Here is a 57,285-nt window from a genome sequence, read left to right as displayed (position 1 = left end):
CCGCCGACCCCTTCGGCAAAAACAAACCTCGTCGCACGGCCCGCGCAAGCTCCGAATGTAAAGGTCTGTTAACCCTAATAAGTTGTAATCAAGTAAGGGAATCGAGAAGGGGCATGCGGCTGGCATGACTGGGAATCAGGCGAAAACATCCACGAAAAAGGTGTTCGGAGAGCGCAAGGAACCGCCTGTCCTGATTATTGCGCGCGGCGAAAAGATCAGCCATTTCACGTTGCGCCCCTGGATGACAGTTCTTGGCGGCGCGGTGTTTCTCGCTCTCTCGGCAGGATATCTTGGCGCGACGGCTTACCTGGTGCTTCGCGATGATCTCATGAGCGCCGGCATCGCGCGCCATGCCCGCAACCAGCAGCTTTATGAAGACCGCATTTCAGCGCTTCGCACCGAAGTTGACCGTATCACCAGCCGACAGATGCTGGATCAGCAGGTGATGGAGAACAAGGTTGCTGAACTGATGCAGCGTCAGCAGACATTGAGCGCACGTGACGGCAAACTTGCGCCACTGCTGGAACGGGCTTCGCAATTGCAGCCAATGCCGGAAATGCCTGCGGAAACGGCGCCGGATATTGAGCAGCACAGCCAGTATATCCCCAATGAAGCCCTTGCCGGACGCGATTTCCCCGGCATCGATCCAATCATCACCGGTCCTGTGCCCGGAAAATTGCCGACTGGAGAGCCTGATCGCCGTGCGGATGCCGGTTCGGTGGGATTGCGCCTTTCTGGCGGGATTTCGGGTGAATCAACGCTTGAAACTTCCGACAAGATACTTGCCACCATCACCCATAACCTTCATCGCATCGAAAGCGAGCAGAATGGCAAGGTGCGTGTGCTGGCCGATGCCGCCTACGAAAAAGCAGACAGCATTCTCGACACTTTGAACGCCGCCGGACTGCGTATCGAAACGCCCGGCAACGCATCTGTGGCGATGGGCGGACCGCTTATCCCGGTTTCGTCGCCCGGCACAGTGGTTAATGATTTCGACATGCAGTTGCGTAATCTCGATAGCGCGCTTGACCGGCTCGATCAGGTTCGCAAGCGTGTGAGCGCCCTTCCCCTTGCCAATCCGGCTCCCGGGAATCCCCTAACCAGCCTGTTCGGCGTGCGCCGTGATCCGTTTCTCGGTACGGCTGCTTTTCATTCCGGCATCGATTTTCGCGCAGCCTACGGCCAGACCGTAAAGTCCACCGCAGCGGGCAAGGTCGTGAAGGCAGGCCGTTTCGGCGGATATGGCAATATGGTCGAGATCGATCATGGTAATGGCTTCTCGACCCGTTTTGCGCATCTAAGCCGGGTCCTTGTACGCGACGGGCAGCAGGTTGCCGCCGGAGTTGTTGTCGGCGAAGCGGGAAGCTCCGGACGTTCGACCGGGAGCCACCTGCATTATGAAGTCCGTGAAAACGGACGTGCGGTCAATCCGGTCAATTTTCTCAAGGCCGGAAAACAGATAGAGCCGTTACTCTGAGTTCTTGAAACGAAAAACCCGGCCGGAGCCGGGTTTTGTTTTCTATGCCGTGCAGATAGTGAGCAATCAATCGATATCGTCGATCAGTTCACCACCGCCCTGAATACGGTGCGCGAGTGCGGCTTCCATGAACGGCGTGACGGAACCATCCAGCACTTCCTGCGGGTTGGTGCTTTCCACACCGGTGCGCAGGTCCTTGACCAGCTGATAGGGCTGCAGGACGTAGGAGCGAATCTGGTGTCCCCAGCCGATATCAGTCTTGGTGGCATTCGCAGCATCCGTCGCCGCTTCGCGCTTTTTCAGTTCCTCTTCATAGAGGCGAGCGCGCAGCATCGACCATGCCTTTTCGCGGTTCTTGTGCTGTGAGCGTTCAGCCTGGCACTGCACCACGATCCCGGTCGCAATGTGCGTGATACGCACTGCCGAGTCGGTCGTGTTGACGTGCTGGCCGCCAGCACCCGAAGCGCGGTAGGTATCGATGCGAACATCTGCTTCCGTGACCTGCACGTCGATATTGTCATCGATGACAGGATATACCCAGATGCTGGCGAAAGACGTATGGCGACGGGCGTTGGAGTCATACGGCGAAATACGGACCAGACGATGGACGCCCGATTCGGTCTTCATCATGCCATATGAGTTGTGCCCCTTGACGAGAATGGTCGCGGACTTGATGCCCGCTTCTTCGCCTTCGTGCACTTCCATCACTTCGACCTTGCGGCCATTGCGTTCCGCCCAGCGCGTATACATGCGCAGCAGCATCGACGCCCAGTCCTGGCTTTCGGTACCACCGGCACCGGCGTGCACTTCGACATAGGTGTCGTTCGCATCGGCTTCGCCCGACAGAAGCATATCGATCTGGCGACGGTCGATCTCTTCCTTCAGTTCGCGGATGGTGTTTTCCGCATCCTGAATGATCGACTTGTCATTTTCTTCCTCGCCCATGGCGATCAGTTCGATGCTGTCGTTCAGCGTCTGGGTCAGATGATTGATGCCATTGATGCTGTCTTCCAGCTGCTGGCGCTCGCGCATCAGCTTCTGGGCCTCCTGGGCATCATTCCAGAGTGTGGGATCTTCAGCTTTCTGGTTGAGATAGCCGAGACGTTTTATCGCCTGATCCCAGTCAAAGATGCCTCCTCAGCAGGCTTATGGCCTGCTGGATTTCGTCAACCAGCGTCTCGATTTCCGCGCGCATGGGCAAATCGTTCCTTCAATATCATTCTATTTCAATTGAGAAGCTGAGCCGGTCGTTACGAGGCCCAGACTTTCGGGCATGGACAGACAGTCCAGGCGCCGCGGACCATAGTGAGCACGCGGCGCAGTGTAAAGGGTAAAGCCCCGTTTTTCCCGGTCAGTAAAGTCCGCCCGAACCTGAGTTGATAGCGCGGGTTGCCTGCGGCGACTGCGGCGCAACCGGAGAACCTTCGCGGAAGGAATCCATGCCGATGACCGAATAGCTGTCGGATGGTCCCGTACCCGGCTTGAAAGCTTCCATGATCACATTCGGATCGCCCTGATTGGCACGCATACCGGTCTTGCGGTTGATAGCGATGACCGTCATGCCCTCAGGCACGCGGAAATCCACTTTCGGCGTTCCGGCCAGAGCCTGCTCCATGAAGGACTTGAACACAGGCGCTGCGAGACCGCCGCCCGTATTGCCGCGGCCAAGCGGTGTGGGCGTATCATAACCCATGAACACGCCGACTACGAGATCGGGCGTGAAACCAACGAACCAGGCGTCCTTCTCATCGTTGGTCGTACCGGTCTTGCCAGCCATCGGGCGGTCGAGGCTCTTCAAAATCTGCGCCGTGCCGCGCTGAACGACGCCTTCCATCATCGAGGTGATCTGATAAGCGGTCATGGGATCGAGTACCTGATCCCGATTATCGATCAGCGTCGGCTCGTCCTGATTGGCCCAATCCTGTGCATTGCAGCCTTCGCACTGGCGCGCATCGTGCTTGAACACGGTCTTGCCATAACGATCCTGAATGCGGTCGATCATCGACGGCGTTATGCTCTGGCCGCCATTCGCCATGATGGAATAGGCCGTCACCATGCGCAGAACGGTCGTTTCACCGGCACCAAGCGCCATGGAGAGAACGGGCAGCATCTTGTCGTAGATGCCAAAGCGTTCCGCATATTCAGCGACGAGCTTCATGCCCATGTCCTGCGCGAGACGCACGGTCATGACGTTACGTGACTGTTCGATACCGTAGCGCAGCGTGGACGGGCCAGAGAACTTGCCCGAATAGTTCTTCGGCGCCCAGACGCCCAGCGTACCGCCCTGATTGACTTCCAGCGGGCCGTCCAGAACCACGGAAGCCGGCGTATAGCCATTATCGAGGGCCGCAGCATAGACGAACGGCTTGAACGACGAACCGGGCTGGCGATAGGCCTGCGTTGCGCGGTTGAACTCCGATTCCGCGTAGGAAAAGCCGCCGACCATGGCCAGAACACGGCCTGTGTGCGGGTCCATGGCAACAAGCGCGCCCTCGAGTTTCGGCGGCTGCTGGAGACGGAAACGAGATTCGCCGGACTTGGAGACATAGATAATGTCGCCCGCTTTCAGCACGCCTTCCGGTGATTTGGCGCTGGTGCGCTTGCCACCGATATTCACGATGCGCATCGCCCACTTCATATCATCGGCCGCGATAAATGCGCGCTTGCGCTCCTTGCTGCGCGAGCCCGATGCCTCAAGCGGCGGCTGCAGACCGATATCTGCGCCAGCGGCGGAAACATTGAGCACGATCGCAAGCTGCCACTCGGGCACATCCGCATAGGACTGCATGTCGCCGAATGCCGTACCCCAGTCGTTGCCAAGTTCGACATTCTTCATGGGGCCACGCCAGCCGCGAGCCTCGTCATAGCGCAGCAGCGCAGCCTGCAAGGACTTGCGCGCCTCGACCTGAAGGGTCGGGTTCAGCGTGGTGCGAACGGAAAGGCCACCTTCGTAAAGCGCATCGACGCCATATTTCTGGATTATCTGGCGGCGAACTTCTTCGGTGAAATATTCCGAGGCAAACACGTAATGGGCGTCCGAACGCTCCTTCACGCCCAGCGGCTGCTTCTTGGCTTCGGTCGCTTCTTCCGCGGTGATGTAGCCGTTTTCACTCATCCGGTCGATGACCCAGTTGCGGCGCTCGATGGCGCGCTCTGGCTGGCGGAACGGGTGATAATTGTTCGGGCCCTTCGGCAAGGCGGCAAGATATGCGCTTTCGGCGATGGAAAGTTCGCCGACCGATTTGTCGAAATAAGTCAGAGCCGCGCTGGCAATACCATAGGAACCAAGACCGAAGAAGATTTCGTTGAGGTAAAGCTCGAGAATACGGTCCTTGGAATAGGCCTGCTCGATGCGCATTGCAAGGATGGCTTCCTTGATCTTGCGATCATAGGTCTGTTTCGACGTCAGGAGGAAGTTCTTTGCAACCTGCTGCGTGATTGTGGACGCGCCTACCGGACGGCGACCTGACCCCATATTCTTGACGTTCGTCAACATGGCGCGGGCAAGGCCTGCGAAATCAAGACCATGATGCTCATAGAAGGTCTTGTCTTCAGCCGAAACGAAAGCGGCCTTCACGCGGTTCGGCACCGCCTGAATGGGAATATAAAGACGGCGCTCACGGGCAAACTCCGCCATGAGGCTACCATCCGAGGCATGAACGCGCGTCATTACAGGCGGCTCGTATTTTGCGAGCACCTCGTAATCTGGCAGATCCTTCGTGAGACTTCCGACGTAAAGGGCGACGCCACCTGCCACGAGGAGCATCAGCACCGTTCCGATCCCGAAGAAATATCCGATAAGCCTTACCATAAATGCGGAATCCTGCCTTCAGATTATTCACATGATAAGGGTCAAAGCACGAACAGCCAACCCTTTAACCCAATTATGCCATGAGGCAATCACTGGCTTAGTGACCAGCAAATGAGTCAAAGGCAAGATGGTTTACGTGTTTTTACCAATTTAACGCTGCTGCTTTCGCCTGCATGACGAAAATCCGTTAAACTGTTGCAAGCCTGCATCTTATAAGATGTAGCGCATTTAAGAGACATCGCCACAGTTCTCCACATTTCAGGGTCCCTACCCTTTGCTGAGGCTTGCGGGATGTTTCAGCGCTTCAAACGCCTTGATCGCAATCGCAAGCCTGTCCGCGAGCTTCTTGCGCCACTCGGGGTTGCTGATAAGCTTTTCGTCCTCGGCATTGGACAAATATCCGATTTCGATCAGCACTGATGGCACGTCCGGCGCGCGCAGTACCTGAAAACCGGCAAAGCGATGCGGATTGTTGATGAGGTTCACCTGCCCTTGCAGGGAGTGAATCACCTTTTCGGCAAAGCTCAGCGAAAATGTGTGCGTTTCACGCCTGGTCAGGTCGAGAAGAATGTCGGTAACCTCGGGCTGCTCCTCGGGCGCCGCACCGGCAAGGGTATCCGACTTGTTTTCCCGCTCAGCCATGGCGCGCGCTACAGAGTCCGATGCCTTGTCGGAAATCGTATAAACCGTCGCGCCGCGAATATCGTGCTGGGTGATCGTATCGGCATGGATGGAGATGAACAAATCCGCTTCATGCTGGCGGGCGATCCTCACCCTTTCGGAAAGCCGCAGAAAAGTGTCGTCCTCGCGCGTCATGAGAACCTTGATGTTCTTGTCCTGCGCCAGACGATCTCTGAGTTCCTGCCCGAAAGCGAGTGTCAGGTCTTTTTCCTTGATGCCGCTAAGGCTTTCCGCGCCACTGTCAATTCCACCGTGGCCGGGGTCGATCATGATCGTGAACGGGCGAGCTGTCCCATTCTGCGACGCGGCCTGGACCGGCTTTTCATCACGATCGGTGGAACTGGTTATTTCCTTGCGGCCCTGCAACTGATCCGCAAATTCCCGGTCCGAGGTCGCAACGATGTCGGCCACAAGTCGGTAGCCTGATGCGCTTTCATTTTTCAGAACGCGCAAATCCTCCACCTTGAACGGACCGCGGAGTGTCAGGATGAGGCGCGAACGCCCCTTGCCCACGAGGCCGTAGCGAACGCGAGACACGAGGCCCCGGGGCTCCATACTCTTTTCATCGAAACCGAAGCGTGTTTCAGGCAGGTCGACGACAAGCCGATGCGGATTATCGAGAAGCAGGGTCGACAGCTTGGGCTCCCTGTCGAACATGACAACGATGCGCGTCCGCAAATCGTCGCCCGCCATCCGGAAAGTCAGCGCAGCCAGCGGCGAAGTCACGCGATCGGCCGCATAGACGGAGGCGGACTGGAACGGCAGAACCGACAAAAGGACCAACAACGCCAGAAGGCATCGCAAATTCAGCAATCGTGTCATCGCGTTTTCAGCGCTTCGAAAATGCATCGGCTGCCACAATCAGGAACATCATTTGGATGACTGGTATCAATAATCGCGATACCGGCACGCTTGTCCTGCACCCTCTCGCTCGAATACCCATTGAAACACTCGTACAGAACTACAGTTAATGAAGGATTTCCAGCCGTATTTCGACCTTGAATCGGGCCTATACTCAGCTTTCGGCGAAATTGCGATGCGAAAGTCAAATGATATTCGCACTTGTCATCGTTCAAACGACGCCATAAAAGCTATGGAAGGTTTTGGGTGAACTATCAGAATCGTTTGCCGGTTCTCTAAACGAACCGCAAGGAATGGTAGCGAAAACAGCGGCATATTCATTCGTCGCCCCCAATAACCGGCACAGAATTCAGCGGAGATGTGGCTCCCCCGCCCTCCGTTTCCATCGGCCGACTGCGCATCTTTACGTGCTGTCGCCAACGCTCGAAAAGAGCAAAGAGGTCGGCCCGGCTTTCCCGGGTCATATATGAGGTCGTTTCGTTCGGAACAGCTATGGGTCAAGCAAGACTGACCATTGCGAGCCTGAAGACCGTGATCGCCACGAGGCCATCGCGCGCGGAGGCAGCAGCTTTTATTCCGACGAACCCAGAACCATCCGGCAGATGCAACGCAATGAGCACGACAGCCCGCAGGGTTTCGTCCGGCGCACGCGTTTTGCGTCTTCGCGCCGGCAGGAAAGACAATAATGTCCAACAAAATGCTTATAGATGCCTCCCACCCGGAGGAGACCCGGGTCATCGTTACTCGGGGCAACAAGATTGAAGAATTCGACTTCGAGTCGGAACATAAGAAGCAGCTGAAAGGCAATATTTATCTCGCACGCGTCACCCGCGTCGAACCTTCGCTTCAGGCTGCGTTCGTGGAATATGGCGGCAACCGTCATGGCTTCCTCGCATTTTCGGAAATTCATCCCGACTACTACCAGATCCCGGTAGCTGATCGTCTCGCGCTGCTTGAGGCCGAAGCCAAAGCCGCACGTGCGGAAGACGACGAAGACGAGCCGCGCGCCAAGAGTGAGCGGAGCGATCGGAATGATCGCAATGACAGGTCTCGCCGTAACCGGCGTCGCGGACGCCGTGACGGCCAGAACGGTGACGCGCAGGCCAGTGCGTCCGACAACGGATTGCCGGCGGCTGAGCCGGTTGGTCCGGCATTTGAAAATTACGTGCCCGGCACACCGGCCATGGCCCTCTCGCAGAAAAGCGATGTGATCTCAGAAGCCCTCGATAACGGCGACGAAGACGATATCGAACATGAAGAGGACATGGTCGAATCCGTTGGTTCGGAAGACGCGCTTGAAGAGCTTCCGACGCATGCGCGCACCAATCGCCGCCAGTACAACATTCAGGAAGTGATCAAGCGTCGCCAGATTCTTCTGGTTCAGGTCGTCAAGGAAGAGCGCGGTAACAAGGGCGCGGCTCTCACCACCTATCTCTCGCTTGCGGGACGCTATTCGGTTCTGATGCCGAACACCGCGCGCGGCGGCGGCATTTCGCGCAAGATCACCAACCCTCAGGACCGCAAGCGCCTCAAGGAGATCGTAAAGGAACTCGAAGTGCCGCAGGGCATGGGTGTGATCCTGCGCACGGCTGGCGCAAACCGGACCAAGGCCGAAGTCAAGCGCGACTACGAATATCTGATGCGTCTTTGGGAAAATGTGCGCACGCTGACGCTGCAATCGACGGCGCCTGCCCTCGTCTATGAGGAAGGCAGCCTGATCAAGCGTTCGATCCGTGACCTTTACAACAAGGACATTTCGGAAATCCTCGTTGCCGGCGAAAACGGCTATCGCGAGGCCAAAGACTTCATGCGCATGCTCATGCCGAGCCATGCCAAGGTCGTCCAGCCTTACCGTGAGCAGGTGCCAATCTTCACACGCAACGGCGTGGAAGCCCAGCTCGACCGCATGCTGCTGCCGCAGGTCACGCTCAAATCGGGCGGCTACCTGATCATCAACCAGACGGAAGCGCTGGTTGCCATCGACGTCAACTCGGGTCGCTCGACACGAGAGCATTCCATCGAGGACACGGCGCTCCAGACCAATCTGGAAGCTGCCGAAGAGGTTGCGCGCCAGTTGCGCCTGCGCGACCTTGCCGGCCTGATCGTCGTCGACTTCATCGACATGGAAGAAAAGCGCAACAATCGCGCTGTCGAAAAGAAGATGAAGGACTGCCTGAAGGATGATCGCGCCCGCATTCAGGTGGGCCGCATCTCGCATTTCGGCCTTCTGGAAATGTCGCGCCAGCGTATCCGTGCATCCGTGCTTGAAAGCACGATGCAGGTCTGCCCGCATTGCGGCGGCACCGGCCATATCCGCTCGGATTCCTCCATGGCGCTGCACATCATTCGCGGTATCGAGGATTATCTGCTGCGTCATTCCGGTTTCGACATTCACGTCCGCACACCGGCTTCGTCGGCGCTTTATGTCCTCAATCACAAGCGTCAGCTTCTGGCTGATCTGGAAGGACGCTTTGGTGTAGCGATCAGCATTGACGCCGATGAGAGCGTCGGCCACCAGCATTTCGTCATCGACAAGGGTGCGCCGTCCACACGGCCTATCACCCAGCCGCCGGTGCAGCCGATGGCCTATATCGAGGACGATATCGAAGATCCGGAAATCCCGGTCGATGAGGACGAAGCCGAAGAAGAAGCGAAGGCTGATGTTCAGGCTTCTGAAGAGCGCGGTGAAGAAGGTGACCGCAAGCGCCGTCGCCGTCGCCGTCGTCGCGGCGGTCGTGATCGCGAGGGCCAGGAGCAGTCCGCGAAGTCCGATTCCATCTCTGAAGAATCGTCTGACGAAGACGATGACGCAGATGAGTCTCAGCAGACATCTTCCAATGCTTCCTTGAGCGAGGAAGATCGTCGCAAGAAGCGCCGCCGCGGTCGCCGGGGCGGTCGCAAGAATCGTCGCGACGATGAACCGCGTGCGCGCAAGGTTCCCGATCCCGAGTTTGTCGGTTACACGCCGGTCCTGCCGGTAAAGATCGAGGAAACAGTAGTCGAAGAAATAGCAGCCGTAGCGGTCGAACCAGCCGTAGAAGCCGTGGAAACACCTGCTCCAGCGGTAGAACCGGTGGCCGAAGAGAAGCCAGCCAAGCCTGCACGCAAGCCCCGCGCCCGCAAGTCTGCCAAGACTGAAGATGCGGCTGAGGAGGTTGTTGCAGCCGAGGCAGAGGAAAAGCCTGCGAAGCCCGCCCGCAAGACCCGCGCTCGCAAGAAGGCGGTCGAAGAGGCTCCTGCCGAACCGGTAGCGGTTGAAGCCAACGACGAACCCGAAGCAGAAGCGGAAAAGCCCAAGCGGCGTACCCGCCGAGCAGCGGCAAAGCCAGCGGCCGAAGTCAACGACACGGTGGCGGTTGAAGCTGACGTGGCGACGATTGCCGAACCGGAGAAGAACGCAGAACCTGTTGTGACCTCAAGCGAAAGCGAAGAGCAGAAGCCCAAGCGCGCCGGCTGGTGGCAGAAGAAGGGCTTCTTCTGAAAACCGCTTCAGGATTGAAATGAAAAAACCGGCGGAAACGCCGGTTTTTCTTTGCTTTAGAGCGGTGCCTGCTCTGATAGCGTCGCCGGAACCACTTTAACTATTTGTTTTATCGCGTTATCCAACGCATCGAAGCGGGATAGGAAATCAGTCCAGTGAACTGATTTCCCCGCGTAGACGTTTCACACTTTTGCTGGAAATGCTCCAGAAGCTTAGTTTTCCAAGGCCCGAACCGGGATTCAGGCTCTCTGCTGTGGCAACCAGTCTTCTAACCGGCGAACAGCTTCTTCCATTTCCTCGATCTTGCCTGCATAGGAAAAGCGCATCGTCCGATGGCCGTCCAGCGGGTCGAAATCGCGTCCCGGTGTTGCTGCAATGTTGATTTCGGCGATCATCCGGCGAGCAAATTCCATACTGTCGTTGGTGAAACGCGATACATCGCAATAAGCATAAAAGGCCCCGTCCATCGGCGCAGCAAGGCTGAGGCCGATACGTGGGAGATGATCCAGCAGGATCAGCCGGTTCTGGCGATAGCGATCCTTCACCCGTTCAAGTTCCGCCGTTGCATGGAAGGCTTCGATGGCGGCGCGCTGCGAAAGCTCCGGTGCGGAGATATAAAGGCTCTGGCTCAGTCGCTCGATTGCGCGCGTATCGCTTTCGGGCAAAACCATCCAGCCGATCCGCCAGCCGGTCATGCAGTAATATTTGGAGAATGAGTTGATGACGGTCACATCGTTGGAAATCTCCAACGCGGTGACATCATCCGTCTCGTAGGAAAGCCGGTGATAGATTTCGTCCGAGATCACCCGGATGCCCAGATCGCGAGCCGTTTCAATGATCGCCGTGAGTTCCGGCTTGTCGATGACAGCGCCGGTAGGATTGGCCGGGCTTGCAAACAGAACGCCCTTCAAAGGTTTCTCGGCATGCACCGCCGCAAGCGCTTCGGCGGTCAATGACGTCGAGGTTCCATTGCCCGTCGGTATTTCCACGACCTCAAGGCCAAGCGCCGTCAATATATTGCGGTAAGCGGGATAGCCGGGGCGTGTAATGGCAACCCGGTCGCCCGGATCGAAATAGACGACAAAGGCCAGATTGAAGGCAGCGGATGAGCCAGTGGTTACGGCAATGCGTTCCGGCGAGATCGAAATCCCGTAGTGATCGGCATAATGCGCAGCAATCGCCTCCCGCAGTTCAATCAGCCCCAGAGCGTCCGTATAGCCGATGCGCCCGTCCTTCAAGGCGCGTTCGGCAGCTTGCCGGACGGCGGCAGGTGCGGGATCGGCTGGCTGGCCTACCGCCATGGAAATGATCGGATGCCCGGCTGCACGACGGCGGTTGGCCTCTGCCAGAACGTCCATGGCGTGAAAGGGCTCAACTGCGCTGCGGCTGGAAAGAGTGACCACCATTACCTCCAAAAAATTGCGAATGTCGCTTTCTGAACCCGCCGTATAATCGCCGGATTGCTAAAGCAACAGCACCTTTCGAGAAAATACGACCAAATAGATTATCCCAACCTCCGCCTATCGGTGATTGAAAGCAAAGGCTATAAGATTCGCGCCGGTTTGAAGAAGGAAGAGCAGCACGATGGGGATGATGACTTCACCTTTCCCAGCCAGAAGATTTTCTTTCCATAGGATGGTCAGACGTTCGGTCGCTGTAATGGCCGCGGCGTCCATAGCCGTCACCAGTGCCCTGCCCGCATTCGCGCAGTCGCGCGGGGGTGGTGTTCCCATCGTTCGAGACGCGGAAATCGAGGCCCTTGTTGCCGATTATGCCGCGCCGATTCTCAAGGCGGCCGGACTGGGCGGGCGCGGTGTTCGCGTCATCCTGGTCAATTCGCCGAGTTTCAATGCCTTCGTTGATGGACGCCGTATTTTCATCAACACGGGCGCAATCATGCAGGCGGAAACACCCAATGAGATCATCGGTGTGATCGCGCACGAATCGGGCCATCTCGCCGGCGGCCATCAGGAGCGCCTGCGCGAACAATTGAGCCGGGCTCGCAATATGGCGATCATCGGCATGCTGCTGGGCGTTGGCGCGGGTGTGGCCGGTGCCGCAAGCGGCAGCGGCAACGCGGCAGGTGCCGGCGCGGGCATCGCAATGGGTTCGGGCGAAATGGCCATGCGCAGTGTGCTCAACTATCAGCGCACCGAGGAAATGACCGCCGATCGCCTCGCCGTGAACTATCTCAATGCCACCGGGCAATCCACCAAGGGAATGCTCGATACTTTCGAGCGCTTTGCATCGGCCTTGTCGCTTACCGGCACACAGATCGATCAGTACCGCATCAGCCACCCATTGCCGCGTGAGCGCATTGCCAATCTGGAAGAGCTTGCGAGAAAGAGCCCCTATTTCAACAACACCGATTCACCGGCCCTGCAGTTGCGTCACGATATGGCGCGCGCGAAGATCGCCGCTTATTCGGGCAATATGGGCGCGCTTCAACGCATGTTCCGCAATAATCCCGGCGGCCTCCCTGCCCGTTATGGCAATGCCATCACGACATTCCTGAACGGCTCGGCCCGCGCCGCACTGCCCAAGTTCGACGCCTTGGTCAAGGAGCAGCCCAAGAGCCCATATTTCCAGGAGATGCGCGGTGAAGTCCTGCTGAAAGCAAACGATGCTTCGGGAGCCGCAAAGGCTTTCCAGAAGGCCGTTTCGCTCGATCCGCGTAAATCGCCGCTGTTGCGCATGAGCTATGGGCGCGCCCTTATGCTCACCGGCGCCAAGGCGAACATGCCGACGGCGATCAAGGAGATCAAGGCCGGCATCGCATCCGATCCGGAGTTTCCGGGCGGCTATGCCTATCTCGCACAGGCATACGGCCAGCAGGGCGATATGGCGCTCGCAGACCTCGCCACAGCCGACATGAACTATTATTCTGGCAAGCTTCAGCAGGCCCAGATATTTGCCATCCGCGCGCAAAAGCAGATGAAGCCCCGCTCTCCGGAGTGGCTTCGCGCGCAGGACATCATCAATGCCAAGAAAAGCAAATAAGGCGGCAATTTACGCCTGACGCCGATATTCAAGACAGATTGGAATTTGGAATGAAGAACGCAGTTTCCATAACAGTTGCCAGTGGCATTGCGGGCATTGCCGCCCTTGCATTGGGTTATTACGCGGGAACCGCCCGGCAAGCTCCGGCGCCTGCCCCGGTGGAAACTCCTGCCGCGGCGCCTGTGGCGATGAACCAGCAGGCCATCGAAAATGTCGTGCGCAATTATCTGATCCAGAATCCGGAACTGATGCTGGAAGTGCAAAGTGCTCTTGAAACCAAGCAGGCACGTGCAGCCCAGGAACAGATCAAGCAGGTATTGGCCGCCAATCGCAGCTCCCTTTACGATCCGAAGCATGATGCGGTCTTCGGCAATCCGGACGGCGACGTGACTGTCTACGAGTTCTTCGACTACAATTGCGGTTACTGCAAGCGGGCCCTGCCCGACATGGAAGCGATCCTGAAAACCGACAAGAATGTGCGGTTCGTCATGAAGGAATTCCCCATCCTCGGGCCGGATTCCGCCAAGGCGCATGTCGTGGCACAGGCGTTCAGAGCGTTGATGCCGGAAAAATACGCTGCGTTCCACGAAGTGCTGCTGGGTGCGCAAGAGCGTGCTACGGAAGAATCCGCCATCGCCGATGCCGTGAAACTGGGGGCCGATGAAACACAGCTGCGCGAAAAGATGAAGGACCCAGCCATTACCGGCGCATTCCAGCAGACCTATCAGCTGGCGCAGCAGCTGAACATCACCGGCACGCCATCCTACATCATCGGCGATGAACTGGTTCCCGGCGCGATCGGCGTGGATGGGCTGGTCGAGAGAATCGCCGCTGCGCGCGCTGGCGCGAAAAACTAGGCAGCGGGCTCGCGGCTTGACGGATCACATTTGTGAAACAGTTTAAGCTGCGGCATTCGACAGCTGTATCAGATGAAGAGAATTGCCGTGTTGCCTGCCTTATTTTGCAAAGAATAGCGGGAAAAACCGGTTCGGCAAAACATCTGCAATGATTTAGAGGGTTTCGGCTTGCGTCCAAGCCCTCTATATGGAATGCGAAGTATACCGAAATTTCGTGGTAGTGCGTTATCAGTCGCGGACGGATATGGCAAAAACGGTTTTTGTTTTGAACGGCCCCAATCTCAACCTTCTCGGCAAACGAGAACCGGGGATATACGGTATTGCAACGCTCGAGGATATCGAAGCGAGTTGCAGGCGTGAGGCTGAACAACTCGGACTTGATGTCGATTTCCGTCAGTCCAATTACGAAGGCGATCTGGTGAGCTGGATTCAGGAAGCGGGCGATAAAGACGCCTATGTCCTCATCAATCCGGCCGCCTATAGCCACACATCGGTTGCTATTCACGATGCGATCCGCTCGGCCAAGGTAAAGGCTGTGGAAGTGCATCTTTCGAACATACATGCGCGTGAGGCTTTCCGGCATCACTCCTATGTATCCGCAGTCGCCAAAGGCGTTATTTGCGGCTTTGGCGCGGAAGGATACCTGCTCGGTCTGCGCGCGCTTGCGGCAATTGCCAAAGAAGAAGAAAACAACGGGCAAAGCGTTAAAGGGGCCTGATATGTCCAGCAAAAACTCCGTCATCGACAAGGAAACGATCCGCGACCTGGCGGATATCCTCAATGAAACCGACCTGACCGACATCGAAGTCGAGCACGGTGACCTGCGTATCCGCGTTTCACGCAAGGTTACGGTCCAGGCCGCAGCGACTGTTATGCCTGCCGCAGCACCTGTTGCAGACGCTCCTGCGCCGGTTGCAGCCGCCGCCGAGCCGACAAAGGCCGATCTGTCGAAGAACGCCGTTCCGTCACCGATGGTTGGCACCGCCTATCTCGCTCCGGCTCCGGGCGCCCGCAACTTCATCGAGGTTGGCGCGCAGGTGAAGGAAGGCCAGACCCTCCTCATCATCGAAGCCATGAAGACGATGAACCAGATTCCGGCCCCGCGCGCCGGCACTGTGAAGGCCATCCTCATCGAAGACGCTCAGCCGGTTGAATTCGGTGAGCCGCTCGTCGTAATCGAATAAGATAGCAGATTACGGCTTATTCAATGAACGGGCAGCAAAGCGCAATGTTTCAAAAGATACTCATAGCCAATCGTGGCGAAATCGCTCTTCGCGTGCTCAGGGCTTGCAAGGAACTGGGCATCAAGACCGTCGCCGTCCACTCCACGGCCGACGCCGACGCGATGCATGTGCGCCTGGCAGACGAAAGTGTGTGCATCGGCCCGCCGCCGTCGCGCGACAGCTATCTGAACATCCATCAGATTGTTGCTGCCTGCGAGATCACCGGCGCCGACGCAATCCATCCGGGTTACGGCTTCCTGTCGGAGAACGCCAAGTTTGCGGAAATCCTTGAAGCACACGGCATCACCTTCATCGGCCCCACCGCTTCGCATATCCGTATCATGGGCGACAAGATCGAAGCCAAGCGCACTGCAAAGCGCCTCGGCATTCCGGTCGTTCCGGGTTCCGATGGCGGTGTGACGGACGACGTGGAAGCTGCCCGCATCGCCAAGGAAATCGGCTATCCGGTCATCATCAAGGCTTCGGCCGGTGGTGGCGGACGCGGCATGAAGGTTGCCCGCAGCGAGGAAGATCTTTCCATCGCTCTTGCAACCGCCCGCTCCGAAGCTGGGGCAGCCTTCGGCGATGACGCAGTTTACATCGAGAAGTATCTCGAAAAGCCGCGTCACATCGAAGTTCAGGTCATGGGTGATGGGGCTGGCAATGCCATCCATCTGGGCGAACGCGACTGCTCACTGCAGCGCCGCCACCAGAAAGTATGGGAAGAAGCCAATTCGCCAGCGCTCAATGCCGAGGCACGCGACAAGATCGGCATGGTCTGCGCCAATGCCTGTGCGGAACTGGGCTATCGCGGTGCGGGAACGATCGAGTTCCTTTATGAAGACGGCGAATTCTATTTCATTGAAATGAACACGCGTCTGCAGGTGGAACATCCGATCACGGAAGCCATCACCGGCATCGATCTTGTTCACGAACAGATTCGCGTTGCTGCTGGGCTCGGCCTGTCGGTAAAGCAGAAGGATATCCGCTTCTCCGGCCATGCAATCGAGTGCCGTATCAACGCGGAAGATCCGCTGACATTTGCGCCCTCGCCGGGCCTGATCACCCATTACCACACGCCGGGTGGCCTTGGCATCCGCGTGGATTCGGGCGTCTATTCCGGCTATCGCATTCCGCCATATTACGACAGCCTTATCGGCAAGCTCATCGTGCATGGTCGCAACCGCGTTGAATGCATGATGCGCCTGCGCCGTGCGCTGGACGAGTTCGTGGTGGATGGCGTGAAAACCACCCTGCCTCTCTTCCAGGACCTGATTGCCAATCAGGATATTGCCAACGGCGACTACGACATTCATTGGCTGGAAAAATATCTGGCCAAGAAAACCAAGAGCGAAAGCGCCTGACGAAAGTGACCGCAGGAGTGTCCCCGGACGACTATTCAATCGAACCGGAGCTGCTCCTGCGGGCCTACGCCACGGGAATATTTCCCATGGCCGAAGAAGCCGACGATCCGGAAGTCTTCTGGGTTCGTCCCGAGAGGCGCGGCGTTATCCCCCTCGATGGCTTCCATATTCCCAAAAGCCTCCAGAAAACGATCCGACAGGGCATTTTCGACATAAAGCTCGATAGCGATTTCGATGGCGTGATCGAAGGGTGCGCCAGCGGAACCGGCGAGCGCGCGCGCACGTGGATCAATGGTCCAATCCGCGAGGCCTACCGAAAACTGTTCGAGATCGGGCATTGCCATACAGTCGAAGCGTGGCATGACGGCAAGCTTGTCGGCGGACTTTACGGCGTCACGCTCGGACGCGCCTTTTTCGGCGAGAGCATGTTTACGCGCAAGCGGGATGCGTCCAAGGTCTGCCTGGCCTATCTGGTCCAGCATCTGGTCAGCCGAGGCTTCGTTCTTCTCGACACACAGTTCACCACGCCGCATCTTGAGAGATTCGGCGCCGTGGAAGTTCCAAGGAAGAAATATGAGAAACTGCTGGAAACGGCGCTCGACGGAATAGCGCGTTTCTAGCACCGCCTACGGCTTGCAGAGAATGATGCGCAACAAAAGGCTGGTTTATTTGCGCTGATCCGGCGGCGGCACTTCCGACTTCTGCTTGCAGTCCTTCAGCCAGACGTCATAGATCGGGTGCTCGACAGCATTGAGGCCGGGGCTGTCGGCAAACATCCAGCCGGTAAAGATACGGCGTATTTTACGATCCAGCGTAATCTCATCGACCTGAACGAAGCCGTCTGTGCGGGGTGCTTCATTCTCCGTACGCGAATAACAGACTTTCGGCGTCACCTGGAGCGCGCCGAACTGAACGGTCTCATTGATGTACACATCAAAGGTCGTGATGCGGCCTGTGATTTTGTCGAGACCCGAGAACTCCGCAACCGGATTGGTAATGCGTTCGGCCATCGCTGCCTGAAAGCAGCTGGCAGTCGCCATGAACGAGATCAGGGCAAGCTGAACAGCCCTTTTGATCGAGTTTTTTCCGTTGCCGGGAGATTGCTTCGTCAAAACGGAGATCCGCATCCAAAGGGTTAAATTAAGCTGGAACAATTCCTAAGCATGAATTGTGACGATTCGTTGCCCTGTCGCAAGCCGCAATGCAGCCCGGGGCGTGAAGCAAACCATCTATCCTCAGGCCTTTTCGCGATGGCGTCAAAAGGCGGACATAAGAAATCCGGCGCGGATTAGCGCGCCGGACAAGAACCGAAACAGATTATCAGTTGCCCGGCGTCCAGGCATCGTACTCGCCGGTCACGCGCGGACGTTCCGCAGGCTCCGCACCCGGACGGGCAATGGCGCCCTTCGGACGATAAGCCAGCGGAGAACCGGTGAGGTTCTGCAGATGCGGCTTCTGCCATTCGCGCGGACGATAGTCTTCCTTGGACGGCGGCGTATCGACCCGATGATGCATCCAGCCGTGCCAGCCGGGAGGAATAGCGCTTGCTTCCGCATAGCCATTGAAGATTACCCAGCGGCGCGTGCGGCCTTCGGAATCCTTGCCGCCCTGATAATAGATATTGCCGAACTCGTCCTCACCGACGCGCTCGCCCTTGCGCCACGTATGAAACCGCGTGCCGAGCGTCTGACCGTTCCACCAGGTGAAAACTTGCGTAATAAATTTCTTCATGACCTATTCCAGATCCATCATTGCCACGGGTGATCGGAACCACCGGGTTTTCTTGCTTATGGCCCTATCGTCCGGCCATGGCAAGGGTCAAGTTGCCGCTGTCACAAGAGTATGAAGAGCCAAAGCGCTGCGCGCTCCAGGCTTTTATATTTCCGCATGTCCTGATCCCCAAAACGGTTCCCGCTTTGGAGAGACACGCTTTACATGCTCCAGCCTTCGAGTGACTTTTCCATCACCAGCACAGGTTCCTTGCAATTGGGATCGCCCCAATCCTCATTACGGCCGACCTTGCTGTAGCCCTTGCGCTCATAGAAATTCACCGCTTTGGTGTTTCTCTCGATCACTTCGAGCTTCATCGTTCGGACACCGGGAAAAGCCATCTCGATTTCAGCGAGAAGCATCGTCCCGATACCCTGAACCTGTGCATCGGGGCGAACATAAAGCTGATGCAGCGAAGCCTTGCCTTCTTCCGACTGACTGGCAAAAGCCATACCGTCGATGCCGCCATTGCCGTTATCGGCAACAATGAACTCCGAGTAAGGCTTCTTGAGATTGGCCTTCAGCACGGCGATGCTGTGCCACTGGGCGGTAACGGCCTTCACCATTTCCCGCCCGAGAAGATCATCGAAGGTCGCGTGCCAGGTCGATACGAGCAGCTCATTTACTGCCTTGAGATCGGCTTCTGTCGCGCTCCTGACCCACATTACTCTTCGATCCCGAGCTTGGCCTTGACCAGTTCGTTGACGGATTGCGGGTTGGCCTTGCCGCCCGTTGCCTTCATGACCTGACCGACGAACCAGCCAGCCAGTGTCGGCTTGGCTTTCGCCTGCTCGACCTTTTCCGGGTTGGCGGCGATAACGTCGTCGACGGCCTTTTCGATGGCGCCGGTATCCGTGACCTGCTTCATGCCGCGTTCTTCAACGAGCTTCTTCGGGTCTCCGCCTTCATTCCAGACGATCTCGAAAAGGTCCTTCGCGATCTTGCCGGAAATCGTGCCTTCCTTGATGAGATCGATGATCGCGCCGAGCTGATCAGGAGTAATGGGCGATTCCTCGATGTCCTTGCCCGCCCGGTTCAGCGCGCCAAGAAGATCGTTGATGACCCAGTTTGCAGCAGCCTTCCCGTCGCGACCCGCAGCAACTGCTTCATAGTAGTCAGCAATCGCCTTCTCGGTCACGAGGATGGAGGCGTCGTAAACGGAAATGCCCAGCGTTTCCACGAGGCGCTGCTTCTTGACGTCCGGCAATTCCGGCAGTTCTGCGGCCAACGCGTCGACGAAGGCCTGATCGAACTCGAGCGGCAGCAGATCGGGATCGGGGAAATAGCGGTAGTCATGCGCTTCTTCCTTGGAGCGCATCGAACGCGTTTCACCCTTAACCGGATCGAACAGGCGTGTTTCCTGATCGATGGAACCGCCATCCTCAAGAATCGCTATCTGGCGGCGCGCTTCATATTCGATGGCCTGGCCGACGAAACGGATCGAGTTGACGTTCTTGATTTCGCAGCGCGTGCCGAATTCGCCACCGGGACGACGAACGGAAACGTTCACGTCCGCGCGCATCGAGCCTTCGTCCATATTGCCGTCGCAGGTGCCAAGATAACGGACAATCGTGCGCAGCTTGGTGAGATAGGCGCGCGCTTCATCCGACGAGCGCAGGTCCGGCTTCGACACGATTTCCATCAGCGCCACGCCTGAACGGTTCAGGTCGACATAGGACATGGTCGGATGCTGGTCATGCATGGACTTGCCCGCATCCTGCTCCAGATGCAGGCGCTCGATGCCGATTTCCACGTCTTCGAACTGGCCCTTATTGTCCGGGCCGACCGAAATCATGATCTTGCCCTCGCCGACGATCGGCTGCTTGAACTGTGAAATCTGATAGCCCTGCGGCAGATCCGGATAGAAATAGTTCTTGCGATCGAAAACCGACTTCAGATTGATCTGGGCATTGAGCCCGATGCCCGTGCGAACCGCTTGCTTGACGCATTCCAGATTGATGACCGGCAACATGCCCGGCATGGCCGCATCAACCAGAGAAACATTGGAATTAGGCTCCGCACCAAACGAAGTGGAGGCCCCGGAAAACAGCTTGGATTCTGACGTGACCTGCGCATGGACTTCCATGCCGATGACGACTTCCCAGTCGCCCGTGGCGCCGGAAATGAAGCGTTTCGGTTCTGGCGTGCGCGTATCAATAAGGGTCATAGTAACTCGTCTATCTCTTCCTGTGCGACGCAATGCGCAGCAAAAATTCTATCTGACTTTGGCTAAAACAAACGGCGAAGACTGGCAAGCCTTCTCTGCCCTTCAGCGTGATTTGCTCAAGCTTTCGTTTGCAGCTTCGCAGCCGGGACTTCGCTAAAACCTAGACGCCTGTAAAGTTTTTCGGCGCCAGAAGGGTTATTCCGCTCCACTTTCAAACTAACCGTTGTCTGACTACGGCGGAAGAAAAGGCGAAGCACATGAACCAAAAGCGCTTCCCCCAAACCTTCCCGCCGCCTGCCTGGATCGACAACCAGATCCTTTATGAAAGCACTATTCCAGCACTGCACAAATGCGACAGACCGATGGGACTGATCGAGAACCAGAACGGCCAGCTCGGGATCGTACTCGCTATCGGTTATCAGCCCATTGTACCAGTTGTCGAAACCGGCAACCGAACCGCCACCACCGGCATAGGCACGAACCAGCAAATGATGGGTGGCGCGTGCATACTCGTGAGAGAACGCGGCTATGCTGACATTTGCTGGCCATGCAGGTTGGCATGGCTCTTCGTGCATCGTCAGTTCCAGATGGAGATATGGCAGCCCATTCATGTCACACCCTCGACCGCGAATTGCACTCGAAATGAAAAGGCCGCGCAGTGCGCGGCCTTTCATATAATTCAAACCAGGAAGAATTAAGCCTCTTCGGACTTGTCTTCGTCGGCCTTCTTCTTCGGAGTGGCCTTCTTCTTCGCGGCAGCCTTCTTGGCAGGCTTTGCTTCCGAAGCTGCATCTTCGTCTTCAGCCGTCAGCTCTTCCTTCGAAACCTTCTTGTCGGTCACGCTGATGTTGGCGAGCAGATGGTCGACCACCTTTTCTTCGAAGATCGGGGCGCGCAGGTTGGCAACGGCATCCGGCGTCTTGCGCAGGAATTCGTAGATTTCCTTTTCCTGGCCCGGATAGCGACGAACCTGGTCGTAAACAGCGCGCTGCAGTTCTTCTTCCGTTACTTCCACGCCTGCCTTCTCGCCGATTTCGGAGAGAACGAGGCCAAGACGAACGCGACGTTCAGCAAGCTTGCGATATTCTTCGCGAGCGGCTTCTTCGGTGGTTTCTTCGTCTTCGAACGTGCGGCCAGCCTGCTGCAGGTCGAAATTGATCTGCTGCCAGATGTTGTTGAACTCAGCGTCAACAAGCTTCTGCGGCGTTTCGAACTGGTAGTCGCCGTCCAGTGCGTCGAGAATCTGACGCTTTACCTTCTGGCGGGTGATCTGGCCGTACTGGCTTTCGATCTGTTCGCGAACAACCTGACGCAGACGCTCAAGCGATTCGATGCCGAGCTTCTTTGCGGTTTCGTCATCAAGAACGAGTTCGTTCGGCTTGGCAACTTCCTTGACCTTGATGTCAAAGGTAGCTTCCTTGCCGGCCAGGTGAGCGGCGCCGTATTCAGCCGGGAACGTAACGTTGATGACCTTCTCGTCGCCAGCCTTGAGGCCAACGAGCTGCTCTTCGAAGCCCGGAATGAACTGGCCGGAACCGAGAACAAGCTGTGCGTCGTTGTCGGCGCCGCCTTCGAACGGCTCGCCGTCGAGCTTGCCGAGGTAATCGATGGTAACGCGATCTTCGTTTTCTGCCTTGCCCTTCTTGGTTTCGAAGGTGCGGGTCGAAGAAGCGATGCGCTTGACCTGCTCGTCGACTTCCTCATCGGAAATATCGACGACTTCACGGGTAACGGCGATCTTGGAGAAGTCCTTGACTTCGATTGCCGGCAGAACTTCGTAGTTCAGCGAGAAAACGAAATCGGCCTTGCCGTCGAGAACCTTTTCGGCCTCTTTTTCGTCTTCCGACATGATGACTTCAGGCTGGGTAGCCGACTTTTCGTTACGGTCAGCGAGAATCGAGCGCGACGAATCGTTGAGGATTTCGTTGACGATCTCGGCCATGAAGGACTTGCCGTACATCTTGCGCAGATGACCTGCAGGAACCTTGCCCGGACGGAAGCCGTTGATCTTGGCGCGACCGCGCGCAGTTTCGAGCCGCTCCGAGAGCTTGGCTTCGAGGTCCTTGGCCGGAACCACGACTTTGATCTCGCGCTTCAGCCCTTCATTGAGCGTTTCGGTAACCTGCATGTTCAAACCTTCACTTCTTGTCATTGTCCCGCCGTCACCGGCTTTCTTGCCTTGTCGCGGGAGAGAAATTCTTTTGCCTTATGGCAGTTGGTGCGGATGGAGGGACTCGAACCCCCACGGTCTCCCGCCAGAACCTAAATCTGGTGCGTCTACCAATTTCGCCACATCCGCTTCTGAACCGAAGCGCATTCCTCAGAACACACCATTATTCGTCTCAGATATTGAACCGCCCCTCGAAAGCGCGCGTCTCTATATCATCCAATTTTCCCGGTTCAAAGGAAAAAAAAAGCCACCTTCCCCGTAGAGAATTACCGGGTTCGATCTGGCTGCCCTTTTCCGCCTCTATATAGCGATCCTGTGACATCAGCCAACCCTTTTCAAAAAGGAGGTGCCGTCAGGGTCAATATAGCGGCTCCTGATAGAGCTGCCTTCCATCGTCTTGCAGGGCTTTGATGACCGGCGCGCCTTTCGGATCGACGGCAATAACGGCGGTGATGCGACGCTCTCGCTGGCTGTCCTCGATCGCCCTTCCCTGCCCTTCAGGTACATAATATCGTTCGATGCCGAAATTGAGACGAACATTCGATTGCGGATCATCGGATATGGAATAGGCGGCTTCTCCGCGAATCTGCACTTCGTCCGCAGCAAGGTCCGAAAGAGGAGCGAATGAAGCGCGTGAAAACCGCGCTATGCCGTTGGCGTCGGGCTTTACCGCCACATAGACGGCTCGCGAACCGGCGGAAGGCGTGCCGCCGATCTCCTTTCGCGCGAGGCTGGAAATCTCGTAGCCAAGAACGACATAATCACCGCGCATCAGATCACGCGGGTCGAAAGGCTCCGTCTGGAGCGTCACTTCTGCGCCGGAGCGCAGGATCGAGGCGCGCTTTTCAATGGCAGCATAAAGAATGCCCGTTTGCAGCAATGCGGTTATGGTCGCACCCACATAGAGCCATGTGAACCGGGTGGTCATGGATGCACCTCCACGCTGCTTTTCCTTCCGAAACGGTTCTCCATGCGCCGCACGAATGCCGCCAGCAGCAGGACCAGAACGCCCGCAGTCAGGAAGAAGCCGGAGGTGCCGATCATCGTGCCGACCGTCTCGAAAGCCAGATAGAGAACCTGGATCGAAAATGCGGCATAGGCGATGGAGCGCAACCCGCCATTGTTCCGCCCGGCTACCGCAATCGCTCCAATCGCAAGCGCCAGAATGAAGATGCTATATACTATATCCCGGTCCAGACCTGCGGAAATGCTGGAATAGGAGAACATCTGGTTTAGCTGAAGCGTGACGAGCGACAGCAGCGCCAGAAGCAGGCCATAGGCCGCGAGCGGATGAGCGAAGCGGGTCAGTCTCTGCATTGTTGTATGGGCAAAACCGTCGGCCAGTATGAGGCCTATACCCACGATCAGCATAAGCACTAGCACGGTATTGCTTTCGCGCTCGGCATAGATGAGCAAAGCCCAGCCTATGGAAAACATCGCCCACAGGTGCGCCGCATGCCGCGAGCGCGTGAATAACGCCGCAGCGGCACCGAACGCCAATAGCAGCGGCCCGATCCAGCGATAGGTCAAGTCATCATAAGATGACGTGTCGAACACATATGTCGAAAGATAGAAGCAGGCGACGGCTGCCCCAAATGCAGCCAGCACCGGGGCGCGCAGAAGAAAGGCCGAAATCAGGACACCGACAGACCAGTAGATTGCCGCGGAATGGATGTCGCCGGACAAATGATACATTTGCCCTACAAGCGCCAGCCCCGCTCCGAAGGATGCAGCGCCCACAATATAGCATACTGGCGGAAACAGCTTGTCACCCCGCGCTTGCCGCCACGCACCACCAAGATAGCTTGCCCATATAAGAACAAATATGAGGCCGATGCGCATAAGACGCGGCATTTCCTGCCAATTGGCGGCGACGAGCATGATAACGGCTGCACCAAGGAGCAGCCCGCCAAGGGTGGCCAGAACGGAACCGAGACTGAAGACCGAAGCTCGCTTTTCAAGGTCGGCATTCAGTTTCGATGCAGTCTCCGCATCAATCAGGCCGTCCCGCTGCCACCGCTCTATCAGGCGTTCAACAGAAATGGAAAATGACAAATTAGCTCCTGCTCATTCCGTCAGTTGTTGCTGCCGCAACCGTAAGCGGTTGAGAACATATAGGAAACCGCGCAGCCGGCAAAGAGTGGATCAAATCGCTTTGCGGCAATTTTGTGCCCGGCCAGTCTAATCGATTTAGGGTGACGTGCAGAGCCCGCAAGGCAGCTATGCAAAGTCGGGTCTGCAACCTGCGAAAACAATAGCTTATATCATGGGCAACAAACGAGATGAATTGAACAGAACTCCAGTTCCTCAACGATGAAGGAATAGCACGATGAACCTGCTTCGCTCTTACAACAACTGGCGCCGTTACCGCGACACCGTCAATGAACTCAGCCAGCTCTCCACCCGTGAGCTGAACGATCTTGGCATCTCCCGCGCGGACATTCCGTTCGTGGCTCGCCAGACCAAGGCTCGCTAATTCAACGGGCCTCATAATTTTCCCGATAGGGATTTCTCCAAGTCTGGCTCCTCCTCCCACCAGACTTGGTTCATCGCCAAACCATCCTCCTCCCAGGTTTGGCGATAACAAGACCGGTTCTCCTCCTCCCAACACCGGTCTTACCATAATGGCATCCGTCGCTCCTCCTCCCGCGACGGATGCCATTTCTTTTTGCGGCTCGTTTCCCGTCCTAGCCAGCCTTCTCCATTGAAGGCGCCCTGCAAAGGCGATATGGGAATGGCCATGTCAAACACATCCGATCTTACTCCCGTTCACGTCGTCGGCGGCGGCCTTGCCGGTTCTGAAGCTGCATGGCAGCTCGCGCAGGCGGGCGTGCCCGTCATACTGCACGAAATGCGCCCGGTGCGCGGCACCGATGCCCACAAGACCGAGCAGCTTGCCGAGCTGGTCTGTTCCAATTCTTTCCGCTCGGATGATGCCGAAACCAATGCCGTCGGCGTTCTCCATGCCGAGATGCGCCTCGCCGGTTCGCTCATCATGGCTTGTGCCGATGCACATCAGGTTCCGGCTGGCGGTGCGCTGGCCGTCGACCGCGAAGGCTTTTCGCAGGCCGTCACGGCCAGGCTTGAAGCCCATCCGCTGATTACCATTGTTCGGGAAGAAGTCACCGGCCTGCCTCCGGCGGAATGGGGAACGACCATCGTTGCCACCGGCCCCCTGACCGCGCCTTCGCTGGCGGAGGCCATTCAGGCGCAAACCGGCGCGGACGCTCTGGCCTTCTTCGACGCCATTGCGCCGATCATCCATTTTGATTCGATCAATATGGATGTGTGCTGGTTCCAGTCCCGCTATGACAAGGTTGGCCCCGGCGGCACCGGCAAGGACTATATCAACTGCCCCATGGACAAGGAGCAGTATGAGGCCTTCGTCGCCGCACTGGTTGAAGGCGACAAGACCGACTTCAAGGAGTGGGAAGGTACACCCTATTTCGATGGCTGCCTGCCGATCGAGGTCATGGCCGAACGCGGGCCGGAAACCTTGCGCCACGGCCCGATGAAGCCAATGGGCCTCACCAACGCGCATAATCCCACGGTTAAGCCCTATGCTGTCGTGCAGCTTCGCCAGGACAATGCGCTGGGCACGCTCTACAACATGGTCGGCTTCCAGACGAAGCTGAAATATGGTTCGCAGACCGGCATCTTCAAAATGATTCCGGGTCTGGAGAATGCGGAATTTGCGCGTCTCGGCGGCCTTCACCGCAACACCTATCTGAATTCTCCCGTGCTGCTCGACGCTACGCTTCGCCTGAAATCACGCGAGACACTGCGCTTTGCCGGTCAGGTTACGGGCTGCGAAGGCTATGTGGAATCGTCAGCGATCGGCTTGCTGGCAGGCCGTTTCACTGCTGCGGAAAAGCTTGGACAGACACTGACGCCGCCTCCTGGAACCACCGCATTCGGTGCCCTGCTCGGGCATATTACGAGCGGACATATCGTGGCGGATGACGAACCGGGTAAACGTTCGTTCCAGCCGATGAATGTCAATTTCGGCCTGTTTCCGCCTGTCGATGTTCCCAAGCCTGAAGGCAAGCGCCTGCGGGGCAAGGAAAAGACAATTGCCAAGAAGCGTGCGCTTTCCGCCCGTGCTCTGGCTGATTGTAGGCAATGGCTTGGGTTGGCCGAGTGATATTGCGATGGGCTTCAGTTCGAATGGACTGAAGCCTCTCCTTTTTGAATGCTTAGAAACTGGCTCTGAACATCAGCCATTGTTTCCGAATAGCTGAAATGTCCGCCACTTTCTCCACAGCCTCGGTGCCAAGACGCTCGATTGCTCGCAGATAGGCCGGGACAAGCGCCAAAGGCAAAAACGCCGGAGCAAGGCTCTTCGGCAGTTGCGACTTGTTTTTCTCGACAATCGCCAGATGCTCCCGCGCGAAGGCCAGCATGATGCTGATGACGCGTCCGGTGGCCGCTTTGTCTTCACCGGCGAGGAAGACCTCGCGGGTCACACCCACCGCCTGCAACATATCCGCCGGGACATAGAGTTGCCCACGTCGCCGATGAATGGGCATGAGACGAAGCAAACCGGTCACGGCCTGCGCGACGCCGGCATGGCCGGTTGTCTCGGTCTGTGCCTGCGCGGCATCCCGGTCCAGTATAAAACCGGCCAGCTGGATGATCGCCGACGCGGTTTCCCCGCAATAACCTTCCAGATCGTTGCGGCTCGGCATCGGATCGTCATAAAGATCAAAGATGCGTGCTTCGCAGTAATTGTCGAAGGCTGCTCGCGGCAATTCATATTTGTCGATTGTTCCGATAAGGGCTGCGGCAACGGGATGCGCTTCTGCGCTGCCCCTCGCCTCGCCGTTGATCAGATCACGCCACCATTGCAGGCGCACCTCACCCGGGAGCGGTTCGTGGACCAGTTCGCGAATACGCGCAATTTCGGTATTGAACGCGTATAATGCAGCCAGACCGCCGCGACGGTCTTCCGGCGCGTAAAGTACCGAAAGGTAGCGATCCCGGTCAGCTTCGCGAAGCAATGCCAGGCAATGTGCCTCATTCTCTTTCATGGTATCAATCTACAGCAATCAGCGCCGCCGCAACCGCACGATCTTCGGCCAGAAGCACATTATAGGTGCGAACGGCAGCGCCGGTGCTCATGGGATCGGAAGAAATGCGATGGTCGCGCAAGATGGCGCGAACGTCTTCAGGAATCCGGCGCAGATCCATGCCCGTGCCTACCAGCAGGATTTCAATATCGGATGCCTGTTCCAGGATCATTTCCAGATCGGCTTTAGCCAGCAAGGGCGGCGTGGCAGGTTCCCAGCCGTGAATTCCAGAGGGCAGACACAGGATTGATCCGCGATGTGACATTTCCGCAAAGCGAAAGCCCCCATTGCCATAGGCATCAATGGGCGCGCGGCCCGGAAAATGAGCCTCTCTTATCTCTATCCCATGGGCCATTGTCAGCTTTCCAAATTCAGCGATTGCGCCAGTTCGTCGTCCATGGAATCGCTGGACTCATTCGGCCCCCGCGGCTTGAGGCCGAACTGGACCAGCAAAGGAGCCGCGATGAAGATCGACGAGTAGCTCGCCACTATAATACCCACGCTCAATGCCAGCGCGAAACTGCGAATATCCGCGCCGCCAAAGGCATAAAGCGGGATATGCGCGAGGAATGTCACGAAGGACGTCAGCAAGGTACGCGACAGCGTCTGGTTGATCGAGGCGTCGATGATGGCAGGCAGCGGCGCGCTTTTATAGACGCGCAGGTTCTCGCGCACGCGGTCATAGATCACCACCGTATCGTTCAGCGAATAGCCGATGATGGTCAGGATTGCCGCGACGCTCCACAGATTGAATTCCATGCGGAACACAATGAACATGCCCGCCAGAATGATGACGTCGTGCAGGGTAGACAGCACCGCACCAAGCGCAAGCTGCCAGCGGAACCGGACCCACACGTAAATGAAGATGCCGATCAGCGACAGAATAACCGCCAGAATGCCAGCGCGGGAAAGCTGTTCCGAAACAGTCGGCCCAACGACTTCGACGCGCTGGAATGAATAATCCTGCTCGAACTCGCCGCGCAGCTTCACGGCGACGGTTTGTTCTGCATCGTCTCCGACTTCCTGACTGCCGATGATGACGAGCGCTGAGCGCGGAGATTTTGCCGGCAGGACACGCGCGCTGTCGATGTTGAGCTCGGTAAGCCGCTCCGTGATATCTTCCAGATTGGCGTCGCCGCTGCGCGCCTGCAGTTCGACCATCGAGCCGCCACGGAAATCGATGCCGTAGTTGAAGCCGATATTGACGAACAAGGCGACAACAATCGCGCAGGCAAGGACCGAAATGCCAAGCGTGACGAATTGGAGACGCATGAAGGGAATGTGCGTTACCGTCGGGACCAGTTTCAGGCGACGCTTCGGCACTTCCTTCGGCTTTGCCGTGCGCACCCATTGGGCGATCAGCAGGCGCGTGAAGGTGAGCGTGGTGAAGAGCGTCGTGCCGATACCGACCGCGACCGTCAGCGCGAAACCATGCACTGTTCCCGAGCCGAGCAGGAACAGGACGAGCGCCGCAATCAGCGTGGTAAGGTTCGCATCGATGATGGTTGAAAGAGCGCGATAAAAGCCGGATTCCATTGCCTGGACGACGGAATAGCCCTTGCGGCGATCTTCGCGCACACGTTCATAAATGAGGATGTGAGCGTCAACAGCCAGACCTATGGTCAGCACCAGACCGGCGATACTTGCAAGGCTGATCGATGCGCCGATCAGCGAGAGTATGGCTGTAAGGATGATGATGTTGACGGCGAGCGCGATCATCGCGATCACACCAAGGATGCCGTAGGACAAGACCATGAACAGGCCGACGAGCAGCGCGGCCAGTAAAGCGGCCAATGCCGCGGCGCTGGCGTAATCTTCGCCCAGAGCGGATGCAATCGTGCGCTCTTCCAGAACCGTAACGTTCTGCGGGAGCGCGCCCGAACGCAGCACGACCGCCATATTGTTGGCCGCCTGAAGATCGAAAGCGCCGGAAATCTGCAGCTCATTCGTGTCGAGCTTTTCATCCACGGCAGGCGCGGATACGATCTGGTTATCGACAACGATGGCAAAGCTTCCGCCAACCAGTTGCGAGGTCGCTTCGGCGAGATTCTTTCGGCCCGCATCGTCCAGCGTCAGCGTAATGACCGGTTCCGTATCGTCGTCCGCGAGCGTCGCCTTGGCGTCGGTCACATTGGCGCCAGTCAGGATCGGCTGTTTCTTGACGAGGTAACCGACGGGCGGATCGTCGTAGGAGTAGATGACCTCACTGTCGGCGGGCGGCGTTCCACGAATGGCGTCATCCGGCCCCATGGTGCTGTCGACGGCGCGGAAAGAGAAATTGCCCCGAACGCTGAGAATGTCTTTCAGAAGCTGCGCGTCGTAGACGCCAGGAACTTCGACCCGGATCTGATTGCGGTTTTCCGCTTCGACGAAGGGCTTGCCATATCCCAGTTCCTCGAGGCGCTGGCGCATGATGTTCGCCGTGAGCTCAAGCTCCCCTCGTCCCGGATTCTGCACTTGCAGGACCAGGCGCGAGCCGCCGGAGAGATCCAGCCCGAGGGCGATCTGCTGCTTTGGCAGGAAGCCTGGCAGTTTGGCCAGCGTTTCACGCGAGAAAAAGTTGGGGGAAGCGATGATGAAGCTCACGAGAACCGCGAGCCAGATCAGGGCAGATTTCCAGCGTGAAAAATAGAGCATAGAGCAGCAATTCCGTATCAGCTTGGATAGAGCAGGCCGGAGTTCACCTGTTGCGAACCGCTCTCCGGCGTCGTGGCGCGCACGTTCTGGCGCTTGCCGAATAATGCACAGGCCCCGGTTATGGAAATCTTACCGGGGCCTGCTTGTCGTAAAAGAATTACTTGTTCTTGTTGTCGGCGACAGGTTCGCCCTTCACGCGAACATCCATCAGGGTGCTGCGCATGACGCGGATGCGAACGCCTTCAGCAATTTCGACTTCGAGTTCGTTGTCATCAACGACCTTCTGAACCTTGCCGACAATGCCGCCGCCGGTGACAACGGTATCGCCGCGACGAACCTGAGACAGCATTTCCTGACGCTTCTTCATCTGGGTCCGCTGCGGGCGGATGATGAGGAAGTACATGATCACGAAGATCAGGATGAACGGCAGAATGCTCATGAGCATGTCTGGCCCAGCAGCGCCGCCGGATGCCTGAGCGAAAGCCGGTGTTACGAACATTAGGAACTCCTCTGAAGTCTCGAAGACAAATTATTATCGGCATTACAATGGTTAGCGCGCCAAATGCAACCGGCGATGACCCCGCCTGTGCCAAGGTCGCACACTTTTCGCCTCCGCTGTGGCATGTTAAGTCCATATTCCTATCATCAGGGACAAGAAATGACGACCGAAGACATACTCAGCCAGAAACTGGACCGTTTGATCGCCACTCTGGAACGCATTGCGCCGCCGGAAGCCAAAACACCCGATCTCAATGCCGCAGACTGCTTTGTCTGGGCACCGGAACGACTAACCCTTGATCCGGTCAAGCGTGTCAACCGAGTGGATATCGCGCTGATCCGTGGCGTAGATTTGGTGCGTGACCAGCTGGTGGACAATACCCGGCGCTTTGCAAAAGGTTTCCCGGCCAACAATGTGCTGCTCTGGGGCGCGCGCGGCATGGGCAAATCCTCGCTCGTCAAGGCTGCGCAGGCAAGCGTCAACGCCGAAATGCCGGAGCGGGTACCGCTCAAGCTGATCGAAATCCACCGCGAGGATATTGATAGCCTTCCTACCTTGATGAATCTCATCAAGGACACGGACTATCGCTTCATCCTGTTCTGCGACGACCTCTCCTTCGATCACGACGATACGTCTTACAAGTCGCTCAAGGCGGCTCTCGAAGGCGGCGTGGAAGGTCGTCCAGCCAATGTGATCTTCTATGCCACCTCGAACCGGCGCCACCTGATGCCGCGCGACATGATCGACAATGAGCGCTCGACGGCGATCAACCCTTCGGAAGCCATTGAGGAAAAGGTTTCCCTCTCAGACCGCTTCGGTCTCTGGCTCGGTTTCCATAAATGCAGCCAGGACGATTATCTCGCCATGGTCGATGGCTATGCGGCCTATTTCAAGCTGGCTTACGATCCCGACAAGATGCACGCCGAAGCGCTGGAATGGTCTACCACCCGCGGAAACCGCTCGGGCCGGGTTGCATGGCAATATATACAGGATCTGGCGGGTCGCCTCGGCATAGCGATGTGAAACCACGATACCCCCATGACAAGAAAGGCGGGCCTTGGGGCCCGCCTTCTTTTTTAACTCGGTGGTTTTTAAAGCGGGATGTTCTCAAGTTGAACTGTCATCGCGCTCCAAGAACCGTCTTCTCGATCAGGATTCCAGATATTTGCTCGGATTGACCGGAGCGGAGTTCTTGCGCACCTCGAAGTGCAGCTTCGGAGATTTCGCGTTGCCGCTCATGCCCGACTTTGCAACTTCTTCGCCGCGACGGACTTTCTGCCCGCGCTGAACCAGTATCTGGCTGTTGTGGCCGTAAACGGTAACAAGGCCGTTGTCGTGGCGGATCAGAACCGTCTGGCCGAACTCCTTGAGGCCGTCACCGGCATAAATGACGACGCCGTTTTCGGCAGCCTTCACCGAAGTTCCTTCCGGAACCATGATGTCGATGCCGTCGCTCACCGAGGTGCCGTCACGCTGGCCAAAGCTTGCCAGAATACGTCCACGGACTGGCCAGCGCATCTGGGAAATGCCGGTTGAGGAAGGCGCTGCCGCCTGATCCTTTTCGGCATCCTCGATCACCTTGTTGCTCGCCTGCGGCGGCGTGTAAGGCTTGACATCGGCATTGGCGGCTGGCGCAGCAGCAGCCTTGGCCGGGTTTTCCGGCGGCTGCGAAACAGCTGCGACCTGTGTCGCGTTGCCTGCTGCGGCAGACGGAATTACGAGAGCCTGACCGACGCGGATGGCGCCGTTCGACAGTCCGTTGGCCTTCTTCAACTGCTCGACAGGCACATTGTGCTTCTGCGCGATGGAGAAGAGTGAATCGCCGCTCTTGACAGTATAGGTGCCGTTCGGCGCTGGCGGCGTGGTAGCATTTGCCCCCGCCGAGGCCATGTCGGTTGCCGAAGGCTTCTTGCCGTTGACGGCAGGCGCCTGCGGCACGACCGCGATATTGTTATCCGTCGGCCGGGGTGCAGCCGGGGCTGCTGGAAGCTGGCCCAGAACCTTTTCCTGCGCGCCGTTCACGGTATTGCGCGTAGCAGTGGCTGCGCTGGCAACCTTGGTTTCGGCTGCGTTGACCGTGTTGTTTACACGGTTTGCGGCCATGTCCTGTGCCTGCCCGACTTGACTCTGGATGTGATTGGATGCCGCTGCAACCGGAGCCTGAACGGACTGGCGCGCTGCCGCGACAGGCGCGGCCATCGGCGCCGATGTCACCGGCGGCAGCGAATTGCGCTGGACCGACCCGCTGGAAGCGGGAGCTACAGGAGCCGCGGATGCATAAAGATCGCCAGCCGGCTGCTGTGCGACACGCTGACTGGACGTAGAGCCCGTACTGATACCATCAGTGAAGCGCATCGTATCGGCACTGCACCCGGCACCAAAACCGGCAATCAGAACGATCGCGACATTCCGCAGGAGACGTTCAGACGTGTGCTGCAAAATTTGTAAACGCATGTTCAACTCGCCCATACTCGAAACTCAGTAAGGTGATTAAAACGCGTTAATGTTACTCTCTGGTTAAGAACGACAAATCTTCGAAAAAAGATTCACCAATTAAATACCATAAGCGCACAAAGCCGCCGGAGGCCCTCCCCGACGCGGCCGGAAAGAGCCAAAGAGCCTTCTTTTTGACGAATCAATGCGCGTCGGTCACAGAACCGACGATACGCCTTCGATGAAAGGCTGGTAGCGAACCGCCATCAGGTCCTCCTGCTCGAATCGGCTGCCAACCTTGGCTATGCGCGTCATGACCTGCGGGCCATCGCCCGGACCGATGGGGGCAATCAACACCCCATGCGTCGCCAGTAGATCAACGAAGTGACGCGGCACCTCGTCGAAAGCGAGCCAGATCAGGATACGATCGAACGGACCGCCCGGCATTCCATGACGACCATCGGCATGCTTGACCATGATGTTTTCACGCTTCAGCGACACGAATTGCTGCAAGGCGTGGTCGCAAAGCTTGCGGTAGCGTTCGACGGTCGTGACACGACCGGAAAGCGAAGACATGACAGCCGCCGTGAAACCGGAGCCTGTTCCGATTTCCAGAACCCGGTGACCGGGCTCCAGTTTCAGCGCAGCGATGGCGCGGGCCTGCTCATCGATGCCCTCCATGTACTCGCCGCAGTCGAGCGGCGCAGTGCGGGGGCTGTAGGCGAGATGAGACCATGCGGAGGCCAGAAAACTCTGGCGGGGCGTGGCCTCAATGGCTGCGAAGAGACGCGGATCGTCAATACCGTATCCGCGCATCCGCATGACGAAGGATGCAAATCCTTCCCTGTCCGAAAGCCGTGGGCGCTCAGACGCTGCCTGCCTCATGCTTCAACCCCAAGTGCTGCACTCAATTCTGCCCGAACCTTATGCGCGGTCAGATCAAGGTGCAACGGGGTGACCGAAATGCAATCGGAACGAATGGCCGCTATGTCGCTGTCGTCGGCCACGGGCGCCTTGCCGCGCCCGAAGTGCAGCCAGAAATAAGGGAAGCCGCGTCCGTCGCGGCGCTCATCGAGGCGCGCATCGTGGCTGAGCTTGCCCTGCGCCGTGACGCGTACGCCCTGCACTTCCTCCGGCCCGCAGTTTGGGAAATTCAGATTCAGAAGAACCCCTTCCGGCCACCCAGCCTCCATCAGCTTTTTGATAAGGTCCGGCGCGTGAGCTTCTGCTGTTTCCCACGGAACGATACGGCGATCGCCTTCATATTCATATTCCTGCGACAGCGCGATGGCGCGTACACCCAGCAAGGTTCCTTCCATCGCACCGGCAACCGTACCCGAATAGGTTACGTCGTCGGCCATGTTCGCACCGGAATTGACGCCGGAGAGGACGAGATCGGGCGCGCCCGGCAGCACGTGGCGCACGCCCATGATGACGCAATCGGTCGGCGTGCCGCGCAATGCGAAATGGCGATCATCGATCTGCCGGAGACGGAGCGGCTCCGACAGTGTCAGCGAATGCGCGAGGCCGCTCTGATCGGTTTCGGGAGCGACGACCCAAACATCGTCGGAGAGCTTGCGTGCGATCCGCTCCAGAACTGCGAGGCCTTCAGCGTGGATACCATCATCGTTCGTCAGCAGAATTCGCACGTCGTCACTCCTTCATTTATCAATGATTCTGATTCACGCAGCTTTCTCGATCCGCGTGAGGCCGCCCATGTATGGCTGCAATGCTTCAGGAATATGAATGCTGCCGTCTTCTTCCTGATAATTTTCCATCACGGCGATAAGCGCACGACCGACGGCGACACCCGAACCGTTCAGCGTATGCACGAAACGAGTCGACTTTTCGCCTTCCGGACGATAGCGGGCATTCATGCGACGGCCCTGGAAATCGCCGCAGACCGAGCAGCTGGAGATTTCGCGATAGGTGTTCTGGCCAGGCAGCCACACTTCGATGTCATAGGTCTTCTGCGCGCCGAAGCCCATGTCGCCGGTGCAGAGCACGACTGTACGGAACGGCAGACCGAGGCGCTTCAGCACTTCCTCGGCACAGGCAGTCATGCGCTCGTGTTCTTCGATCGAGCTGTCGGCATCGGTGATCGACACCATTTCCACTTTCAGGAACTGATGCTGGCGCAGCATGCCGCGCGTGTCGCGGCCAGCGGAGCCTGCTTCCGAGCGGAAGCATGGCGTCAGCGCCGTATAACGCTGGGGAAGCGACTTCGCGTCGACGATTTCGTCGGCGACCAGATTGGTCAGCGGAACTTCGGCGGTCGGAATGAGCCAGCGGCCATCCGTGGTGCGGAAAAGGTCTTCCGAGAATTTTGGCAGCTGACCGGTTCCATAGACAGCTTCGTCGCGCACCATCAGCGGCGGCATCGTTTCGGTGTAGCCGTGCTCTGTCGTGTGGAGATCGAGCATGAACTGACCGAGCGCCCGTTCAAGACGCGCAAGGGGCCCTTTCAGCACCGTGAAGCGCGAACCTGCGAGCTTCGCAGCGCGTTCGAAATCCATGTAGCCGAGCGCCTCGCCCAACTCGAAATGTTCCTTCGGCTGGAAGGCGAAATTGCGCTGGTTGCCGATGCGGCGGATTTCGACATTGTCGCTTTCATCCTTGCCGAGCGGCACGTCTTCGAGCGGAATATTGGGGATGGACGACAGCGCGTCGTTCAACTCCCTGGTCAGGCGACGTTCCTCGTCTTCGGCCTGAGCAAGGAAATCCTTCAACTCGGCAACTTCCGCCTTCAGCTTGTCAGCCGTTGCTGCATCCTTCGCAGCCATGGCCTTGCCGATTTCCTTCGAGGCGGCGTTGCGGCGTTCCTGCGCGGCCTGAACCTTGCCGACATATTCGCGGCGTTTCTCGTCCAGCGCCATCAGTTCGGACGACAGCGACTGAGCCCCACGCTTGGCGAGCGCTTTGTCGAGGGTTTCAGGGTTTTCGCGTATCCATTTGATGTCGAGCATGGGAAAAGCCGTTTCGTGAAATTGAACAGGAGCGAGGCCGCACAACCTGCGACCTCACAGAATCAACGTGACAAATCAGGATGATGAAGCGTTGTTCTCGGCGTCGGAAGCTTCCTGTGCCTCATCCCGCTTCTTCTCGATCATGCGAGCCACGATGATTGAAATCTCGTAGAGAAGGATCGTCGGCAAGGCAAGGCCGATCTGGCTCGCCGGATCAGGCGGCGTCAGCACAGCCGCGACGATGAAAGCGATGACGATTGCGTATTTGCGCTTGTCTTTGAGACCCGCCGACGTCACCAGCCCGACGCGCGCCATCAGGCTGGTCACGACCGGCAGCTGGAAGACCAGGCCAAACGCAAAGATGAGCGTCATGATGAGGCTCAGATATTCCGATACTTTCGGCAGGAGTGAAATCTGCACTTCGCCGCTGCCGCCGGTCTGCTGCATGGCGAGGAAGAACCACATCACCATCGGCGTGAAGAAGAAATAGACGAGTGCGCCGCCCATCAAAAACAGGATCGGCGAAGCAATCAGGAATGGCAGGAACGCCATGCGTTCATGCTTGTAGAGGCCCGGCGCAACAAACTTGTAAATCTGCGCGGCAATGATCGGAAACGCCAGCACGATGCCCCCGAACATTGCGACCTTCACCTGTGTGAAGAAGAATTCCTGTGGCGCAGTATAGATCAGTTCTGCCTTCGAGCGGTCCATGCCCGCCCAGTCGAGCGCCCACTGATAGGGCACGACAAGCAGGTTGAAGAGCTGTTTGGCGAAAGCGAAACAGAAAACAAATGCCACGAAAAATGCCAGAATTGCCCAGATCAGGCGGCGGCGCAGTTCGATCAGGTGCTCAAGCAGAGGCGCTGCGCTCTGTTCGATTTCGTCCTCGTCGCGTTTCACGCTTTGGTTCCTGTCTTCTTCGTGGTCTTTTTGGCAGGTGCGGCAGCAGCCTTTGCAGTTTCCGGTTTCGCCGCTGCGGGCTTTTTGGCAGCAGGCTTTGTGGCGGAAACCGCCTTCGGAGCCGCTTTCGCTTTAGCTGTCCTGGCTTCGGTCGCTTTGTTCTCTGCCTTCGGTGCAGCCTTGCGAGTGGTTTTCTTCGGCGCTACGGCTTTTTCCACGGCGGGCTCCACAGCAGGCGGAACCGGTGCGCCGCCGGCATCAACCGGCGTGGTCACTTCAGCGACTTTTTCAGGTGTAGCCGGAGACATGGAAGTCGTGGACTGAAGGCCAGCGCGCAAATCTTCTCCGGCGCTGCGAATCGGATCGAACACCTGCGTGATCTTCGAGCGCGGGTCCAGCTTGCGGGTCTCGTCGATGATGTTCTTGACGTCCTCAAGCTCGGCCTCTTTCAAGGCTTCGTCGAACTGCTGCTTGAACTCGTTGGCGGTAGCGCGCATGCGCGCGGTTGCCTTGCCAAATGCCCTCAGCATCTTCGGCAAATCCTTGGGACCGACCACCACGATCATCACGATCGCAATAATCAGAAGTTCAGACCAACCGATGTCGAACATATTCTTGATACCCCGCGCAATTCGCGCGCGCGTCCCGTCTTTCGGCGGAAAACCGCACTTTTAAATGGCAAAATATGCTGCGCGCTTTCCCGCACGCAGCATGCTTTATCCGTCAGATCAGGACTTGGTGGTTTTCTTGACGTCGTTGACGGTTTCATCAGCCTTGGCGTCGATCGTACGACCTGAATCCCTGGCTTCATCCTTGGCGTCTTCGTCGGACATGCCCTGCTTGAAGTTCTTGATGCCCTTGGCAACATCGCCCATCAGCTCGGGAATCTTGCCGCGGCCGAACAGAAGAAGCACAACCGCCAGGACGATCAGCCAGTGCCAGATGGAAAAGCTACCCATTTTATTCCTCTCATTGCCGCGAGCGCGGCATGTTCCTGCAATGCCAGTTACGATTTAAGCGCTTTCAACAAATCTTTCAAACAGAAGTGTGACGGTGAACGGCTTTGCGACAAATAAAATTGGCTGCAAAGGCCAGACTGGGACTATTCACCGCGTGGGGCGAGCAAGCCAAGGCTTTCCAGATCGATATCTTCAAGCGGCTCTTCGTCTTCCGTCAGTTCGTCCGGGTCGATGTTCGGCACGGGGACGGCGAAACTCGACGGCATGCGCGCAGAGAGGAGCCCTGCCCCGCGCAATTCTTCCAATCCGGGCAGATCGCGGATTTCCGGAAGGCCAAAATGGTCGAGAAAGGCATCCGTCGTTCCATAGGTGACCGGGCGACCGGGCGTGCGGCGGCGTCCGCGCAACTTGATCCAGCCGGTCTCCATCAGAACGTCAAGCGTACCCTTCGAGGTCTCGACACCGCGAATGTCCTCCAGTTCGGCGCGCGTGACGGGCTGATGATAGGCAATGATGGCCAGCACTTCCATCGCAGCGCGCGAAAGCTTGCGCTGCTGCACGGCTTCGCGGCTCATGAGAAAGGCGAGATCGGGCGCGGTGCGAAACGCCCATGCGCCGCCGACCTGAACCAGATGCACGCCGCGCGTTTTATATATCTTCTGCAGATGCTTCAAAACCGGGGCAATGTCCACATTGGCGGGCAGACGTTCCGATAGTGCGCGTTCGGAAACGGGTTCCGAAGACGCAAACACAATCGCCTCGACAATGCGCGCAAGCTCGGCCAGCCCCTGCGTCGAGACAGAAACTTCCGTTTCGATCTGATCGTCGTCGCTATCGATTTCAGCCAGATTTCGACGTTCAGCCTCAGACATCCTCATCCTCATCCAATTCGCTCAGGTCGCCCGTCGCCCTTATATAGATCGGCTCGAAAGGAGCGTTCTGCCTTACTTCCAGCTTGCCTTCGCGAACAAGTTCGAGGCTGGCGGCGAAGGAACTGGCAAGTGCCGAAGCCCTTTCGCGCGGTGAAAGGGCATAATCGATCAGGAAGCGATCCAGCGATATCCAGTCCCCCACCGATCCCATCAGGCGCACAAGCGCCACGCGCGCTTCCTTCAGCGACCAGACAGCGCGCTTGGCGATCTGCACCTGTGAAACCGCCTGCCGCTGCCGTTGGGAAGCATAGGCGGTAAGAAGATCGTACAGCGTTCCAGAAAACTGGCTGGTCCTGTCGACCATGACCATCTCCGGCATGCCGCGCGCAAAGACGTCCCGCCCCAGCCGGTTGCGGTTGACGAGCTTGGCCGCCGCGTCGCGCATGGCTTCAAGTCGCTTCAAACGATAATGCAGCGAAGCGGCCAGTTCTTCACCGGTCGCCCCGTCATCCCCCTGCTGCTTCGGGATCAGCAGCTTCGACTTGAGATAGGCAAGCCATGCGGCCATCACGAGATAATCGGCAGCAAGTTCAAGGCGCAAGGCGCGCGCCTGCTCCACGAACACCAGATACTGCTCGGCAAGCGCCAGAACGGAAATACGGGCAAGATCGACACGCTGGCTCCGTGCGAGATGGAGCAGCAGATCGAGCGGCCCTTCAAATCCCTGCACATCGATGAGCAGCGACGGTTCGCTTTCGCTGCGTTCGGTGTCGCCCTGCCACAGCGCATCCATCGGCACGAGCGTGCCGTCTTTGCCGTCTGTGTCTGCTCCCGATGCTGCCAAGCCCGTTTCCCTGCCGATAAGGTCACCGGCAGATCAATCCGCCGATGATGTCAGTTTACCAAGTTTTGACGATTACGCTATCAGTTCGAACATGGCGCTGAATTCCGCACGCAATTCTTCCTCGTCGGAAAGATCGGGGTCGCCCGCGTAGACTTCAGCCAGGTCGGCGCGGCGCTTTGCCTTGCCTTCAAGAACCGGCACACGCGCCGCAACTTCCTTCAGTTCCTCCATCACGCCTGCGCAATAGAGAACCACATCGCAGCCCGCGCCGATGATGCCGTCCGCAATATCGCCGAGGCTGCCCGAGAGCGCCTTCATGGAGATGTCGTCGCTCATGACAAGTCCGTCGAACTGGATCACATCGCGAATGATGGTGTTGATGACGGTTGGCGACAGTGTCGATGGGCGTTGCGGGTCGATGCAATCGAAAACGACGTGAGCCGTCATTGCCATCGGCAGGTCGTTGAGCGCCTTGAACGGCACGAAATCATGCGCGACCAGCTCGTTAAGAGGAACGGTGACGCGGGCGAGTTCCTTGTGCGTGTCGGCAAATGCACGGCCATGTCCGGGCATATGCTTGACCACCGGCAGCATGCCGCCAGCCAGCAAGCCTTCCGCAGCGGCCCGGCCCATTTCGGCTACCGCATGCGGATTCTTGGAATAGGCGCGTGCGCCGATGACGTCATGCGCGCCTTCCACAGGCACGTCCAGCACCGGCAGGCAGTCCACATTGACGCCGACCCTAAGCAAGTCGAATGCATGCAGGCGGGCATGAAGCCATGCAGCACGCAGGCCTGCCTCGCGGTCACGCGCGTAAATCGCGCCCACTTCCGAGGCTGAGGGGTAGTTCGGCACAAGCGGCGGGCGAAGGCGCTGCACGCGGCCACCTTCCTGATCGATGAAAACAGGAGTCTGGTCGCGTCCCGTCAGGTCACGCATATGCGCCGTCAGCTCGGAAACCTGTTCCAGACTTTCGACGTTGCGCGCAAAAAGAATGAAGCCCCAGGGCCTTTCATCACGGAAGAACGCGATCTCGTCTTCCGTCAGTTTCGTTCCCGACACACCGGCAATCCATGCCTTGCAGTCTTTCATGCGCTCTTCCCCAAAATTGTCTGGAAATGCTGTACTCGAACAACCCTGCCCCGGTTTAACTGAAAAAATCGGGGCTTGGTAGTGGACCATAAAAAAGGGCGACCTAAGCCGCCCTTTTCGATACTCAGTGCCTGATCGATCACTGCGTGACGAAGCAGCTGCCGCCAGCGGATTTGAGGCGTGCGCACAGCGCGGATGCGTCTTCCTTCGAGCCGCCCTGAACGCGGACACGATAGTAAGTGCCCTTGCCCGGAATATCGGCCCGCTTGATGTCCACGCTGCGGCCGCCGATCACGCTGCCAAACTTCTGGGCCATGTTCGCATAGGACTTCTGGGCCAGTTCTGCCGATGGCTGCGAAGCGATCTGGATGAAGTAACCGCCTGCACCTGCCGCCGATGCAACCTGCGGCGCAGCCGGTGCGGGAGCCGGGTTGGCAGCAGCCGGGGCCTGCGTGCGCTGCGGCACGTTGCCGACGATATTGACCGGCTGTTCAGCAGGACGCGACGGCACCACCGGAGCACGGACGGGCAGACGGGGAGCTTCCGCCGCAGGCTGTGGCTGCGGAGCCGGAGCCTGTGTCTGTGTCTGTGTCTGGGCGGCGGGTGTTACAGGCGCATTGCCTGCTGCAAGCGCGGCGATTTCGTCGCCACCAGCAGGCGCTGCGGGCTGCGCGCTGTTTGCCGGAGGCATTTGCGAAGCGGTTTCTTCCGGCGCCGAAGAAGGCTGAACGATGGAGCCATCCGGCCGCACGATCATGGTTTCCACTTCGCGCGGCTGAACCAGCGGCGCATTGCGGTTGCTGTCCTGATTCACGGCCGGAGTATTATTCGCAACCGGCTGCTCGTCAGGGGTGTTGTCCACCATGTTCTCGCTGTCGTCCGTGCCCGAAATATCGACGGGCTCTTCGCCGGACGTGATCAGCGACTTTTGTTCCGGATTGTTCGGCAACGTACCGGCAACGCGATCATAAACCGCCTTGTCCTGGTTCGGAACCGTCGCACCGCCCGGATTCTCCGGCTGCATCTTGATCGGCTGATTGTCGGCGCGAATCACGACCGGTTCACCGGAACCGCTGCCGCCGAGGAAATGGTAGCCGATCCCGCCAAGCAGCACGGCCACACCGGCCACGCTTGCCAGGATAAGGCCGCGACGACCGCGAACCGGGCGATTGCGATAGGCTTCGGCAGCGCTGCCAAGGTCATCTTCGGCCTGCATCGCGGCGCGTTCGCCATAGTCGCCAGCTTCGAGCGGCTGTGCGCCCTGAGCGGCCCAATGATTGTAGAAATCGTCCTCATTGCCCAATTGGCCGGAGGGCTGCGCCGGAGCCTGCGCCGTCGCCTGCGAGCGGCCATATGCCCCCGCAGCCGCGGCAGCGCCAACGCCCAACGCGGCAGCACCCACCGCGGCGCCAAGGCCTGCGCCGGAGTCCGGCAGATAGCTGGAGGCGCTTTCGCGGAATATGTCCTCGAAAGCCCTGTCAGCTTCGCTCTGTGCATCGGATTTCGCCGCTTCATCGACGCCAACCGTATTGAAGACCTCTGCGAATTCCGCTTCGAGATCCGTCAGTCCGGCATTGTTTTCTTCTTCGCCGTAATTGATTTCCGGCAGATCGAGGGAATGCGTCTGCTCGACCTTTTCTTCGGCCACGCTCAGCGTTTCAACTTCCGGCGCAGGTGCGCTGACCGCAGCCCCGTGAGCCATTCCGAAGGGCGAGAACGGAGCTGGTGAAGCCCGGTAATCATCATCCGGACGCACAGCATGCGCATAAGCCGTTGCTTCTGCTTCCGGCTCCGCGTGCAGATCGAGATCATCTTCCGTGAAGAAGTCCTCTTCGGTGAAAGCGTTCTCGTCCGGGAGCCTGGAAACGTCGCCCGATGGCTCGAAGCCGAAATCATCTTCCGAGAGGCTGATTTCATCCAGTTCCGACAGATCGTCGTCGGTTCCCTCGGCAGCAATTGGAGCCGCGCCTTCCTCGGCATCGAACGAAAAATCATCATCGAAGGAGAAATCGTCTTCGTTGTCGACAGATGATGCCGATTCCACTGCGGGCGCGTAGTCGGCCTGCGGCGCCCTCGCTACCGCATCCTGCCCTGCAACTCCCGAAGCGAAATTGCTCCGCGTATAATACGGGTATGCGGAAGGAGTTGCCTGCGGCGTGTAGCCGTATCCCTGCTCCGACGCCGCGACGGCTTCCGCTGCGCTGTCATGGGCCGGCTCGTCGAGCTGCAGATCATCGAAATCAAAGTCGTCCAGCTCGGGCGCATCCTGGTATCCAGAATTCTGCACCGGTGCGACATCGTGATGGGCATCCGGCGATTCGGCAGGCGCCCCATGCGAGAAATAAGTCTCGTCATGTGATGCAAGCTCAGGGGATGCGGGCTGCGGCTCGTCGCCAAACAGGAGATTTTCCAGTTCGTCTTCAAGCGAAACCGGCGCGGAAACTGCAGCATAGGATGGCTGTTCGGGCTCGACAGCCTGAACATTCCAGTCATGGTGACGTGCCGACTGGTAAGCCTCTTCATGCGGTTCAATGGCTGGCTGATAGATCGTCGGATCGTAATCGGTCTGATCGATATGAAGGGGCTCGATAGTTTCCCTGCGACCATACACGGAAGACGACGCGGTGAAGTCGTCCGCGTTCGAATCGCGAGCAGCCGAATAGTCGTTATAGTCGAATTGCGGCACGGGCTCGGTGCGATCGGCTTCCTCAAACTCAAGCGTCTCGAAGGAAGGCGTTTCCACTTCGGGAGCCAGCTCATCCTCATCCATCTGAAGATCGAGCTCGTCTTCCAGAGCGGAAGCAAGTTCTTCCTCATGTATCAGAGGTGCGCCAGACTGATGGGAATCATCGTGCGCCGGTGCGGCTGCGAACTGCGACTGGTCCACAGGCTGGGAATAATCGCTGAAATCGCCGAGCAGTTCGCGTTCCAGATCCAGAGAGGGATCAAAGCCGGGATCGGTTCTGTCCTCGAAATGAGTATTCCCAAACTGAGTGGGGCGGCGCTCATTCCAAGCGACGTTGTCATCAGCAGGCGTGCCGAAGTCCATGATCCGCGACAGTTCCATCAGCGGGTCGTCTTCGTGCAACGGACGCTCGCCGTAATTACGGGGATTTGCACTGCTGTCCGTCATAGCGTGTTCCTAACTCAAACCCTGGACGCCGCAAGACGTCTCCATACATTGCTTTTTTAGCGAGGCAATGTGGGCAAAAGTTGACGGAAGTTTCCTGCGCCAGAAGGAAGACCAATGACTTGCGTTCATTATGGCCTTCCACCCGTTCGACTTGCCAACTTTTGCCTTCAATCAGTCTTTCGACCTGAAAAGCTTCATGACAGTCGCCTGGTCTCCGGAATCATCTCGAGCCGCATATTCCGGCCCGCAGACTGCGGAGACCATTCTTCGAGTATAATCCGTCTCAAAAGGTCTTCACCTTCCAAACTATACTCTAGCGCATTTCCGTTGGAGCATCCGCACCGATTATCGTCAATCCGGAGGTCAGCACATCGGAAACAACCTGTACCAGCCCTAGCCTGGCTAGCGACAAGTCTGGATCGTTAACCTTAATAAAACGTAAGTCCGGGTTCTCCGTGCCTCTATTCCATTGCGAATGGAACGCGCTGGCGAGGTCATAGAGGTAGAAAGCAAGCCGGTGCGGCTCCTGATGAATGGCCGCAGCCTCGATCAGGCGTGGATATTCCGCGAGCTTGCGAACGAGCGCGATTTCGCTTTCATCGGTAAGCTTGCTGAAATTCGCAGCCATGCCGACCCGGTCGAGATCGGCCAGCCCAAGCTGATCGGCTGCCTGACGGAAAACCGAATGGCAACGTGCGGAAGCATACTGCACGTAGAAGACCGGATTGTCCTTCGACTGTTCCGTCACCTTGGCAAAATCGAAGTCCAGCGGCGCGTCGTTCTTCCGGTAAAGCATCATGAAACGGACCGGATCGCGGCCAACTTCGTCCACCACGTCGCGCAGCGTGATGAACTCGCCTGCCCGCTTCGACATGCGCACAGGCTCGCCGTCGCGGAAAAGCTTGACCAACTGGCAGAGCAGCACGGTCAGCTTCGCCTTGCCATCGGAAACAGCCCTTGCAACCGCTTCCAGACGCTTGACGTAGCCGCCATGATCGGCGCCCAGCACATAGATCATCTCGTTGAAGCCGCGGTCGTATTTGTCCTTGAAATAGGCAACGTCGCCGGCAAAGTAAGTGAAAGCACCGTCAGATTTCATCAGCGGACGGTCAATGTCGTCACCCACTTCGGTCGAACGGAACAAGGTCTGCTCGCGATCTTCCCAGTCCTCGGGAAGCTGGCCCTTCGGCGGCGGCAGCTTGCCCTTGTAGACATGGCCCTTGAGCGTCAGGTCGTTGATTGCATTGCGAATCGCCCGGGCGTGATCGACATGCAGCTTGCGTTCGGAGAAGAACACGTCATGGTGCACGTTGAGCGCATCGAGATCGGCGCGGATCATCGCCATCATGGCATCGATCGTGCGATCCTTCACCAGAGCAAGCGCTTCGGCTTCCGGCATTTCGAGAAGCCTGGTGCCGAATTCCTTTGCAAGTTCCTGGCCGACCGGAACGAGATAGTCGCCGGGATAAAGGCCAGACGGAATTTCGCCGATATCTTCGCCGAGCGCCTCGCGGTAACGCACCATGACGGAGCGCGCCAGCACATCGATCTGCGCACCCGCATCGTTGATGTAGTATTCCTTGACCACATCATAGCCTGCAAATTTCAGCAGGTTGGCCAGAACGTCGCCCACGACCGCGCCACGGCAGTGGCCCACATGCATGGGGCCGGTCGGGTTCGCCGAAACATATTCGACATTGACCTTCGTGCCGGAGCCGAGCTTGGAACGGCCGAAATCCGTGCCTTCGTTGAGCATCGCCGCGAGTTCGCGCTGCCAGTAGCTGGCCTTGAGACGCAGATTGATGAAGCCCGGACCGGCAACATCGACGGTTTCCACATCTTCGTCCGAGGCAAGGGCCTCGGCGATGCGGCTGGCGAGTTCACGCGGGTTCTGGCCGACAGCCTTGGAAAGCACCATTGCAGCATTGGTGGCGATATCGCCGTGGGATGCATCTCGCGGCGGCTCGACACCGATGCGCGAGAGGTCCAGTTCGCTACCGTCTTTCGGTTTCAGATCAATATCTTGCAACGTCTTTTTGATACGTGCGTCGAAATCTGCAAAGATATTCATGGTCTGTCCTGTCAGGCTTACGCCGGGCTTTGTTTTGTCGCATTGTCCGATGCAAAACCGCTTCGCACTTTTGGCTCGAAAATGCCTTGATTTTCTGCGGAATCCAGCCGATTTGCCGACAATGCCGCTTCGTTTAGCCCCGATTAAGCTAAATCGGGTGTGCGGTCAAACAATCGTCGGTGTTCTCGCACGGCATAATTGTCAGTCATCCCGGCAAGATAGTCGGCAACCCGCCGCGCCCGTGCCGCTTCATCCAGCCGCTCGCAGCCCGATTGCCACTCGGGCGGCATGTTTGAGGGATCGGCGAAACAGACATCAAAAAGGTCCTGCAATATCTTGTCGGCGGCGTGCCTGCGCACCACGACGCTGTCGTGGAAATAAAGATTCTTGAAGAGAAACCGCTTCAGCACCTTTTCATCGGTTCGCATGGCGTCGGAAAATGCCACCAGCGCGCGCGATTGGTCATGCACGTCATCCACGCTCATCGGTTTTGCCTCGGCCAGACGGCGCTGCGCTTCCTCGATCACGTCTTCCACCATGATCGTGATCTGGCGGCGCACAAGTTCATGTCCGGTTCGCACGGGGTCGAGATCGGGATAACGCGTCCGCACCAGATCGAGCAGGCGTTTCGTCAACGGCACTTCGTCCAGCGCATCTAGGCTCAAAAGCCCTGCCCGCAAGCCGTCATCTATATCATGGGCGTTATAGGCGATATCGTCGGCAATGGCCGCGCACTGCGCTTCCAGACTGGCAAATCGCGTCAATTCCAGATCATAGCGTTCGTTGAAATCGAGAATCGGCAGCGGAACCGGGATATCCGGATGCGTCGCATGAGCGCCCAGCAAGGGGCCGTTGTGCTTGACCAGCCCTTCCAGCGTCTCCCATGAGAGATTGAGGCCGTCGAAATCGGCGTAGCGATGCTCAAGCTTGGTCACGATTCGGAGCGATTGCGCATTGTGATCAAAGCCGCCAAAGGCTTTCATGCGCTCGTTGAGCGCCTCCTCGCCCGTATGGCCGAATGGCGTGTGGCCGAAATCGTGGACAAGCGCCACCGCTTCGGCCAGATCTTCATCGAGCCGCAATGCGCGGGCCAAAGCGCGGGCAATCTGGGCAACTTCTATCGTGTGCGTGAGACGCGTGCGGTAATGATCGCCCTCATGGGCGATGAAAACCTGCGTCTTGTGCTTCAGGCGGCGAAAGGCGGTGGAATGGATGATCCGGTCGCGGTCCCGCTGGAATGGCGTGCGGGTCGGGCTTTCCGGCTCCGGCACCAGACGGCCACGGCTGCGCGCAGGATCACAGGCATAGGGCGCGCGTTCGCGATAACCAAAGCCTATTCCTTCCAGCGACATTGCGATGCATCCCTCACTGTAATATGATTACACAAACCGGTGCGGACCCGGTACAGACATTGACTTCCGCTATTCGCGTTCATAGCTATCAGCTAATCATGAAGGCAAGTATGCGGCTATCGGAATTCTGGAGAAATCGTCCGGTTCGATATTCGCATTTGCAAACGGAACAAGGCAGATGACAGGCATTACCGTTTCAGATTCCGCGGCAAAGCGGATCGCCAAGATTCTCGGATCGGAACCGGGAAAGACTGCCCTTCGCGTTTCTGTCGAAGGCGGCGGGTGTTCCGGTTTCTCCTATAAGTACGATCTGGTGGATGAGCAGACCGACGACGACATCGTTATCGAAAAGCTGGGCGCGAAGGTGCTGATCGATTCCATTTCGGTTCCCTATATGGATGGTTCGGAAATCGATTTCGTCGACGACCTGATGGGACAGTCGTTCCAGATCCGCAATCCGAACGCCACTTCGGCCTGCGGCTGCGGAACCAGCTTCGCCATCTAACTGGCACCCACGAAAAAATTAAAACCGGCTGCCATGTGGGCGGCCGGTTTTTTCATGGCTGCGGGAAAACAACCGGCCTCAAACCTTTACCGAAGCGACCGTCGCCTCGATGTGGTCCACCAGCGCATCCGGCAGGCCGAGACGACCGGCCAGCATATCCAGATATCCGCGTTCGGCCCGGTTATCCGGGTCTATTGCAAGGCGGGAAGCCGTATAAAGCTCGACCTTCTGTTCCTCAGTCTGCGCGGCTGAAACCAGAACATCGAGATCAACCGGATCGGCAAGTTCCTTCTCAAGGAAGGCTTCCGCTTCATCGTCCAGACCGGAAATCCTTACCTTCTCCATGATGCGAGCGCGCTCGGCGTCGTCGATATGGCCGTCGGCTTTGGCGGCGGCAATCATCGCCTGCACAAGCGTGAGCGCAAAACTGTTGCTCATTGCCGGAGATTGCGGGTGAAACGGAGAATCGGCCGGAGGCGGCGGAAGAAGTTCAGGCTCCTTCGCAACGGGCTGTTCTGCCGTCTGCGGCGCCTGACCGGATTTGTAATTCTTGTAGGCAAGATATCCCAAACCGGCGATGGCGGCGATGCCGCCCACGGTCGCCACATTGCCCGCGAGCTTGCGCCCGGTCTTCGTGCCAAGAATGGCGGCGGCGATAGCACCTGTCGCAAGCGGGTTCTTCTTTGCCAGATCGGTGACCTGCCCGGCCTTGTCGCGGACGCTTCCCGACGTACCGGGTATTTGTGATCCCAGAAACTGTTCGAGAAGTTTCTTGGCGTCGAACATTCGAATATCTCCTGTTTGGCTCCTGTCCAGAGCAGATAGGAATGCGAAACCGCCAATCAAAGGGGCCCGCGCCGAAATATGAGCGGATAGTGAAATTGCAGCCGATGAAAAGCTGTGACGCGCGATTGCACGCTGCTTGCCCTCACCTCCCCAAGCGCATAATCATAGCGGTATGAAAATCGCGACCTGGAACATCAACGGCGTCAAAGCCCGCATCGACAACCTCCTGCACTGGCTGAAGGAGTCCTCGCCCGACATTGTCTGTCTGCAGGAAATCAAATCGGTCGATGACCAGTTTCCGCGACTGGAAATCGAAGCGCTCGGCTATCATGTGGAAACACACGGCCAGAAAGGCTTCAACGGCGTAGCCCTTCTGTCGAAAAAATCGCCGGATGAGATCAATCGCGGCCTTCCCGGCGACGATAGCGATGAACAGGCGCGCTTCATCGAGGGTGTCTATTCGACCGACAAGGGTGTTGTCCGTGTCGTTTCGCTTTACCTGCCGAATGGCAATCCGGTGGACACCGAGAAGTTTCCCTACAAGCTTTCGTGGATGCAGCGGCTGGAGCTTTGGGCCAGAGACCGCCTCGCCCTTGAAGAGCCGCTTGTGCTTGCCGGTGACTATAACGTCATTCCTGAACCGGAAGACGCCAGAAATCCGGGCCAGTGGGTTGGCGATGCGCTGTTCCAGCCGCAATCGCGCCAGGCATTCCGCAGGCTGGAGAATATGGGGTTCACCGATGCAATCCGTGCGTCAACGGATGAAGCCGGGATTTACTCGTTCTGGGATTATCAGGCCGGTGCATGGCAGAAGAACAACGGCATCCGCATCGACCATCTGATGCTGTCGCCGGAAGCTGCCAACCGCTTCATATCGAGTGACGTGGAAAAGCACGTCCGTGCCTGGGAAAAGCCATCCGACCATGTGCCGGTTACGATAAGGCTTGCGGTCTGAGAAGACCCGAACCAAAGACGATCAGAAATCGCCCTTGTAGTCACCGGAGAGAGCGATCGCGTTGCGGCGGTCGGCTTCACCGGCAATCGAGAACGCCTGTTCCTGCATATCGCGTATCCACGGGCAATCCTCGGCGGGGCAGCGTTCGAAAGCCGCCGTCATCATGGCAAGGCCGCGAACGGTCTTGCCGGCCTGAAACAGCATGTTTCCAAGCATGGCCTGCGCACCGGCATTGCCTTTCTTGGCTGCAAGCTGGAACCAGCGGGCTGCCTGGACGGAATTGCGTTCTCCGCCGTCACCATCGAGCAGCATCTTGCCAAGCTCGAACTGGGCTGCGGAATCACCGAAATTCGATGCAGCCTGCACATAAAGATCGCGCGCCATACTCGGATTGGCATTAACCGGCGACCCCGGGATGCCGCGCTTTACATAGCCTGCGAGCGCAACGAGGGCATCCGCCACATAGGAGTCGTTTTCCGAACCCGGCTCCGAACCTTCACGAACGATCTTTTCGAAAATCTTGTAGGCTTCGTAATCGTTTTCAGGCACGCCGTCGCCATCGGCATACATGCGGGCCAGTTTCCACTTGGCGCCCTGATGACCGCGATCCGCAGCATAGCGCAGCGCCTTGATTGCTTCGTCCTTATGACCGTTCTTGTAGGCGGAGAAGCCGAACTTGAACAGTTCAAACGGGCTTCTCGACTTTTCTGAATCGTCATTGAGATCGAAAGCAAAGGCGCTGTTGCAGGCAATGGCGAAGCCGAGAGCCATGGCAAGGGCGCTATATGAAAAACTGCGGATACGCATCACAACGCTGGTCTTTCACACTCAGTGGAGGAAACATTCATGGAGGACAGAATGCACGCTGTTTTCGTCAAGACTGAGACCCGATCTTGGCCGAAAAAAGCCTTGCCATGATGGGAAAGAATAAAAGGTGCGTGAACAGGGTTCACCCTGTTCCCAATCCGTTTGCCGTGCAACAACGCGCCCTTCGTCATTCCTGCCTGTCCTGTTGGAGCTTGCGGCTCCCAATATTTTGGTGGCTTCTGCCTTTCCAATGATCGGTGACGCCTGTTTGTGGCGGGAAATGGGCAAAATCTACCATAGCTCTTTTTAGCCTAAAGCATCGGTAAAGACTGTTGCTAATTGACAACAAACCGGCTGTTGTTGCGGCCGAAAATCCGCTCCTGTTGACGCCATCGACACGAGCCCGCAGTCTGTCTCAATCAAGGATGCAAGGGAGTCGGGAGGCGCACCCATGAGCAGATACCGCCGTCCCTACAGACGTCCCTATCGCCAGCCCCGCAAAAGCAATGGCATAAGTTTTCGCAGTATCCTTTTGACTATATTGCTTTTTTCTTTTTTAGCCGTGCTGATCGCCTATCTGCCGATCCGGTCAGCGCCCAGAGAGGCATTGGCGGGCCCGGTCTATGTGATCGACGGCGACACGGTAATCCTTGGCAAGATTCATATCCGCCTCAAGGGTATCGACGCGCCGGAGATGCAGCAGCAATGTATCCGGGCTGGAACGTCTTACGATTGCGGCCGGGAAGCCCGTAACCTGTTGCGATCCAGAATCGGCAAGTCCTCGATTCGCTGCGAGACGGAAGGACGGGATCAGTATGGCCGCGAACTGGCGCGCTGTTATCTTGGAGAAACCGATCTCAACGGCTGGATGGTCGAACAGGGCTGGGCCGTTTCCTATGGCGATTATCAGCGAGAGGAAAGAGATGCCCGCCGCGGCCAGCGCGGCATCTGGGCCGGAAAATTCGAGCAGCCGTCCCTGTGGCGCAAGGAACATCACGGCCCGAACGCTGAACAGCCAACCGAACCCAAACCGCCCCTGGCTGTAATCCGCGATGCGTTTACCTATATAAGGGAACACATTCGCACCTTCATTGAAATGATCTATCCCCAATGATCTATCCACAATGAACTATCCACGGAGCTGATGGAATTCATGGAAAAACTGGACGAGCTGAAACACTCGATCCGGGCCTGCCGTATCTGTCGCGACACACCGCGGTTTCCACCGCCCCTGCCGCACGAGCCCAATCCCGTCTGTATCGTCTCGGATACCGCGAAAATCGGCATTTGCAGCCAGGCTCCCGGCATTCGCGTCCATAACACATCGTTGCCGTTCAACGACCCCTCCGGGGATCGCCTGCGGCAATGGCTCGGCGTGTCACGCGAAGAGTTTTATGATCCGTCGCGCTTCGCCATCGTACCGATGGGCTTCTGCTTCCCGGGCTATGACAAACATGGCGGCGATCTTCCGCCGCGCCGCGAATGCAGCCAGACGTGGCATGACCGCGTTTTCGCCGCGATGCCGCAGCTGGAATTCATTCTGGTGGTCGGGCAATACGCCCTTGCCTATCACCTGCCCGACTATCGGGGCCGCAATCTGACCGAGACCGTCAGGAACTGGCGGCATTTCATGGAGACGCCCAATCAGGCGGGGCGAATCGCGTTGCCCCTGCCTCACCCTTCCTGGCGCAACTCCGGCTGGCTCAAGCGAAATCCGTGGTTCGACGCTGAAGTGGTGCCTGTTCTTCAGGCAAAAGTGCGACACCTCATCGGCGACGATAAATAATTTTTACTCCATTCGTTTTCATCAGAATATTTTTCCTGTAACTTCCGGTCATTGCGAACCATAAGGTATGACGTTTCACCTATTCGCAAAGTTCGGGAAACGATTTCTAAAACCGGGAACGGAAACGCATGGACAGGCTCGACAGGAAGATACTGCGCTTATTGCAGGAAGACGCGACACTTGCGGTGGCAGACGTTGCCAAGAAAGTTGGCCTTTCCACGACGCCGTGCTGGCGCCGCATCCAGAAGCTGGAAGAAGATGGCGTCATCAAGCGGCGTGTGGCCATTCTCGATCCGGTTCGCGTCAATGCGCGGGTAACGGTGTTCGTATCGGTGCGCACAAGCTCGCACAGCCACGAATGGCTGAAGCGCTTTTCCGAAGTGGTTCAGGAATTTCCTGAAGTCATCGAATTCTACCGCATGAGCGGTGACGTGGATTATCTGCTGCGCGTGGCCGTGCCGGACATTGCCGCTTATGACGCCTTCTACAAGCGCCTGATCAGCAAGATCGAAATCCGCGACGTGTCGTCGTCCTTCGCCATGGAGCAGATCAAATACACGACCGAACTGCCGCTCGACTACATGGTGCTCGACAAAGACAACAACTAGAGCAGCTCCAGTTAAAACGGAATCGTGGAACCGCTTCAAATATTTGTTTTGTCGCATTCAAGCATTTGTTTAAAAGAAAAGCCCGCTTGATAGCGGGCTTTGTTGATGGCGTGGCGACCGTTATTTCGAGCCGGATATTCCAGCCTGTTCGAACGTCGCCATACCGCCATGGCACAGTGCCGCCGCCTTGACGATACCGGCTGCGAGCGCAGCACCCGTCCCTTCTCCAAGGCGCATTCCCATGTCGAGCAGCGGCTGCTTACCCATCTTCGCGAGAAGCTTGCGATGGCCCGGCTCGGCGGAAACATGACCGAACAGGCAATGATCGATGGCTTCCGGATTGGCGGCATAGAGCACCGCCGCAGCAGCGCTTGCCACGAAGCCGTCGACGATGACCGGGATTTTTTCCATGCGCGCCGCGAGGATCGCGCCAGCCATGGCAGCGATTTCACGGCCACCAAGGCGGCTCAAAACCTCCAGCGGGTCCTGCAGATGCGCCTGATGGAGCGCAACCGCCTTGCGCACGGCGGCAAGCTTGCGCTCAAGCAATTCACCCGTCGAGCCTGTGCCGGGCCCAACCCAGTCTTCCGCCGTTCCGCCGAAAAGCGCCAGCGCGATGGCCGCCGCAATCGTGGTATTGCCGATGCCCATTTCGCCGATGCACAGGAGGTCGGTTCCACCGGCAATTGCTTCCATGCCGAAGGCCATGGTCGCGGCGCAGGTGCGCTCATCCATGGCCGGCTCTTCCGTTATGTCGCCCGTGGGATGTTCCAGCGCCAGATCGAAAACTTTCAGCCCCAGATCGTTGGCGATGCAGATCTGGTTGATCGCAGCGCCCCCGGCGGCGAAATTTTCGACCATCTGTGCCGTCACGCTCGGCGGAAACGGCGTGATGTTCTTGGCCGTGACGCCATGATTGCCGGCAAACACCGCAACCAGCGGGCGATTGATCTGCGGCGTGCGCTTTCCGGTCCATGCGGCAAGCCATGCCGCGATCTCTTCCATGCGCCCCAGCGAACCTGCGGGCTTCGTCAGCGTAGCCTCACGCTCGCGAACGGCCCTTTCCGCCCCCAGATCAGGCCCCGGCAGATTGCGGATCAGTTCCCGGAAATCGTCAAAAGGTAGGCCGCTGGCGCTCATAGGTTCAGTCCAATCAAAGATGGGAGATGTAAATTCGTGGGGCTCGTCCTATAAGCACTGACGCGAATTTTCAAATCACCTCTTTGAGTTGAAGCAACATTGAGGCGAATTATCGCGAAAATCCGGGTCGGAAACAAAGTGGAACAGTGACTTGCAGCGAAATAGTCTCCTTGGCGACACGATCCGCAGCCTCGGCTTTCTGAGCCGCCTGCCGCTTCCGCAACGCTGGTTTGAAAACGGCGATGATTCGTTGCCGCGCAATGCACGGGCCTTTCCGCTCGCGGGAGCCGTGCTGGGCCTGCTGGCAGGCATCGTGCTTTATGCGGCCCATGGAATGAACCTTCCGCCCCTGGCCTGTGCGCTGCTCGCGATTGGCGCGCTGGCGGCGATGACCGGCGCGCTACACGAAGATGGGCTGGGCGATACTGCCGATGGCTTTTTCGGCGCCTCTTCCGCCGACCGCAGGCTGGACATCATGAAGGATTCCCGCATCGGGACTTTCGCCGCGCTTGCCCTGATCGTCATTGTCGGTGTGAAAGCGTCTTTCCTGATGGCGATCATCGACCGCGCGGGCGCAGGATATGCAGTGCTTGCGCTGATCGGCTGCGAAGCGGCAAGCCGCGCTGGCATGCTTGCGTTCTGGCATGCGCTGCCCTCGGCGCGTCCGGGCGGGCTTTCCGACAGCGTCGGCCAACCGCAATGGGAGACCGTTGTTTGCGGCTCCGGCATCGGGCTGGCCGTTCTTGTCCTTACCCTGATACCTTCCGGCGGTTTCCTGTCGCTCATCAATGCGCTGGTGTTGGTGACCGTCCTGCTTTTCGGCTTCGCTCGACTTTGCATGGCAAAAATAGGCGGACAGACGGGAGATACTCTGGGCGCGGCACAGCAGATCGGTTCGATTGCCGTGCTCGCCGGGCTTGTCATGGCCCTTTGATGCAACCACATTGCATCCATGGATATGTCAACCATCGAATCCCCGTGCATATTGGTATGCACGATCGACACGGAAACCGGTTTCTGCCTCGGCTGCGCGCGGACGCTTGACGAAATCGCACGCTGGTCCAGCATGAGCGCGGAAGAGCGAACAGCCGTCCTGTCGCTTCTCGCCGACAGGCACGAAATCATCGTAGAAAAGAGAATTGGCTGATGGGGCGCTTTTTCTGGCTCATTATTGCGGCAGTCGCGGTTGTTGTCCTGCTGCTGATGTCCAACAATGACGGCGGCTCAACGCTGGGCATGGACAATGACGTGTTTGCCCGCGCCGCCTATCTGGGCATTTGGGGCGTCGTGCTTGCCGCCGGTCTGCTCGGTTCCGGTATCAAACTGACCGACTTTGCGCGCAACATGGCCGTTTGGGCCGTGATCATTCTCGCCCTCGTTGCGGGCTACCAGTACCGTTACGAGTTGCAGGACGTTGCAAGCCGGGTCACGGCGGGGCTGGTACCGGGAAGCCCTATTTCGGGCCGCAATGCCGATGGTGCGCTGACCGTAACGCTTGCAAAGGCTGCAAACGGCCATTTCGAGGTGAACGGACGTGTGAACGGAGCACGCGTTCACTTTCTGGTCGATACCGGCGCGTCCTCGGTCGTCCTGTCCCAGCAGGATGCGGAGCGCGCAGGCATAGACACCGCCTCGCTCAACTATTCCGTTCCGATCATGACGGCCAACGGCACGGCAAGCGCGGCAGTCATTACCATCGCCACCTTGCAGATCGGCGATATCGAACGCCAGAATGTGCGCGCCATGGTGACGAAGGAAGGGCTGATGACCGGCAGCCTGCTCGGCATGAATTTTCTGCAGACGCTCGGCGGTTTCACCGTCCGTGGCGATCAGCTTATTCTGATCGATTAAGCTGCTTCTGCTGCCGCTTCGGTCACGACGGCATGGGCCTGACGCAGCACATCGCTGGTTGCCCCCGGCTTGGTGGCATCCGTCGAAAGGATTTGCCGCCAGCGCCGCGCACCCGGTTGTCCGGTAAAAAGCCCGACCATATGGCGGCTCACATGCGACAGCCTGCCGCCCGCCGCGATATGGCGATCGATATAAGCGCACATCTCGTCGATGATGTCTGCCATCGAGGTATCGCGCTGTTCGCCGCCATAAAGGCGCACATCCACCTCTGCCAGAAGTTCAGGATTGTGATAAGCGGCGCGACCGAGCATCACAGCGTCGACTGTCTGCAAGTGTTGCTCCGCCTCGTCAAGCGTATTGATGCCGCCGTTAATGCCGACGAAGACATCGCCGAGCCGCTCCTTGAGGCGATAGACGCGATCATAGTCGAGCGGCGGAATCTCGCGGTTCTCCTTCGGCGAGAGCCCTTTCAGCCAGGCCTTGCGGGCATGAACCCAAAGCGCATCCGCTCCCGCGTCAAGCGTCATATCGGCCAAAGTATCGAGCGCAACCTCCACATCCTGAGCGTCAACGCCGATGCGGCATTTGACTGTGACGGGCACGGAAACCGCCTCCTTCATGGCTGAAACGCAACGCGCCACCACATCCGGGATCTGCATGAGGCAGGCTCCGAATGTACCGGACTGCACGCGATCCGACGGGCAGCCGACATTGAGATTGATTTCGTCATAGCCGTAATCGGCGCCGATCTTCGCCGCCTCTTTCAGCTTTGCCGGGTCGGACCCGCCAAGTTGCAGCGCCACGGGGTGTTCAGCTGCATCGAAGCCCAGCAACCGGTCACGCGGGCCATGGATGATGGCATCCGCCACGACCATTTCGGTATAGAGCAATGCATGGCTGGAAAAGAGCCTGTGAAAATAGCGGCAATGCCGGTCCGACCAATCAATCATAGGCGCGACGGCAAAACGAACGTTCGGATAGTTGCGGTTTTTTGATTTTATTTCAGTCATTTATACAACAATCCTGAGAATGCGATTCAGTCGCGGTCGGCGCTTTCGACATTTATTCAAGTTCGGAAGGGTGCCAAAAGCCACAATTGATCGAAATGATCAAGTTTCGCCGCTATCGGGGCCACCAGCGCTTTATATAGTGAGGCGC

At 57.9% G+C, this 57,285-nt stretch carries 53 protein-coding genes and 1 tRNA gene; 19 read left to right on the top strand and 35 right to left on the bottom strand.

Translation table 11 applies throughout. From position 1 onward, the window contains the following. Positions 1 to 124 precede the first annotated feature (124 nt). Positions 125 to 1,477, top strand: a complete 1,353-nt coding sequence (locus ACS5UA_RS11520) for a M23 family metallopeptidase (RefSeq protein WP_443101317.1) — start codon at positions 125 to 127, stop codon at positions 1,475 to 1,477. 66 nt (positions 1,478 to 1,543) lie between these two features. Here the strand turns inward: ACS5UA_RS11520 and prfB are convergent. The 4 genes from prfB to ACS5UA_RS11500 all read right to left on the bottom strand — a co-directional run bounded on the left by prfB (position 1,544) and on the right by ACS5UA_RS11500 (position 7,513). After that, positions 1,544 to 2,672, bottom strand: a protein-coding gene (prfB, locus tag ACS5UA_RS11515) for a peptide chain release factor 2 (RefSeq protein ID WP_100647369.1) whose coding sequence is annotated in 2 segments (ribosomal slippage) — positions 1,544 to 2,602 and positions 2,604 to 2,672 — 1,128 coding nt in all. Because the reading frame shifts where the segments join, the coding sequence is not laid out codon by codon here. Positions 2,673 to 2,828: 156 nt separating this feature from the next. Continuing rightward, complete coding sequence (locus ACS5UA_RS11510) at positions 2,829 to 5,288, bottom strand: penicillin-binding protein 1A (RefSeq protein ID WP_021585081.1); 2,460 nt, start codon at positions 5,286 to 5,288, stop codon at positions 2,829 to 2,831. A gap of 267 nt (positions 5,289 to 5,555) precedes the next feature. Beyond that, positions 5,556 to 6,791, bottom strand: coding sequence for an N-acetylmuramoyl-L-alanine amidase (locus ACS5UA_RS11505; RefSeq protein ID WP_410171145.1), 1,236 nt, complete (start codon positions 6,789 to 6,791; stop codon positions 5,556 to 5,558). Positions 6,792 to 7,327: 536 nt separating this feature from the next. Further along, entirely contained in the window at positions 7,328 to 7,513 is a 186-nt protein-coding gene (locus ACS5UA_RS11500; RefSeq protein ID WP_006466695.1) for a hypothetical protein, read from the bottom strand. Between the two features lie 2 nt (positions 7,514 to 7,515). On the opposite strand from ACS5UA_RS11500, the gene ACS5UA_RS11495 reads away from it, so the two are divergent. After that, positions 7,516 to 10,311, top strand: a complete 2,796-nt coding sequence (locus ACS5UA_RS11495) for an Rne/Rng family ribonuclease (RefSeq protein ID WP_112700392.1) — start codon at positions 7,516 to 7,518, stop codon at positions 10,309 to 10,311. 239 nt (positions 10,312 to 10,550) lie between these two features. On the opposite strand, the gene ACS5UA_RS11490 is transcribed toward ACS5UA_RS11495, so the two are convergent. Then, entirely contained in the window at positions 10,551 to 11,714 is a 1,164-nt protein-coding gene (locus tag ACS5UA_RS11490; protein WP_241084398.1) for a pyridoxal phosphate-dependent aminotransferase, read from the bottom strand. A gap of 181 nt (positions 11,715 to 11,895) precedes the next feature. On the opposite strand from ACS5UA_RS11490, the gene ACS5UA_RS11485 reads away from it, so the two are divergent. The 6 genes from ACS5UA_RS11485 (at position 11,896) to aat (ending at position 17,375) form a co-directional block, all read left to right on the top strand. Then, a complete protein-coding gene (locus ACS5UA_RS11485) occupies positions 11,896 to 13,311 on the top strand; it encodes a M48 family metalloprotease (RefSeq protein WP_241084352.1) in 1,416 nt (471 codons plus the stop codon). Between the two features lie 50 nt (positions 13,312 to 13,361). After that, positions 13,362 to 14,168, top strand: a complete 807-nt coding sequence (locus ACS5UA_RS11480) for a DsbA family protein (RefSeq protein WP_241084353.1) — start codon at positions 13,362 to 13,364, stop codon at positions 14,166 to 14,168. A gap of 244 nt (positions 14,169 to 14,412) precedes the next feature. After that, entirely contained in the window at positions 14,413 to 14,886 is a 474-nt protein-coding gene (gene aroQ / locus ACS5UA_RS11475; RefSeq protein ID WP_113368778.1) for a type II 3-dehydroquinate dehydratase, read from the top strand. A gap of 1 nt (position 14,887) precedes the next feature. After that, on the top strand, positions 14,888 to 15,352 hold the full coding sequence (gene accB, locus ACS5UA_RS11470; protein WP_241084354.1) for an acetyl-CoA carboxylase biotin carboxyl carrier protein: 465 nt from the start codon (positions 14,888 to 14,890) through the stop codon (positions 15,350 to 15,352). Positions 15,353 to 15,396: 44 nt separating this feature from the next. Further along, complete coding sequence (gene accC / locus ACS5UA_RS11465) at positions 15,397 to 16,755, top strand: acetyl-CoA carboxylase biotin carboxylase subunit (RefSeq protein WP_006472125.1); 1,359 nt, start codon at positions 15,397 to 15,399, stop codon at positions 16,753 to 16,755. Positions 16,756 to 16,805: 50 nt separating this feature from the next. Further along, positions 16,806 to 17,375 carry a leucyl/phenylalanyl-tRNA--protein transferase gene (aat, locus tag ACS5UA_RS11460; protein WP_025091429.1) on the top strand — a complete coding sequence of 190 codons (570 nt, stop codon included), beginning with the start codon at positions 16,806 to 16,808 and terminating at the stop codon, positions 17,373 to 17,375. Positions 17,376 to 17,420: 45 nt separating this feature from the next. On the opposite strand, the gene ACS5UA_RS11455 is transcribed toward aat, so the two are convergent. The 9 genes from ACS5UA_RS11455 to ACS5UA_RS11415 form a co-directional block, all read right to left on the bottom strand. Next, positions 17,421 to 17,882, bottom strand: coding sequence for a DUF2155 domain-containing protein (locus tag ACS5UA_RS11455; RefSeq protein ID WP_021585073.1), 462 nt, complete (start codon positions 17,880 to 17,882; stop codon positions 17,421 to 17,423). Between the two features lie 193 nt (positions 17,883 to 18,075). Next, entirely contained in the window at positions 18,076 to 18,486 is a 411-nt protein-coding gene (locus tag ACS5UA_RS11450) for an NADH:ubiquinone oxidoreductase subunit NDUFA12 (RefSeq protein WP_006466683.1), read from the bottom strand. A gap of 200 nt (positions 18,487 to 18,686) precedes the next feature. Then, positions 18,687 to 19,190 carry a GNAT family N-acetyltransferase gene (locus ACS5UA_RS11445; protein WP_241084355.1) on the bottom strand — a complete coding sequence of 168 codons (504 nt, stop codon included), beginning with the start codon at positions 19,188 to 19,190 and terminating at the stop codon, positions 18,687 to 18,689. Continuing rightward, a complete protein-coding gene (gatB, locus tag ACS5UA_RS11440) occupies positions 19,190 to 20,692 on the bottom strand; it encodes an Asp-tRNA(Asn)/Glu-tRNA(Gln) amidotransferase subunit GatB (RefSeq protein ID WP_241084356.1) in 1,503 nt (500 codons plus the stop codon). The genes ACS5UA_RS11445 and gatB overlap by 1 nt, the downstream gene beginning before the upstream one ends. Positions 20,693 to 20,808: 116 nt before the next feature. Beyond that, complete coding sequence (locus tag ACS5UA_RS11435; RefSeq protein WP_443101316.1) at positions 20,809 to 21,303, bottom strand: GNAT family N-acetyltransferase; 495 nt, start codon at positions 21,301 to 21,303, stop codon at positions 20,809 to 20,811. A gap of 83 nt (positions 21,304 to 21,386) precedes the next feature. Then, on the bottom strand, positions 21,387 to 22,820 hold the full coding sequence (tig, locus tag ACS5UA_RS11430; RefSeq protein WP_265974232.1) for a trigger factor: 1,434 nt from the start codon (positions 22,818 to 22,820) through the stop codon (positions 21,387 to 21,389). Between the two features lie 88 nt (positions 22,821 to 22,908). Next, a tRNA-Leu gene (locus ACS5UA_RS11425) sits at positions 22,909 to 22,991 on the bottom strand. Positions 22,992 to 23,220: 229 nt separating this feature from the next. Next, entirely contained in the window at positions 23,221 to 23,790 is a 570-nt protein-coding gene (locus ACS5UA_RS11420) for a GDYXXLXY domain-containing protein (protein ID WP_253177133.1), read from the bottom strand. After that, positions 23,787 to 24,917, bottom strand: a complete 1,131-nt coding sequence (locus ACS5UA_RS11415) for a DUF2157 domain-containing protein (RefSeq protein ID WP_241084358.1) — start codon at positions 24,915 to 24,917, stop codon at positions 23,787 to 23,789. The genes ACS5UA_RS11420 and ACS5UA_RS11415 overlap by 4 nt, the downstream gene beginning before the upstream one ends. A gap of 274 nt (positions 24,918 to 25,191) precedes the next feature. Here ACS5UA_RS11415 and ACS5UA_RS11410 point away from each other — a divergent pair, with 274 nt between their 5' ends. Beyond that, a complete protein-coding gene (locus ACS5UA_RS11410; protein ID WP_006466676.1) occupies positions 25,192 to 25,338 on the top strand; it encodes a DUF1127 domain-containing protein in 147 nt (48 codons plus the stop codon). Between the two features lie 264 nt (positions 25,339 to 25,602). Continuing rightward, on the top strand, positions 25,603 to 27,006 hold the full coding sequence (gene trmFO, locus ACS5UA_RS11405) for a methylenetetrahydrofolate--tRNA-(uracil(54)-C(5))-methyltransferase (FADH(2)-oxidizing) TrmFO (RefSeq protein WP_241084359.1): 1,404 nt from the start codon (positions 25,603 to 25,605) through the stop codon (positions 27,004 to 27,006). Between the two features lie 52 nt (positions 27,007 to 27,058). Here the strand turns inward: trmFO and ACS5UA_RS11400 are convergent, their stop codons facing one another. From ACS5UA_RS11400 to yajC, 4 genes are all read right to left on the bottom strand, one after another. Beyond that, a complete protein-coding gene (locus tag ACS5UA_RS11400) occupies positions 27,059 to 27,892 on the bottom strand; it encodes a phytoene/squalene synthase family protein (protein ID WP_241084360.1) in 834 nt (277 codons plus the stop codon). Positions 27,893 to 27,896: 4 nt separating this feature from the next. Further along, complete coding sequence (locus ACS5UA_RS11395) at positions 27,897 to 28,286, bottom strand: Mth938-like domain-containing protein (RefSeq protein ID WP_006466673.1); 390 nt, start codon at positions 28,284 to 28,286, stop codon at positions 27,897 to 27,899. A gap of 2 nt (positions 28,287 to 28,288) precedes the next feature. Beyond that, positions 28,289 to 30,568 carry a protein translocase subunit SecDF gene (gene secDF, locus ACS5UA_RS11390; protein WP_006472113.1) on the bottom strand — a complete coding sequence of 760 codons (2,280 nt, stop codon included), beginning with the start codon at positions 30,566 to 30,568 and terminating at the stop codon, positions 28,289 to 28,291. Between the two features lie 157 nt (positions 30,569 to 30,725). After that, on the bottom strand, positions 30,726 to 31,067 hold the full coding sequence (yajC, locus tag ACS5UA_RS11385; RefSeq protein WP_006466672.1) for a preprotein translocase subunit YajC: 342 nt from the start codon (positions 31,065 to 31,067) through the stop codon (positions 30,726 to 30,728). Between the two features lie 159 nt (positions 31,068 to 31,226). On the opposite strand from yajC, the gene ACS5UA_RS11380 reads away from it, so the two are divergent. After that, a complete protein-coding gene (locus tag ACS5UA_RS11380) occupies positions 31,227 to 32,090 on the top strand; it encodes an ATP-binding protein (RefSeq protein ID WP_025091420.1) in 864 nt (287 codons plus the stop codon). Positions 32,091 to 32,216: 126 nt separating this feature from the next. Here the strand turns inward: ACS5UA_RS11380 and dipM are convergent, their stop codons facing one another. The 13 genes from dipM to ACS5UA_RS11315 form a co-directional block, all read right to left on the bottom strand. Then, positions 32,217 to 33,536, bottom strand: a complete 1,320-nt coding sequence (gene dipM, locus ACS5UA_RS11375) for a cell division endopeptidase DipM (protein ID WP_021585058.1) — start codon at positions 33,534 to 33,536, stop codon at positions 32,217 to 32,219. 180 nt (positions 33,537 to 33,716) lie between these two features. After that, positions 33,717 to 34,385: a protein-L-isoaspartate(D-aspartate) O-methyltransferase gene (locus tag ACS5UA_RS11370; protein ID WP_006466669.1), complete on the bottom strand. Its 669-nt coding sequence runs from the start codon at positions 34,383 to 34,385 to the stop codon at positions 33,717 to 33,719. Next, entirely contained in the window at positions 34,382 to 35,149 is a 768-nt protein-coding gene (surE, locus tag ACS5UA_RS11365) for a 5'/3'-nucleotidase SurE (protein ID WP_006466668.1), read from the bottom strand. Before surE ends, ACS5UA_RS11370 begins: the two co-directional genes overlap by 4 nt. A gap of 33 nt (positions 35,150 to 35,182) precedes the next feature. Next, the gene (serS, locus tag ACS5UA_RS11360; RefSeq protein ID WP_025091419.1) at positions 35,183 to 36,466 is read right to left on the bottom strand and encodes a serine--tRNA ligase; all 1,284 of its coding nucleotides are present in this window, start codon (positions 36,464 to 36,466) and stop codon (positions 35,183 to 35,185) included. A gap of 75 nt (positions 36,467 to 36,541) precedes the next feature. Then, the gene (gene tatC / locus ACS5UA_RS11355; protein WP_006466666.1) at positions 36,542 to 37,366 is read right to left on the bottom strand and encodes a twin-arginine translocase subunit TatC; all 825 of its coding nucleotides are present in this window, start codon (positions 37,364 to 37,366) and stop codon (positions 36,542 to 36,544) included. Next, the gene (gene tatB / locus ACS5UA_RS11350) at positions 37,363 to 37,977 is read right to left on the bottom strand and encodes a Sec-independent protein translocase protein TatB (protein WP_241084362.1); all 615 of its coding nucleotides are present in this window, start codon (positions 37,975 to 37,977) and stop codon (positions 37,363 to 37,365) included. The genes tatC and tatB overlap by 4 nt, the downstream gene beginning before the upstream one ends. Positions 37,978 to 38,094: 117 nt before the next feature. After that, on the bottom strand, positions 38,095 to 38,325 hold the full coding sequence (locus ACS5UA_RS11345) for a twin-arginine translocase TatA/TatE family subunit (RefSeq protein WP_006466664.1): 231 nt from the start codon (positions 38,323 to 38,325) through the stop codon (positions 38,095 to 38,097). A gap of 143 nt (positions 38,326 to 38,468) precedes the next feature. Then, a complete protein-coding gene (gene scpB, locus ACS5UA_RS11340) occupies positions 38,469 to 39,197 on the bottom strand; it encodes an SMC-Scp complex subunit ScpB (RefSeq protein ID WP_241084363.1) in 729 nt (242 codons plus the stop codon). Further along, the gene (locus ACS5UA_RS11335) at positions 39,190 to 40,041 is read right to left on the bottom strand and encodes a segregation and condensation protein A (protein ID WP_006471754.1); all 852 of its coding nucleotides are present in this window, start codon (positions 40,039 to 40,041) and stop codon (positions 39,190 to 39,192) included. Before ACS5UA_RS11335 ends, scpB begins: the two co-directional genes overlap by 8 nt. Positions 40,042 to 40,113: 72 nt before the next feature. After that, entirely contained in the window at positions 40,114 to 41,133 is a 1,020-nt protein-coding gene (nagZ, locus tag ACS5UA_RS11330; RefSeq protein WP_021585052.1) for a beta-N-acetylhexosaminidase, read from the bottom strand. 139 nt (positions 41,134 to 41,272) lie between these two features. Continuing rightward, entirely contained in the window at positions 41,273 to 44,266 is a 2,994-nt protein-coding gene (locus ACS5UA_RS11325) for an SPOR domain-containing protein (RefSeq protein ID WP_241084364.1), read from the bottom strand. A 313-nt stretch (positions 44,267 to 44,579) separates the two neighbouring features. Next, complete coding sequence (gene argS / locus ACS5UA_RS11320) at positions 44,580 to 46,337, bottom strand: arginine--tRNA ligase (RefSeq protein ID WP_021585050.1); 1,758 nt, start codon at positions 46,335 to 46,337, stop codon at positions 44,580 to 44,582. A gap of 143 nt (positions 46,338 to 46,480) precedes the next feature. Beyond that, on the bottom strand, positions 46,481 to 47,689 hold the full coding sequence (locus ACS5UA_RS11315) for a deoxyguanosinetriphosphate triphosphohydrolase (protein WP_112669650.1): 1,209 nt from the start codon (positions 47,687 to 47,689) through the stop codon (positions 46,481 to 46,483). 178 nt (positions 47,690 to 47,867) lie between these two features. Between ACS5UA_RS11315 and erpA the strand changes: the two genes are divergently transcribed. Beyond that, positions 47,868 to 48,194 carry an iron-sulfur cluster insertion protein ErpA gene (erpA, locus tag ACS5UA_RS11310; RefSeq protein ID WP_006471759.1) on the top strand — a complete coding sequence of 109 codons (327 nt, stop codon included), beginning with the start codon at positions 47,868 to 47,870 and terminating at the stop codon, positions 48,192 to 48,194. A 78-nt stretch (positions 48,195 to 48,272) separates the two neighbouring features. Here the strand turns inward: erpA and ACS5UA_RS11305 are convergent, their stop codons facing one another. Then, positions 48,273 to 48,980, bottom strand: a complete 708-nt coding sequence (locus ACS5UA_RS11305; protein WP_112669648.1) for a tellurite resistance TerB family protein — start codon at positions 48,978 to 48,980, stop codon at positions 48,273 to 48,275. A 172-nt stretch (positions 48,981 to 49,152) separates the two neighbouring features. On the opposite strand from ACS5UA_RS11305, the gene xth reads away from it, so the two are divergent. Further along, positions 49,153 to 49,935, top strand: coding sequence for an exodeoxyribonuclease III (gene xth, locus ACS5UA_RS11300; protein ID WP_025091413.1), 783 nt, complete (start codon positions 49,153 to 49,155; stop codon positions 49,933 to 49,935). A gap of 21 nt (positions 49,936 to 49,956) precedes the next feature. Here xth and ACS5UA_RS11295 read toward each other — a convergent pair whose 3' ends face one another. Next, entirely contained in the window at positions 49,957 to 50,742 is a 786-nt protein-coding gene (locus ACS5UA_RS11295; protein WP_039852538.1) for a tetratricopeptide repeat protein, read from the bottom strand. Positions 50,743 to 51,193: 451 nt separating this feature from the next. Between ACS5UA_RS11295 and ACS5UA_RS11290 the strand changes: the two genes are divergently transcribed. The 3 genes from ACS5UA_RS11290 (at position 51,194) to ACS5UA_RS11280 (ending at position 53,136) form a co-directional block, all read left to right on the top strand. Continuing rightward, the gene (locus ACS5UA_RS11290; RefSeq protein ID WP_112669645.1) at positions 51,194 to 51,856 is read left to right on the top strand and encodes a thermonuclease family protein; all 663 of its coding nucleotides are present in this window, start codon (positions 51,194 to 51,196) and stop codon (positions 51,854 to 51,856) included. A 30-nt stretch (positions 51,857 to 51,886) separates the two neighbouring features. After that, positions 51,887 to 52,528 (top strand): uracil-DNA glycosylase family protein, encoded by a 642-nt coding sequence (locus ACS5UA_RS11285; RefSeq protein ID WP_112669642.1) that lies wholly within the window; start codon positions 51,887 to 51,889, stop codon positions 52,526 to 52,528. Positions 52,529 to 52,656: 128 nt separating this feature from the next. Beyond that, a complete protein-coding gene (locus tag ACS5UA_RS11280; protein WP_006466649.1) occupies positions 52,657 to 53,136 on the top strand; it encodes an Lrp/AsnC family transcriptional regulator in 480 nt (159 codons plus the stop codon). Between the two features lie 120 nt (positions 53,137 to 53,256). Here the strand turns inward: ACS5UA_RS11280 and cobT are convergent, their stop codons facing one another. Further along, positions 53,257 to 54,276 carry a nicotinate-nucleotide--dimethylbenzimidazole phosphoribosyltransferase gene (gene cobT / locus ACS5UA_RS11275; RefSeq protein ID WP_006471764.1) on the bottom strand — a complete coding sequence of 340 codons (1,020 nt, stop codon included), beginning with the start codon at positions 54,274 to 54,276 and terminating at the stop codon, positions 53,257 to 53,259. Positions 54,277 to 54,427: 151 nt separating this feature from the next. On the opposite strand from cobT, the gene ACS5UA_RS11270 reads away from it, so the two are divergent. The 3 genes from ACS5UA_RS11270 to ACS5UA_RS11260 are packed head-to-tail and all read left to right on the top strand — an operon-like array spanning position 54,428 to position 56,127. Next, a complete protein-coding gene (locus ACS5UA_RS11270; RefSeq protein WP_112669640.1) occupies positions 54,428 to 55,210 on the top strand; it encodes an adenosylcobinamide-GDP ribazoletransferase in 783 nt (260 codons plus the stop codon). Between the two features lie 18 nt (positions 55,211 to 55,228). Continuing rightward, positions 55,229 to 55,423 (top strand): DUF1289 domain-containing protein, encoded by a 195-nt coding sequence (locus ACS5UA_RS11265; protein ID WP_100651154.1) that lies wholly within the window; start codon positions 55,229 to 55,231, stop codon positions 55,421 to 55,423. Continuing rightward, positions 55,423 to 56,127: a TIGR02281 family clan AA aspartic protease gene (locus ACS5UA_RS11260; protein ID WP_006466645.1), complete on the top strand. Its 705-nt coding sequence runs from the start codon at positions 55,423 to 55,425 to the stop codon at positions 56,125 to 56,127. Before ACS5UA_RS11265 ends, ACS5UA_RS11260 begins: the two co-directional genes overlap by 1 nt. On the opposite strand, the gene dusA is transcribed toward ACS5UA_RS11260, so the two are convergent. Next, positions 56,124 to 57,137 carry a tRNA dihydrouridine(20/20a) synthase DusA gene (dusA, locus tag ACS5UA_RS11255; RefSeq protein ID WP_112669638.1) on the bottom strand — a complete coding sequence of 338 codons (1,014 nt, stop codon included), beginning with the start codon at positions 57,135 to 57,137 and terminating at the stop codon, positions 56,124 to 56,126. The genes ACS5UA_RS11260 and dusA overlap by 4 nt on opposite strands. Positions 57,138 to 57,285: the final 148 nt, after the last annotated feature.

Origin of the sequence: Brucella sp. RRSP16 (assembly GCF_052246815.1) — a bacterium.
GTDB classification, from domain to species: Bacteria; Pseudomonadota; Alphaproteobacteria; order Rhizobiales; family Rhizobiaceae; genus Brucella; species Brucella intermedia.
The sequence above is the reverse complement of the archived record's forward strand: the minus strand, read 5'-3'. Positions and strand labels throughout refer to the sequence as shown.

Coding starts and splice junctions, on each gene's coding strand:
- ACS5UA_RS11345 (WP_006466664.1), bottom strand. CDS start 38,325: ATGGGTAGCTTTTCCATCTGGCACTGGCTGATCGTCCTGGCGGTTGTG.
- ACS5UA_RS11495 (WP_112700392.1), top strand. CDS start 7,516: ATGTCCAACAAAATGCTTATAGATGCCTCCCACCCGGAGGAGACCCGG.
- gatB (WP_241084356.1), bottom strand. CDS start 20,692: ATGACCCTTATTGATACGCGCACGCCAGAACCGAAACGCTTCATTTCC.
- ACS5UA_RS11325 (WP_241084364.1), bottom strand. CDS start 44,266: ATGACGGACAGCAGTGCAAATCCCCGTAATTACGGCGAGCGTCCGTTG.
- secDF (WP_006472113.1), bottom strand. CDS start 30,568: ATGCTCTATTTTTCACGCTGGAAATCTGCCCTGATCTGGCTCGCGGTT.
- accB (WP_241084354.1), top strand. CDS start 14,888: ATGTCCAGCAAAAACTCCGTCATCGACAAGGAAACGATCCGCGACCTG.
- ACS5UA_RS11260 (WP_006466645.1), top strand. CDS start 55,423: ATGGGGCGCTTTTTCTGGCTCATTATTGCGGCAGTCGCGGTTGTTGTC.
- serS (WP_025091419.1), bottom strand. CDS start 36,466: ATGCTCGACATCAAATGGATACGCGAAAACCCTGAAACCCTCGACAAA.
- ACS5UA_RS11410 (WP_006466676.1), top strand. CDS start 25,192: ATGAACCTGCTTCGCTCTTACAACAACTGGCGCCGTTACCGCGACACC.
- cobT (WP_006471764.1), bottom strand. CDS start 54,276: ATGAGCGCCAGCGGCCTACCTTTTGACGATTTCCGGGAACTGATCCGC.
- ACS5UA_RS11400 (WP_241084360.1), bottom strand. CDS start 27,892: ATGAAAGAGAATGAGGCACATTGCCTGGCATTGCTTCGCGAAGCTGAC.
- ACS5UA_RS11455 (WP_021585073.1), bottom strand. CDS start 17,882: ATGCGGATCTCCGTTTTGACGAAGCAATCTCCCGGCAACGGAAAAAAC.
- scpB (WP_241084363.1), bottom strand. CDS start 39,197: ATGTCTGAGGCTGAACGTCGAAATCTGGCTGAAATCGATAGCGACGAC.
- ACS5UA_RS11285 (WP_112669642.1), top strand. CDS start 51,887: ATGGAATTCATGGAAAAACTGGACGAGCTGAAACACTCGATCCGGGCC.
- ACS5UA_RS11395 (WP_006466673.1), bottom strand. CDS start 28,286: ATGGCCCATGGGATAGAGATAAGAGAGGCTCATTTTCCGGGCCGCGCG.
- xth (WP_025091413.1), top strand. CDS start 49,153: ATGAAAATCGCGACCTGGAACATCAACGGCGTCAAAGCCCGCATCGAC.
- dipM (WP_021585058.1), bottom strand. CDS start 33,536: ATGGGCGAGTTGAACATGCGTTTACAAATTTTGCAGCACACGTCTGAA.
- ACS5UA_RS11520 (WP_443101317.1), top strand. CDS start 125: ATGACTGGGAATCAGGCGAAAACATCCACGAAAAAGGTGTTCGGAGAG.
- ACS5UA_RS11305 (WP_112669648.1), bottom strand. CDS start 48,980: ATGTTCGACGCCAAGAAACTTCTCGAACAGTTTCTGGGATCACAAATA.
- ACS5UA_RS11450 (WP_006466683.1), bottom strand. CDS start 18,486: ATGAAGAAATTTATTACGCAAGTTTTCACCTGGTGGAACGGTCAGACG.
- accC (WP_006472125.1), top strand. CDS start 15,397: ATGTTTCAAAAGATACTCATAGCCAATCGTGGCGAAATCGCTCTTCGC.
- ACS5UA_RS11435 (WP_443101316.1), bottom strand. CDS start 21,303: ATGAATGGGCTGCCATATCTCCATCTGGAACTGACGATGCACGAAGAG.
- ACS5UA_RS11280 (WP_006466649.1), top strand. CDS start 52,657: ATGGACAGGCTCGACAGGAAGATACTGCGCTTATTGCAGGAAGACGCG.
- nagZ (WP_021585052.1), bottom strand. CDS start 41,133: ATGAAAGACTGCAAGGCATGGATTGCCGGTGTGTCGGGAACGAAACTG.
- ACS5UA_RS11370 (WP_006466669.1), bottom strand. CDS start 34,385: ATGAGGCAGGCAGCGTCTGAGCGCCCACGGCTTTCGGACAGGGAAGGA.
- ACS5UA_RS11510 (WP_021585081.1), bottom strand. CDS start 5,288: ATGGTAAGGCTTATCGGATATTTCTTCGGGATCGGAACGGTGCTGATG.
- ACS5UA_RS11295 (WP_039852538.1), bottom strand. CDS start 50,742: ATGCGTATCCGCAGTTTTTCATATAGCGCCCTTGCCATGGCTCTCGGC.
- ACS5UA_RS11480 (WP_241084353.1), top strand. CDS start 13,362: ATGAAGAACGCAGTTTCCATAACAGTTGCCAGTGGCATTGCGGGCATT.
- trmFO (WP_241084359.1), top strand. CDS start 25,603: ATGTCAAACACATCCGATCTTACTCCCGTTCACGTCGTCGGCGGCGGC.
- dusA (WP_112669638.1), bottom strand. CDS start 57,137: ATGACTGAAATAAAATCAAAAAACCGCAACTATCCGAACGTTCGTTTT.
- ACS5UA_RS11315 (WP_112669650.1), bottom strand. CDS start 47,689: ATGTCGCTGGAAGGAATAGGCTTTGGTTATCGCGAACGCGCGCCCTAT.
- ACS5UA_RS11445 (WP_241084355.1), bottom strand. CDS start 19,190: ATGTGGGTCAGGAGCGCGACAGAAGCCGATCTCAAGGCAGTAAATGAG.
- tig (WP_265974232.1), bottom strand. CDS start 22,820: ATGCAGGTTACCGAAACGCTCAATGAAGGGCTGAAGCGCGAGATCAAA.
- aroQ (WP_113368778.1), top strand. CDS start 14,413: ATGGCAAAAACGGTTTTTGTTTTGAACGGCCCCAATCTCAACCTTCTC.
- tatB (WP_241084362.1), bottom strand. CDS start 37,977: ATGTTCGACATCGGTTGGTCTGAACTTCTGATTATTGCGATCGTGATG.
- ACS5UA_RS11505 (WP_410171145.1), bottom strand. CDS start 6,791: ATGACACGATTGCTGAATTTGCGATGCCTTCTGGCGTTGTTGGTCCTT.
- ACS5UA_RS11485 (WP_241084352.1), top strand. CDS start 11,896: ATGGGGATGATGACTTCACCTTTCCCAGCCAGAAGATTTTCTTTCCAT.
- erpA (WP_006471759.1), top strand. CDS start 47,868: ATGACAGGCATTACCGTTTCAGATTCCGCGGCAAAGCGGATCGCCAAG.
- argS (WP_021585050.1), bottom strand. CDS start 46,337: ATGAATATCTTTGCAGATTTCGACGCACGTATCAAAAAGACGTTGCAA.
- yajC (WP_006466672.1), bottom strand. CDS start 31,067: ATGTTCGTAACACCGGCTTTCGCTCAGGCATCCGGCGGCGCTGCTGGG.
- ACS5UA_RS11290 (WP_112669645.1), top strand. CDS start 51,194: ATGAGCAGATACCGCCGTCCCTACAGACGTCCCTATCGCCAGCCCCGC.
- ACS5UA_RS11420 (WP_253177133.1), bottom strand. CDS start 23,790: ATGACCACCCGGTTCACATGGCTCTATGTGGGTGCGACCATAACCGCA.
- ACS5UA_RS11380 (WP_025091420.1), top strand. CDS start 31,227: ATGACGACCGAAGACATACTCAGCCAGAAACTGGACCGTTTGATCGCC.
- ACS5UA_RS11265 (WP_100651154.1), top strand. CDS start 55,229: ATGGATATGTCAACCATCGAATCCCCGTGCATATTGGTATGCACGATC.